This window comes from Alteromonas sp. KUL42, from assembly GCF_006538325.1.
Taxonomy (GTDB): domain Bacteria; phylum Pseudomonadota; class Gammaproteobacteria; order Enterobacterales; family Alteromonadaceae; genus Alteromonas.
Genome location: NZ_BJKK01000010.1, coordinates 115344 through 173014, shown reverse-complemented (window position 1 = coordinate 173014; position 57671 = coordinate 115344). Strand labels below are relative to the sequence as shown.

Here is a 57671-nt window from a genome sequence, read left to right as displayed (position 1 = left end):
GCGCTAATATCATTGAGCTTGCTTTAACGAGTTGATTACGTGGTTTCAATTTAACATCCCCTATTGGAATCATCATCTGTGGCATATGCACAAAAAGGTTAATCGATTAAGATTAACAGCAAGGTAAAACGTTTCACCTCGTTATGTCAACTACAATGTTAATTAAACGTAAAACTTATTTATTTATACATATATCCCTACTTTGCACTAAGAGCATTGTATAAAATCGCCGCAAACACAAAAGCCGACTCTACTAGTCGGCTTTACGAGATGTTAAATAAGAACTAACGTATTATTTGCGCTTTCTTCTTATCAATACAAATAACGCAAATGCAATCCAAACAACGGAACCAACAACCATAGGGACAACCGCAGAAGACAGTGCTCTATCAAAGAAGATAAAATCTGGCTTGCCGCTTTGCCACAATGTCCATTCAAAGCCGATTTCAGATGCAAGTGTTGAATGCCCAGTGACCAACGCAATATAGCCATCGCCAGTAACGGGGTTTATACGCAAACTGGTGTTAATTGCCGGGTCATTGCTGCCGTCATGACCAATGATGAACTGCCCTTCGTTTAGTGGTACGTATAGCATCGCACCTCGCCCCCAAATAGGCGCCCCCATCAACGAACCAATGGGTTTGCTCAATGACTTCAATAATTCAGGTTGTGCAAGTAGTGATTTAACTAAGCCAGCTAAGTCATTGGCACTCGCATTAAGTGCTGTCGCTGCTGAAGAAGCGTATTGGTATACAGGTGCTGAATTACCTTCAGCGTCAAATGAGCCTGCATGGCGTGTGCTGTCATCAACATAGTCAAACGTACTGTTAAGCATACCATTGGTTTTAAGTACGTTTTGCCCAACCCATGATGAATAGCGTTGCTGGGTTAACTCTTCAATCAGAAGCTCTAAAATTAAGTAGCCACCGCCTGAGTAACGAAACTCTGTACCCGGCGCAACGCCAACTTCAATGCGTTTACCTTCCTCCGATGCGCGCGGATCATTAAGTGATTCAACTACGCTAGGTAACGCTTCATTACTCTCATAGTTGCCAAACCCTAAACCGTCGGTCAGCCCCCCCGTGTGACCGAGTAGCCTTTCAATCGTAATATCCTGATGATTAAAATTACTCTTTGGTATGCTCCAGCTCGTTAAGTACTCTCCTACCGCATTGTCTAACTGAATATCACCGTTATCCGCTAACTTGTGAATAGCAATGGCTGCAATAAACTTACTCATGGATGCGGTTGAAAATAAGGTATTGGCGTCTATCGAAAGCTCGGCATTGTCACGCCACACCTGCGCGGTTTGGAAATGGCTCCCTACTACTTCACCATTTTCAATTAATACCAGTGCTCCATTACCTTTGAGGGTTTCATCCATAGTCTGTTTTGCATAAGTCATAAACTCGTCATGAGCATGCTCAGGAACAACAGATTGCATCCAAATACCATCAAAAGATAAGAATGCCGCTGTGGGAACCCACAATAATGCCGGTACAATTACCAAGGCGACCTTGGCTACTTTTTTTAGAAATGCCATAAATTCACGTCCTTTCCCGTCAAATTTTCATGGCACTAATCTTACTTGCTCTTTTTGAGTGAATGCGCTGCGCTTTCCCCAACTGCATCCTGCTTTCCTGAACGACGCGTTTTTCATTTTAACTGTATTGCTAGAATAAACTCGCCTTGTTTTGCGGCGACTTCAACTGACCATCCACACGTTTCGCAAATTCGCTTTACCAAATGTAAGCCTTGCCCTAACCCATCGCTGTGCTGCCCTTTTATTTGTGGCGAGAGCACATCTTCACTTGGCAATGTATTAACAGGGTTGCTAAACACAAGTCGATCATCCACAAGTGCAATAGTCAACGCCACTTTGCTTGCGTGGTTCACCACATTGTCCAGCAAATTATTGAGCAAAATGTGGAGCAAGTTTCTATTGCAGTAAATTTGATAAGTGTGCGCTATGGCAATATTCAACTCGACATCATCGCGACTCGACAAAGAGAAATGGTTGATAACACAGTGTTCAACCTCTTGTAATAATGAAAGTGTTTGGGCTTCTACCGACTCTTCGCGAGAAAGCGCAAGCAATACCACCAGCGATTGTTCAACTTCAAAAATCGCACTTTTTACTCGGTTAATAGAATTGTCATCAAGAGGTACTGTGCTATTAAGGCGCCCTGCCACCAATTTTAACACTGCAACCGGTGTGCGAAGCTCGTGGCTAATGTCTCTTGAAAAATCAGCTTCACGTTGCAAGGCTTCTTGTAGACGGTTAAAACTACTGCTGATAGTTTGTGCCAGATATCCTATTTCATCGTTTGCGAATGGCTGAGTGAACTGCAAAGGTTGGTTACTTTGTTGGTTTACTACACGTGATGCAATGTGTTGTAGAGGCTGCACGACTTGCCGTGCAAGATAGCGGGCTAACATCAGTGCACTCAAAACCGTGCAAAGTAAAATCAATACAATCCATGGTATTAGCTTAGGTAAGTAATCTTTTGAAATTTCATAAGAGGAAACGTTGGCAGCAAGTAAATACGTAGCGTTGCCTAGCTGAATTTCTGTAACGTGAATAGCACCGCCGTCGTTGAGTGGGAATTCGATTCGGTTGGGCGACTGCTGTCGCAACATTTGAACAGACTCGGGCAATTCGCTCCAACCTCCGTACATCGTCATAAACGGAATACGGGGCGAAGTAACCTCACCCGTTTTCTGATAATGCTGCTGTATAGACGCAGCTTCTTCACTCACTAGACGATTGAAAATATTGTCTTCAATAACCCATGCATAAATAACTAGTAGGCTAATGAGAAATACCGACACCACTGCGGTAAAGCTTACTATAGAGAAGCGGATCTTGCGTTGAATAGACTCTTGGTACGCCATATTACACCGACAACTTAAAACCAATGCCGTGAATGGTCTTTATCATTTCTGTTTCAAATGGTTTGTCTACCACTTGCCTAAGCGTATAGATGTGTGAACGCAAAGCATCACTGTCAGGAAGGTCGTCTCCCCACACTTTATCGATAATCTCCCGTCGGCTTACCGCATTCGGGTAAGCCTTCACTAAAATACGCAAAATGGTGTAACTGGTGCTGCTGAGTTTTAATTCGCATCCATTGCGTGTTGCCACCTGTTGTTTGTCGTTAAAGCTCAACTCGCCAATAGTCACGTTCTGAGCTTTGTGTAACTGCTGCCTGCGCATCAATGCTTTGCATCTTATTAACAGTTCGTGACTATCGAAAGGCTTGGTTAAGTAGTCGTCCGTGCCTGCATCAAACCCAACAATTTTATCTTGTATGCTGTCTCGCGCTGTGAGCATAAGTACCGGAGGCGTTGGATCAAGAGTACTTTTAACAAACTGACAAATCTCAATACCACTCATATCAGGCAACATAATGTCTAAAATTATCACGTCATAACGATGGTCACTCATTAACAACATTGCCTGTTTACCCGTTGCTGCGTAGTCTACTTCCATACCTTGCGCTTCAAGGAAGTCGTATATTTCCGCGGCGAGATCTTTTGTGTCCTCTACCAACAGCAGTCGTACTTTTTCGTTCATTACCATGCCTCCGAATACTTTGCTTCTAACACCTAACCCAAGTACTACCGCTCTGTAAGAGAGCCTTTAACATGTGCTAACACAGCAGCGATATCCGCGTCTTCTCCAGCTGCAATTTGCTCGCTTGTTGTTGCGACAGGTATATCTGGCACTACACCTTTAACTTGTATATTTCCGTTAGGCCTTACCAATAAGCGAGTAGCAACATACACACGCAATTCAGAGTTTGGCAGATTGAACAAGTTACCTTGTGCGGTTTGATTAGCATAACCTCCGGTTTCTCGACCAACAAGCATCGCCATATCGTTGTCTTGTACCGCCGTAGCAAATACTATGGCAGATGAATAAGACAACGGGCTGATTAACACATACGCATTGCCTTTAAATGACTGTGCTTCATCCACTGGAGCAATCCAGTCGTCCCAGTCTTGGGTTAATACGTCTCCAACGTCTCCTTTATAATTGAATATACCTCGGTTATCCGTATTCAAGCGCTCACGCATTGAAGAAATCATTCGAAACGGCTTTTTAGCAAGGTAGCTTGCCAAGTAAGTAGAAGTATCTGTATTGCCACCACCGTTCTCTCGAATATCGATAATGAGGTTTTTAACCTTTTGCTGGCTTATTTTTTCAAAAGTCGCATCAACAAAGTCTTCAAACCAATCGGGCGAAACGTCAAATGTCGCCACCTTCAAATAACCGGTTTCTTTATTGATAAGGTGATACGAAAAATCACTATCAGACATGGCCAATTGTGTATCCGCTTGCGTATTGTCATTTGCATTTTCTACACGAGCCCATTGCTGACCAGATGTTAATTCCACACGTTGGATCTCGGTGTCTACTTCAAACGCCATATCAAAAGACTCAACAAACCCAAACGCCGCCCACACCATCATAGGGAACCTATCGGCAACAACGTGTTTGCGCAACACTTCTGTTTCTCCCCCCACTAACTGCTGAGACGTTGAAAAAATGGTATCGATGTCAATGCCATTAATGCTCAATAGTTTTGCGCCTTTAGGCAGTAGATTATTTTTGTGCTTATAACCGTATTTCAGAAATACTCCTTCGGGAAATACATTCAATGCGAAGGGAAAAGTCAACTTCCCACTTTTTTGTAATGCTTGGTATTCCTGATACGGCCAAATTAGGAAAGTATGACCATCATTAAAATAGTGAGACAGCCTTCCCACTTTTTTAAAGAAAGTCTGTCGTGTCATAGGCTCCGTAATTTCATTTTTAAGAATATCTGCTTGTTGATAGACCTCGGCTAAATCAGTGTACTTTGATAAATCTGGGTGGCGTTCTACAACACCATCAATAAACGCATCAATATCTTGGTGCAACTGCTCTGGTGCAATTTCAGCATTAACTAAATCAGGCGAGCTTAATTCTGGAAATATATCTAAGTGCTTTGATGTACAACCACTTATCAATATAAGTGCGCTACAGCATAGCCCAATGAACAACTTTTTCATGGGAAGTCCTCTTCTTAGTGAATGAAGACAAGTTAACAAAGTAAATGTGAAGAAAATGTCGGGAAGATTTCTTACCTATTACTTTTCTGCGTCTAGTTCTTAAAAGGTCTCCCCCTTCACAAAAAGACGACATTCTGTTCGATAAAGTAGTGCTATCTTAACCACCTTCATGGAGACATCATGAAAAAGACTTACTCACTCCTTTTACTAATGCTACTTTCTTTTACGCACGCATTCGCATCGCCTGATGAGAACCAGACTAAAGTACTCATGCTGATTTCAGGCTACGGGGATGAAACTCGCCCAGCGCTAAGTTATGACTTGGAAGAGCTTGCACAATCCTATTTAGTTTTGCATGACAATGGCGTTGAACTAGATATTGCCACACCAAAAGGTGGTGCAGTGTTGGTGAAAACGAACAAAGACGACTTAGCCTATATTCAGCGCTTTAAGTCTATTGCTCTAAAACAGCTTAAGAACACAAAAGCAACTAAAGATATAAGTGCAAGTGATTATGACGGCGTATTTATTGTTGGTGGTGCAGGCGCTATGTTTGATTTACCTGCTGATAGCGCTACCCAAGCTGTGCTGACAGACTTCGCCGCACAACAGCACATTATTGCTGCGGTGTGTCATGGCCCAGCTGCAATAGCAGATGTTAAGTTACCTAATGGCAAATTCTTAGTTGAAGGAAAAAAGGTCAATGGGTTTACCAATATAGAAGAACACGCTTTTAGCGGTGAACATATCAGTATGTTCCCCTTTTTAGTACAGGACAAACTGACCCAAAATGGTGGCGTGTTTGTCAACAACGACCCAATGTTGCCATTTGTAGCTGTGGATAAAAACTTAATCACTGCACAAAACCCTTCTTCTGTCCCTAATGCCGCAGAAGCCATGCTGTTAAAGCTAGGCGTAACACCAAAGCAACGAACGCCCTTTGCTGATGAGGCAACCATGGAATTAATTGCTGAAGCCAAAAATAACGGCACAGTGGCTATCGATTTAGCGCTTAGTAAAAGCCCGCAAATGTACGACTTAAACTACCTCGCCCTTTACGGATTTTATGCATACGCTTTGGCGCCTGATAGCCGTAAAAATGTAGAACTAGATTTAATGGAAGCCATTAGCCAACATTTTCAACATCCAGCTTATGAAGCAGCACTCATTAAGGCACTCGTAGAGCAAGATAGAAACCTAGCAGCAAACCAGGCACTAGCGACATTTTTAACGCGCTATCCATCCCATGAAGATGCTTCGACATTAACGGCCTTGGTTAACCCTTCTCAGCCTCACTCGTAAACACCCCGAATGAACTCGCCTTCGTCAATTAAGGAATAACTATGAAATACTTGATTACCACATTACTATTTATAACCGCACTTTTTGCAGCCAATGCCAACAGTGAATCACAGAAGAAAATTTTGATTATTGCCTCTAATAAAATCGATATGGGCGATGCTGAAAAGCACGAAGCAAGAAACGATTTATTCGAGTTTGCGCCGCCCTATCACATTTTTGTTAGTCACGGGTATGACGTTGACTTTGTCTCGCCAGAAGGCGGTGAAGTCCACTTCATGAGAGATCCTTTGGGAATCTCTAGTTACACTATGAAATACGAGGGCTTTTTGAACAAAACCCAACATACACTCACACCTGATGAGGTAGATCCTTCTCTGTACTGGGGCGTATTCAGTGGGGGTGGATACGGCACCATGTTCGATGTAGCTGATAACTCAAAGATTCAGTCTATCATCGCACAGATTTATGAGAAAAATGGCATAGTGGGTGTTGGCGGCCACGGCTCAGCCAGCATTGTGAATGTCCCTCTGTCTTCTGGCGAATACATGGTAAAAGGAAAAAGAGTGGCTGGTTTTCCTAATTCAACAGAAACAACCAAGCCTTGGGCTAACTATGGCAAGTTACTGCCTTTTCTTATTGAAAGTCAGTTGGTAAAAAATGGGGCTATTGCCGAAAACAAACAAACGCTCAGTGATAAACACGCCGTTGTCGTCGATCAACGCATTGTTTCAACCATGTTCTTACCCTCTGCCGCCCTTGTCGCCAAAGAAATGCTTATACTCCACGAGAAGCAAAAATCAAAATAAGTATTTCCAGAAATGGCATAACAGAACAAGAGCGTGTTGACCTTTTTGGTACAATTGCTGCCTGAAAGGTTCATCCACACGCTCTAGTCATTCCAGATATACATAACCAATCCAATTTGTCTTTCCAAACGTAGTCACAACTATAATTTTCAGCAAAGATAACAATATGTTGGTACTCGCTCTGCTTTCTCACGAGAGTGCCATGTAGACCGTCAGACTTATAGGCATGCAACCTTGGGTATAACAGATACTTAATAGATGCGCTTAAAAAGAATGATTTTACAATTAATTCATTAGCATGTAGTCATTGTAAATACATTGATGACGTATGCTTTTAAACCAAGAAAAGTCATTTCGAAACACTCCACGCATTGCTTATTAAACTCAGTATTTGTAATACAATTAGAATAAGCGTGAGCAAAAAACTTAAAGAAATAGGCAAGTCATTAGGAGAATTTGGCATGCACATATTGGTTCGTTTCATTAGTCTATATATTACAGATTGATGAGCTTGCAAGTGACAAACTCAACAAGCAAAGAACGTGGTGAATTCACCAATTAATGAAAAACGAGGATGATTTATGAAAACTATCGGCTATGCTGCGCACTCTTCTGATGCGCACCTTGTCCCTTATCACTTCGAACGCCGCGACTTACGCGACAACGACGTTGCAATAGAAATTTTGTACAGTGGTATTTGTCACTCTGACTTGCACACGGTTAATGGTGATTGGGGTCCTCAACCTTACCCACTCGTACCAGGCCACGAAATTGTGGGCCGCGTTATTAGCGTGGGTCCAGAAGTTAAAAACTACACCGTCGGTCAACATGTCGCTGTAGGCTGTATGGTCGACAGTTGCCAAGAGTGTGACCAATGCCACAACCACGAAGAACAGTACTGCCGCAACGGTATGACACCGACCTACGGTGCACCAGATCGCATCAACGGTGAAATTACGCAAGGCGGTTATTCAAAGCATATCGTTGTGCGTGAAGAGTTTGTACTAAGCGTGCCAGAGTCACTGGATATCGGTCGTGTTGCACCTATCCTTTGTGCAGGTATTACCACATATTCACCACTTAAAACATGGGGCGTAAAAGAAGGCAGCCGTGTTGGTGTTATCGGTTTAGGCGGACTTGGGCACATGGCTGTGAAACTAGCCGTGGCAATGGGTGCAGAAGTTACGGTACTTAGCCGTTCAGATGCGAAGCTTGAAGAAGCCAAAGGTATTGGTGCAAACGGTATTTTGGTTTCTACCGACAAAGATGCCATGAAAAAGGCCGCAAGCTCATTTGATTTAATCATTGATACTGTGCCAGTAAAACACGACATCAACATCTATACACCACTACTGGACATCGACGGTTCACTAGTCATTGTGGGGCAAATTGGCCCATTAGACGAACCCATGACCGCACCACTGGTAATGGGCCGTCGTCGCGTTGCCGGCTCACTAATTGGTGGCATTAAGGAAACTCAGGAAGTACTCGACTTCTGTGCACAGCACAATATTTTACCTGAGTGTAAAATGATACGCGCAGAGCAAGTCAACGAAGCATTTGAACACTTGTCAAAAGGTGATGTTGCACACCGCTTCGTCATTGACATGTCATCGCTTAGCGTTGATGCATAATAGGTAAATTACCGCTTAGCAAGAATACGGTAAAGCGTACAGTAAGAAGTTGGAATACTCTAAAGCACGAACTAGTATTCCCGCTTCTTGCTTTATATTATAGAGAGCATCCACCGTGAACAATGTTGTAAATTTTCGACGTTCTTTCGAACTTCAACAAACACCTGCAGAAAACGATTTACTTGCATTGACCCAATTGCTAGACAAATACACGCCTCACGATGGTCTTTTTAACATTCCCGATGGCCCCCTTCACGTTGTAAAATCTTCAGTGAAATACAGCGAGAAAATGTACACGTTAGCACAGCCGAGTATTTGTATAGTGCCGCAAGGCGCTAAACAAGTAGCCTTGACACACGGTGGTTTCGAGTATGACAACCGTAAAATGGTAGTGTACGCGGCTGAAGTTCCTCTTCATGTCACTATTACCCAAGCTTCAGTAGCAGCGCCCTACTATTGCCTTGTTATTCCTATCGACCCTAAAACGTTGAACCGTTTGGTACTAAAAGTATTCCCAAATGGCGTACCAAAAGCAGAGAAAACTCGCGCAGTTTATGTAGGAGACGCAAGCGCTAAGCTTGTCAATGCAGCACGACGTTTAATGGAGATCATTGCGCATCAAGAAGATACAGATCTTTTAGTACCTCACACTATCGATGAAATACTCATGCGACTTTTACGCAGTCCAGTGGGTCCGTCAGTAGCACAAATTGGCGTAGCAGATTCCAATATTGAAAAGGTCTCTAAGGCCATTAGTTGGATAAAAGACAACTTTTCTGAAGCCATAAAAGTGGATGAGTTAGCCAAACACGCCGGCATGAGTACATCGTCATTTCACAGCCACTTTAAACAAGTGACACAACTCAGCCCTTTGCAATTTCAAAAGGTTTTGCGACTTCAAGAAGCAAGAGAACTAATACGTGGCGGTATTATGGACGTCACCAGTGTTGCATTTCATGTAGGTTATGCCAGCGCTTCACAATTCAGCCGAGAGTACGCCCGCGCCTTCGGGGTTGCTCCATCAAAGGACATTGCATAGTGCCAAACAACGAAATCTCCGTCTTACATTTGTAATTTAATCGTTAAACTTATATAACAAAGCCCTTCATCGCATAGGCTGAGTTATGTTTCGCAGGATCACGTTTTTCATTTGGCTGGTTTACCTCGTTATCGTGGGTATTTTGTCTTATTCCGTTGCCGTGAAAGAAGTTAAACACCGCGCTGATCAGCAAATATCAGACGTAGCTAGCCGTCTAGAAATAGAGTTAGACAAGTTTCGTACACTGCCTCGGGTTTTAGTTTTACACCCTTCCATTGTAGACGCATTACAAACGCCGACAAACGAGACGATTGAATCCGTTAACCAACTTTTACTCACTTACAATACACACCTTTCAAGCGATGCGGTTTACCTTTTGTCAGACACAGGAATGACAGTTGCATCGAGTAATTGGCAAGATACTGACAGCTTTATTGGCAACGATTACGGTTTTAGACCTTACTTTCAAAAGGCAATGAAAGGTCAAGACGGAAACTACTTTGCATTGGGTACGGTATCGAGGAAACGCGGGTATTACTTTTCATTCCCAGTGAAAAAGAACAATGACATTATTGGCGTACTTGCCGTAAAAGTCGCCTTAAGTGTTATCGAAGATAACAATATAAATAGTGATATCGATAGTAATTTCACTTTATTACTTACCGATAATCACGGTGCCATTTTCTATAGCTCGAAGCCTCAATGGAATTATTCAGCCCTTGTACCACTTCCCAAAAGTGTGGAGGCCGAGCTAATTTTGCAAAAGCAGTATGGTGATGGCCCATTGCCCGTGCTTAGCCAACACAACGACCTACCCGCTTTTCTAAATGCATCATTTGTTGGGTTACCTAATCGCGACAAGCAGACCACTTACTTAGTGGCAGATAAAGTGATGAATCAGGTGGGGTGGCATCTGCTTGCGCTAACCCCGCGAAGTCAGGTATATCAAATCGTTGTGTTAAGCCTTATTGGGGCCACGCTTTTGTTTATGCTTGTTGCCTTACTGAGTCTTTATTGGCGAAGGCATGTTGAATCTCAACGGCAATTGTCGCTGGTCAACGAACAACTAGAACAACGGGTTGAGCAACGCACAGGTGAATTGCGACAAACTAATATTGCGTTGGTCGACACCATCGAAAAGCAAAAGGTAACTGAACAGCGCTTAAAAGAAACACAAAACGAGCTTATACAAGCCGGTAAACTCGCGCTACTTGGCGAAATGTCAGCAAGTATCAACCACGAACTAAATCAGCCGCTAACCGCCCTTCTCACGTACAGTGAAACCTTGTTACTCATGATAAAGAAAGGCCGCACTGAAGCCTTTGAGCAAACCTGCAAAGAGATAATTACCATTACCCAAATGATGGCGAAAATAGTGGCGCAATATAAGCTATTTGCAAGAAAATCAGCAGGTAAGGTGGGGCCAGTGCGCGTGCAAGACACGCTCAAAGCGTCAATGGCTATATTAGAAAGTAAAATTCAAAAATTGCATGCTGACATAACAATTAGCAACCAAGACGATAATGCGCAGGTACTTGCCGAATCAGTGCCGCTTGAGCAAGTATTGGTAAATTTACTCAATAATGCATTGCAAGCACAAGAATTAGATGACACCGTAAAGTTAGACATAACAATTACAACGTTGCCTCAACACGTTAGTATTAGCGTTCGCGATTTCGGACCAGGCTTCGATGTTGACGACCCAAGTCGTGTATTTGAGCCATTTTACACTACAAAAGGACGTGGACTGGGCTTGGGCCTTACCATTTCTCAGCGTATCGTAGAATCTTTTAACGGTACCATAACAGCAGAGCAACACCCCGAGGGCGGCGCGGTGTTTACCATTACATTGCCGAGGAGCACCGCGTGACAGCAGTGAACTTACCCATTTACCTAATTGATGATGAACCCACTATTTTGCGATCGCTACAGCAGTTATTGCAGATAGAAGGGCATGTTGTCGAAACTTTTTCTGACGCCCGCGACGCTATTCGCAAACTCGATCCCGACTTTGGTGGTGTGGTGATCACCGATATAAATATGCCTGGCATGGACGGCGTCGCATTTTTACGTGAAGCGCTTAAACTTGACCCCGAACTCAGTATTGTCATGCTGACAGGTCATGGCGATATTACAACAGCGGTGGAATCTATGCGCTTGGGCGCTTATGATTTTATCGAAAAGCCCTTCTCCAATGACCATATTTTGGATGTGATAAAGCGTGCGGGTGAAAAACGTGCATTAGTATTAGAGAACCGCGATTTAAAGAATGAGCTGGATGCACAAACCGGCGCTGGCCCTCGAATACTGGGCAATACCACTAAAATAAAAGCGCTCAGGCGACTGCTACTTCAAATACGCGATATTCCCGCGGATGTACTGATAAAGGGTGAAACCGGGGCCGGTAAAGATTTAGTCGCGCGCTTTCTGCATTACAACAGCAAACGTCAAAATGAAAATTTTGTGGCGATAAACTGCGGCGCCATTCCAGAGAGCATGATTGAAAGTGAATTGTTTGGTTTTGAAGCCGGTGCTTTTACCAGTGCACAAAAGAAACGTATTGGAAAAATAGAGCACGCCAATGGCGGTACCTTCTTTTTAGACGAAATTGAAAGTATGCCAATGGCGCTACAAATTAAATTGCTTCGCGTGTTAGAAGACCGACGCATAGAGCCGTTAGGTTCGAATAAACAAGTAGACTTGGACATACGCGTCATTGCTGCCGCTAAAGTTGACCTGCTTGAATTGGTCGACAAAGGTGAATTCCGCGAAGATCTCTACTACAGACTCAATGTGATAAACGTTGAAATTCCGCCTTTACGTGAACGCAAAGATGATATTTCTTTACTCTTTCAACATTTTGCCGCCATTGCTAGCACGCGCTTCAATACTGATACTCCTCGCCTTAGCAACGAGCAACTACTGCGCCTTCAACAACACAACTGGCCGGGCAATATACGAGAGTTACGCAACGCCGCAGAACGCTTTGTGCTAATGGGGGGGCAGACAGCCTTCGATGAAGAGGCTAACAGTACCGACAGTGACACCCTCACCTTGGCAGAAAAAATTGCACACTACGAGCGCCAGTTACTGCAAGAGTCGTTAAAAGCAAACGATGGCAGGCTTATTGATGTGCAACAACAGTTAGGCCTTCCTCGTAAGACCTTGTACGATAAAATGCGCAAACACGGTTTAGATAAAGGCGACTACAAATTACCTTAAGTCGCTGTTACTAGCGTTTTATGTTAAAACAGCGTAAATGGGTGGATACCCACCCATTTACAAATTTGCAACGTGTAACTTCCCGCCCATAATAAGAACCACAACCGTCTAAAATCAAAGCAGACAAAACACAAGCCATTGAAATAAAACAACAATTAAAAACAAAATCAACATGGCAAAGCTTTTGCACTTGTTGCATCGATGTTAACGCACGCCATCCGCCCTCAATGGTGTGAAAAAACGTCAGACCCAAGGACACCGTTTAACACGTAAAGGTAAAACAATGATTAATAAAATTACCCAGGTCATCCGCCACAAACGCATGCTAGCACCAACATGCGCTTTGGCAGTGGCAACCACACTAAGCTTGCCTGTTTCAGCACAAACACTCGAAGAAAAAGAAAGTGAAATTGAAAAAATAGCCGTTGTTGGCTCTCAAATAAAAGGCGCTGAAATTAGTGAAGCGCTTGCCGTTTCTCAAATTGACGCCGAAGACATAGCCACAATGGGCATTGATTCAGGTGATGAATTACTGCAATTGATCCCTGAAAATGGCCAAAACTTTTTTAACGAAGCAGGCAACATCAGTGGCGGTGTGAACGCGGCCCGCGGTGATGTTGGTGCGTTTAACCTTCGAAATATAGGTACGGGTAATACCCTTGTGTTAATGAATGGGCGTCGAATGGTAAATTCAGCGGCCTATCAAACTGAAGAAGTTGGCGGTAGTTTTGTTCCAGTGAATACTGTTAACTCACAAACTATTCCCGTTTTTGGTGCTAAGCGCGTTGAAGTGCTGCGCGACGGTGCTTCAGCAATTTATGGTGCCGATGCCGTAGCCGGTGTGGTAAATACCGTTACTCCCACCGACTTTGTTGGCTTGGACGTACGGGTAAAATGGCAAGAATACGAGAATCTACCCCGCAACGACCAAACCCTTTCTGTACACTGGGGTAAAAACGTCAACGGTGGTAAAACCAACGTAGGTGTTATCTTTAATTACTACCAAAGGGATCGCGTGAACTCGCAGGACGATCCGCGTTGGACAAATGCCGACTTAACCGACAGACTTTCACCTGATTCACCTTGGTATGGGCACCCAGAGTTTGACTCAACCAGCGCCAATTCTTTATACGGCCAGTTTGATATTATGGACTCGGTATCATCATCAAACCCTTTGCGCAGCGAAGGATTGGTTGACCGAAGCGGTGAATTCGAGACATATCCGAGTGGCGATCCACGCTGTGCATGGGAGTTAGGTAACGGATTATGTGCTGCCCCTGACGGTCAAGGCACAGTGCGATTCAACATGAATGAGAACCGTGACCTCACATCGGCTTTAGAACGAACCAATATTTTCGTAAACATCAATCACACCTTTGATAATGGGTGGGAAGCGTTTACCGAAATTATGGGTTACAAATCTGATACCAATTTACGTCGTCACCCTACTGCTTCTTTCTCTTCATCTAAACTTATTGTTGCTGCCGATAACTACTATAATCCATTTGGCCCATGTGGCTCACCGAATCGTCTAGACAACCCAGCCGTCATGGAAGGTGTACCGTGCGAAGGCTTAGCACTTGAGATAGATAACTACCGCTTTGCTGAGCTTCCTCGTATTGTAGAAAACTCAGGTGAAACATTTCGATTGCTACAAGGCCTTCGCGGTTATGTAGGTAACTGGGACTGGGAAACCGCCCTTTCCTACTCTAAAGATACAAAAGATGACGTAACCCACAACCGCGTGTCGAATACCTTAATGCAAGAAGCGTTAAACGACACAACAGAAGCCGCGTATAACCCTTTTGCTATTGGTCAAAACTCTAACATCGAACGTGCACTGGTCAGTGTTTATCGCAAAAGTGAGTCAGAACTAACCACCTTCGATTTTAAAGTATCTAATGCAGATATCTTCGAACTTCCCGCAGGACCCGTCGGATTTGTAGCAGGGATAGAATGGCGCGAGGAGTCATTTAAAGACGACCGCGACCCGCGTCTTGATGGCACAATTCAATTTATTGATAACGATGGTGATACTTATCCCTTTGTATCTGATGTGGTGAATTCAAGCCCAACACCGGACAACCAAGGAAGCCGTAATGTCAGCTCTTTATTTGCTGAATTCCAAATTCCAGTATTGGAAAACTTAGACGTTCAGTTGGCGGCGCGATACGAAAACTTCTCTGATGTTGGCAATACAACAGTGGGTAAAGCTGCGTTTGGTTATCGTCCTTTCGAGCCGGTACTACTGCGTGGCTCGTGGTCGCAAGCATTCCGAGCCCCTAACCTAGTAACTATTAACGAGCAAATTGTGGCGCGTACACAAACGCGAACTGACTATGCCTGTTTGTATGCAGCAGAAAACGGAGGCGATCCAGAGCAAGATACGCTTGATTGTAACTACTCGCTTCAGCGTATTGCGCAAGGCAGTGACGAGCTAAAACCAGAAAAATCTGACAACACGTCGATTGGTATTGTAGTAGAACCGCTTGAAGGGCTTGCCATTACTCTTGACTACTGGAGCATAGAGAAAAAAGACACCATTGGTCTATTGGGTGAAGAGAACCATTCTTTGCTTGATTTGCTCTATCGTCTTGAACAAGGCACGGCAAATTGCGGCAGTGCAACCTTCAACAGCGCAGTAAATCGCGGTGAAATTGACCCCGATGAAGCCGCTTTTTATGAAAATGCAGGTATTTGTGCCGGCGGTCAAATTAACTACATTGACGACCGTTATGCCAACTTAGATACGCGTACGGTATCAGGTCACGACTTAGGCATTTACTACACCATTAAGTCTGATTATGGCCGCTTTAAACTCGATTACAACGCATCATTCTTAGATAAGTTTGAACAAGAAGCGGGCGGCTTAGCACAGCAACTTGTGCAAGCACAGGCCGATGGTATTTTGCCTCCAAACTATCCCGTGATGGGCTTTGACAACTTGGTGCGTCGCAATGGCAACCAAAAAGAGAAGCACAGCCTTCGCATGACATGGCGCAAAGACGCCTATGGTGCATCACTTGCGGCTTATCGCATTGGGAGCTTCTATCAAGCCGAACTCACCCTTGAAGATGGTACTCGATTCAACATTCCAGCCATGACCACATTCGACGCTACCGTTGATTACACCGCGCTTATCCAAGATGTTGATACCCGATTCCGTTTAGGTGTGAAAAACCTCACCGACGAGCGTGCGCCACTAGCTGCCACCAGCTTTGGTTACTTTAACGATGCCCATCAGGACTATGGTCGCTACTTCTACCTAGATGTACGCGCTAGCTTCTAATTTAAGGTGTTGTATTCCGGCGCAGTATTGCGCCGGATGAAATTTATTTAAGAGATGTACTATGTTTAAAAAAGCTTTTATGACAGCAGCGCTAATTGTGCTTTCGTTTTTCCAAAGCGCTTGTGCCGCCATTCCTTCACAGCCTTGGCAAGGGCGTGAAATTGGCAATTATCTTTTTTCCCAGTGGGCAGGTGGCAACATTAATGTAGAATTTATTGTGCCCCAGTCAGCCACACCGAATACCCCAATACTACTGGTTGTTCCCGGCGCCAGACGCAATGCGGATGACTATAGAGATCAATGGAAGGGCATCGCCCTGAAACACGATATTATCGTACTGGCCATTGGATGTAGTTTACAAGTTTGCGACAGTGAGTACCTGTATAACCTTGGTGGATACACTGACAGTAAGGGGGACGCACTACCCGAATCTCATCAGTTTTATTCCGTCCCCGAGTTAGTCTTTAACGACTTTGTTGTTAAATTTCAGTCAACCCAAGACACATTTGCACTGTACGGGCACTCTGCTGGCGGTGGCTTTGTACATACTTATATGCTCAATCGGCCTAACGCACCGGTTTCTCAAGCGGTTGCAGCAAACCCTGCATTTTTCACCATGCCCGATTCAACACCCTACCCTTTTGGTCTTGGCAATACACAACATGCCCTTGAAGACGTAGACACATGGTTACAGCAGCCACTAACTATTATGTTAGGCGACCAAGACATGGGGCCGCGCACAAAAGCACTAAGCAATAGCGATAAAGCAAACGCCCAAGGACGTAACGTGTTTTCACGTGGCCTTTCTTTTTATGCCAATGCCATGAATAAAGCGGTCGAACGTGAAGTTCAAACGCCATGGCGCATAGAAGTTGTTCAAGGTGTAGGGCATAGCAGCACCAAAATAGTACCTCATGCCGTTAAATATCTGTTCCCGGAAAAGGTTAAGGGGTAGTTGCGGTGACAGTAGATAAGCAAATTACAACGCCTTCAATATCGCAAGCCGCTAAAACAACCTATCAGAAAGTGGGTTTATGGCTTGGCCCGCTAATGTTCCTGCTAATAGCTAGCTTGCCGGAGCCTAGTGGGCTTAGCGAAACCGCATGGATGACCGCAGCTGTGGGAACATGGATGGCCATTTGGTGGTCAACTGAAGCCGTGCATGTAGCAGTTACTGCGCTACTGCCGCTTGTGGTATTCGCACCACTTAATATTTTATCGATAAAAGCGGCATCAGCGCCTTATGCCAACCCGACCATCTACTTATTTTTAGGTGGGTTTATAATTGCAACCGCGTTACAGAAAGCGAATTTACACAAACGTATTGCCTATTTCATTTTAAGTTATGTGAGTAGCTCTGCCCGTTCTATCATTTTGGGCTTTATGATTGTGAGTGCCATTTTGAGCATGTGGATGACAAACACATCGACCACTATGATGTTGTTACCCATTGCGCTGTCGATTGTATCTACGCTGGAAGGAAAGTCCTCGGGCTTTTCTGAGCGAGAAAAACGCAATTTTCAATTGTCGCTTCTACTAGGTATTGCCTACGCTGCCACCATTGGTGGAATGTCCACACTTGTGGGAACCCCTCCCAATGCCTTTTTAGTGGGTTTCATGAACGATACCTACAACGTGCAACTCGATTTTGCAAAGTGGATGCTAATTGGTGTACCGCTGAGTATTACCCTGCTGCCTATCGCATGGTTGTCATTAACACGCTGGATTTACCCTGTGTCATTCGTAACACCAGATTCAGCGCGAATAGAACTCGCCAAGCAGCGCCAAGCACTAGGCCCAATTCGCATAGAAGAATGGCGTGTGGGAACTATTTTTGCTTTGGTAGCATTGGCGTGGATGACACGCCCGTTACTAGCTAATTGGTTATCGATAGACGGTTTATCCGACGCAGGTATCGCGATGTTAGCAGCCGTGTCACTGTTTGTTATTCCAAACGGCAAAGGCAGCGGTTCACTTATGGAATGGAACGATATGAAAGCCATTCCGTGGGGCATATTGGTGCTATTTGGCGGAGGTCTGAGCTTAGCTGCCGCAGTGTCGCAAACCGGCTTAGCGCAGTGGCTTGGAGAAGGTCTAGTTAACTTAAATGTGTTTGGCATGTTTACGCTGGTATTGTGCGCCACCGCCTTGGTTATCTTCTTAACCGAATTAACCAGCAACTTAGCCACCGCAGCCACTTTTTTACCTGTTGTCGCAGTGTTGGCTTTAGAAATGGGCGGCGAGCCTATGATGTTGATACTTCCCGTTACACTTGCCGCGAGTTGTGCGTTTATGCTTCCGGTAGCAACACCGCCGAACGCCATTGTATTTTCGTCGGGTTACATCAGTATTCCACACATGGTTCGAGCGGGTTTCATTCTCAATATCATCAGTATTTTGCTGGTTACCGCGTTGGCAGTATGGCTTGCGCCACTGGTTTTCTAAATTATGCGTGTAGCCTTCATTCATTTAATCGATACATTTAACTATGCAAAATAAACAACAAAAGCCTTTGTATTTGGCCCACGCAGGGCCAAAACTTCTTGGCATGCCTTTGCTAAACAAAAGCAGTGCGTTCACGGAACACGAGCGCATTGCATTTAATTTGGACGGCTTGCTACCGCCTCGCTTTGAGACCATAGAACAACAAGTAGAACGCACATTTCAGCAATACCAAGAACTCTCTAGTGATATGGAAAGACATATCTTCTTAAGAGATATTCAAGACAATAATGAAACCCTGTTCCATCGCTTAGTGGCACAGCACATAGATTTGATGATGCCCATTATTTATACCCCTACGGTTGGAGAAGCGTGTGAGCGCTTTTCAGATATATATCGCAGCGCACGGGGTTTGTTCATTGCACATCATCAGAAAGATCGTATCGATGCCATTTTACAAAATGCCACCAAGCGCAATGTGAAAGTCATTGTGATCACCGATGGCGAGCGAGTATTAGGTTTGGGCGATCAAGGTGTTGGCGGCATGGGCATTCCCATTGGAAAGCTAAGCTTGTACACCGTATGCGGAGGTATTAGCCCTGCGTATACCTTGCCCGTTATGTTAGATGTAGGCACGAACAATCAAACGCTACTTGATGACCCCATGTACATGGGCTGTCGCCACCCTCGTATTGATCAATCGCAATATAATGCGTTTCTCGACGCCTTCATGCAGGCTGCGCGGCGCCGCTGGCCTGATGCATTGATTCAATTTGAAGACTTCGCACAACACAACGCCATGCCGCTCTTAGAACGTTATCGCAACGATTTCTGCTGCTTTAACGACGACATACAAGGCACGGCTGCGGTGGCGGTAGCCACTATGCTCGCCGCCTGTAGAGCTAAAAACGTTGATATTACTCAACAGCGCGCTATGTTCGTAGGCGGTGGTTCAGCAGGATGCGGTATTGCAGAGCAATGGGTAGAAAGGTTAGTTGCACAGGGTTTAACAGATGAACAAGCGCGCCAGCGTGTTTATGTGATAGACAAAGACGGCTTACTAACCCACGACACGCCAAACATGAGGCCTTTTCAGGCTCGCTTGGCCAGAGTCTCCCCACCACAGGCGTTGGCACAACATCCAAATGCGTCGTTAACTGATCTCATCCATATCATCAAACCCGACATGCTCATAGGGGTAAGTGGACAAGCCGGTTTATTTAGCCAAATGGTAATTGAAGCCATGTATGCTCACTGCAAGCAACCTGTGGTACTGCCATTGAGCAATCCTTCTCGCCTTGCTGAAGCTACGCCCAGTGATATTCTACATTGGACAAACGGCAATGCATTGGTCGCAACGGGTAGCCCGTTTGATAATGTAATACTTGAAGGAGTTGAGCATACAATAAGTCAAAGCAACAATAGCTATGTCTTTCCCGCAATTGGGTTAGCGGTAGTTAGCTGTGGTGCAACACGAGTGACCAACGCCATGCTAATGAGCGCCAGTAATGCGTTGGCTGAAAGTTCGCCTCTTGTGCTAACGGGTAAAGGAGGGTTACTTCCTCCCCTTAGCGACATTCAAAGCATCAGCCAGAAAATTGCATTAAGTATTGCCATAGCCGCAGTTGAAGACGGTGTTGCCCCTGTTCAAACAGAGCAGGAATTAACACAAAAGATACAGAAGACGTTTTGGCGAGCACATTATCGCAGTTACGAACGCATTGCTTCATAACTAACGTCAAAAACAGCGCGATGGGCATGTCTATGGTATGCCCATCGCAATTAGCTCAAACTCACACTACGATTAGCAAACGCTTGCTTAAGCCCGCGGATTTTATCAGTGCTGTTTAAGCCTGTATTCTCTAAACCTCATACCTGTCCAGCGCTTGAAAGCTTTGGCAAAGGCACTTTCATCACTGTATCCCAAGTATTCAGCCAAACTGGCTTGGGTAATATTTGGTTTGGTGATTTGTGCTAGCGCGTGCTGCTTTCGAATATCTTGCGACAGTGTTTGATAGTTTACATTCAAATCGCTCAAGCGTCGTTGTAAAGTACGTTCACTAACCGCCAAACTCGCGGCTATTTGCGCCCGAGACAGCCACGGCTGATGGGTAAGTAACGCACTAACCTGTTCCACGAAGGTCTGTGGTTTTAGCTGAGCAAGTTGCTGGTTAGCAAGCGACAACATCTGTGCCTGTACCGCGCTATTTACCTCTCGCTGTCTAAAATGCCAATCGACCTCATCATATACAACCGCATTTTGAGGTTGGTTAAAACAAACGCTAGCGTTACCGAATGCTTGTTTGTATAGCGTCATTGGCGCTTGCGGTTCATGACTGAAATATACCGCTACAGGGGTAATGTTTTTTCCTGCAACCCAGCGCGCGCCAGTGGCAATACTTGAAAATATGGCTTCTATTCTCATGCTTACTGCGCTTGTGAATATGGCCTCATACTTTAAGCACCAGCCTTCTTTTGAATGCGCTTTGGCAAAAACACCACCTTCACCAATTATGGGGGAATAGTTGATAAGGCTATCTACTGCCACACTCAACGAAGGACTGCTTAACAGTAAAAAACCAATACTGTCGAAGTTTTGCGGCAGCATAGACAAGCCTATCTTAAGGCCCAACCCTTCAATACGATGAGACTCAAGCTCCATCCACAATGAATCTTGTATGGCTAGCGGTAACCGCCCTTGTTCATTGTGTTGACGTATTAACGTTAATAATGGCGGGGAAATGTGAATGCCCAGCTGTTGTAGCTGGTTCAAAATAGCGTGTGTAAAACTCTGCGTTACACTGGCACTCATAAGTGTCATTACTCAAAGAAAAAGCGTTATTGGCTTAAGCATACTTTGCATGACCCGAATTAACTAGTTTTTTGTCCTTTGTGTGCAAGGTGAAAGTGTAAAATCTTTGTTAATCTTCTTTTCATACTTTAAGAAAGAGAACACCAAGATGAAACCTTATGTCGTAATTGGTGCTGGCCCTATGGGACTTTGCACAGTAAGACGATTAGCCGAGAAAGGAATTAATGTTTTAGGTTTAGAGGCGCACAGCGACGTTGGTGGGCTATGGGACATTGATAGTCCTACCAGTACCATGTATGACTCTGCACATTTGATCTCATCAAAACGCATGACGGAATTTGAAGACTTTCCCATGCGAGAAGACGTAGCTACCTATCCGCGTCACGACCAGCTGAAGCGTTATTTTCAAGATTACGCAACACACTTTGATTTATATAAACACTACAAATTTAATTGCTGGGTAGAACGTGTTGAACCCCTTAATGGTGAATGGCGCGTTATCTACCGTTGTGACGAGCGACAATACGAAGTGATTGCAGCAGGTGTTTTATTAGCCAACGGTACGTTGCACGAACCTATGCAGGCGCAATTTAAAGGGCAATTTGACGGTGAACAAATGCACAGTTCGTCGTACCGAAGCGCTGATGTATTTGCCGATAAGCGAGTATTAATTATAGGTTGTGGCAACAGCGGCTGCGATATTGCAGTTGATGCAGTTCATCGCGCTAAACACGTAGACATGGTGGTACGTCGCGGGTATTACTTTTTGCCTAAATTTGTTGCGGGCAAGCCCACCGACACCTTGGGCGGTAAATTGCGTTTACCGAATTGGTTAAAGCAGCGTATAGACGGCACATTGGTACGCCTTATTTCAGGAAAGCCGAGCAGTTATGGTTTGCCTGATCCTGACTACAAAATGTATGAGTCGCACCCTGTTATTAACTCTTTGTTTTTACATCACATAGGTCACGGTGATATTACTGTTCGCCCAAGTATTTCTAGTCTTACCGCAGAGGGCGCTGACTTTAGTGATGGTACCAAAGGCCATTATGACCTTATTTTACACGCCACAGGTTACAAACTTCATTACCCGTTTATCGACCGTCTGCACCTAAACTGGAAAGGCGATGCACCGCAGTTGTACCTCAATGTATTTAACCCACTACACCCAAACTTATTCGTGATGGGTATGGTTGAAGCGGCTGGGCTTGGTTGGCAAGGAAGGGATGAACAAGCCAAACTGGTCGCTCATGTGGTTCACCTTCAGCAAACCGCCCCTCGCACCGCAGAGGCTTTCTTTAGCAGAGTAAAAGCAAAATCAGGGCAGCGAATTGACGGTGGCATGCACTACTTACCGTTAGAGCGCATGGCTTACTACGTACATAAAGCAGATTACTTGTCGGCGCTATCAACTGAAATGCATGAACTGGCAACGAGTACCTAAATGAATTCAGCTACTTTATTTACCCTAAACGCAGTACTGGCATTAATGATGTTTGGTATTGCGCTAAGCTTAACCACCGCTGATTTTCGAAGAATTGCCAAACAGCCCGTAGGGCCTATGGTAGGCATGGCCGCGCAGTTCATTTTACTTCCGGCATTAACCTGCTTATTGGTGTGGTTAATTCCTATGCCAAGTGAAATTGCCCTTGGTTTACTGCTGGTCAGTTGCTGCCCTGGCGGCAGCTTTTCAAACCTAATGACCTATCTTTCTGGAGGAAACACCGCGCTTTCTGTCAGTATGACTGGCATCGCCAGTTTGCTGGCCTGCCTGCTTACGCCAATTAACTTTATGTTTTATGCCGCCATAAACCCGCGTACTCACGCCCTACTCAGCGATATTTCTGTGTCGGTCACAGACATGCTAACCATTGTTGCATTTGTATTGGCACTACCGCTTGTTTTAGGCATAGCCTGCGCGCAGCAATGGCCTCATTTTGCACAAAAAAGCGAGCCATTCTTTCGCTTCATATCGCTATTTACGCTGTTTGGTTTTGTGGCTATTGCCCTTTTCATGAACTGGCAGCGTTTCATTGATGGCGCAAGCTTGTTTTTATTGGCGGTAATTGTGCACAACGCCATGGCGTTACTTATCGGCTATGGCAGTGCCACGGCGTTAAAACTAAGCGTGCCTGATAGACGGGCCATTACCCTTGAAGTGGGGCTACAAAACTCAGGGTTAGGCTTAGGCATTATCTTTACCTTTTTCTCCGACCTTACGGGCATGGCCATTGTCGCCGCGGCTTGGGGGATATGGCACCTTATTTCGGGGCTAAGCCTAAGTCTTTTTTGGCAAATGAGTGATCGCAAACGTGCGCGTCAAAACACTTCAACTACGCGGTGCTTTTATGAGTCATAATATTTTAATTACTGGTAGCGAAGGCTATATCGGGCAACGCTTAGTTAAGAAGCTGGGCACAATGCACAATATTGTGGGTATTGATATTCGCCCTAGTTCACAGCAACTCTACCCTTATTACTGTGTTGACATTCGCTCAACCGAATTACACGACGTGATATCCGCTCACAAAATAACGCACGTTATTCACCTTGCCAGCGTGATGCAAGCCAGTCACAACCGCTTTCAAGATTATGATATTGACGTAAATGGCACGCGCAATGTGTTAGAGGGTTGTGTAGCACACGGCGTTTCTCATATTACGGTTACCAGCAGTGGTGCTGCTTATGGTTACCATGCCGATAACCCTGACTGGCTAAACGAGCAACATCCTCTGCGTGGAAATGATCACTTTGCCTATTCTCAGCACAAGCGCCTCGTTGAAGAGATGCTTGCCGATTATCGACATCACCACACGCAACTTCAGCAGTTGGTGTTACGTCCTGGCACTGTACTTGGCGAGCACACCAAAAACCAAATCACCAACTTGTTTACCAAAAAAAGGCTGTTGGGAATTAAGGGCTCGCCCTCGCCCTTTGTATTTATTTGGGACGAAGACGTAGTCAATATTATCAGCCAAGGGGTTGCGCAAAGTCAGGTGGGGCAGTTTAACCTTGCCGGTGATGGCGCTATGACAATGGCAGAAATAGCACAGGTGTTGAACAAGCCGTTAGTACAAGTGCCCTCAGGCTTACTTTCATTTATTTTGAAAGCAGGTCATGCATTAAAACTTACGCAATACAGTGCAGAACAACTCGACTTTTTGCGCTACCGGCCGGTGCTTGATAATCATGCATTAAAAACCGTATTCGGCTATAAGCCTGAGAAAACCTCGCGAGAAGTTTTCGATTTTTACGTAAAGCAAAATCTTAAGTATTGAGCATCATGATTCAAACAAACACAGCAAACAAGCCTGTTGCGTTAATTACAGGGGCTGCATCTGGGTTAGGGCTTGCCTTAGCACAACAATTATCAACAACGCATTTTCTTGTATTAATAGATATTCAAGAAAAGGCGCTAGAACGCGCAGCTAATTCACTGCATTGCAGTGTGTATTTCACCTGTGACTTAAGTGAGCGCGGCGCCATTGCCAACCTAGCCGAAAAGCTGGAAAAACAGCACTTACGTATTGATGCGCTATACAACAACGCCGGTATTACCCACCGTTCGCTGGCAAGCAATACGCATATTGAAGTTATCGAAAAAGTGATGCGTATAGACTACTTAGCGCCGGTGCAACTTACCCAAGTGTTGTTACCGCTATTAACCGAGCGCGCTTGTATTGTGAACATTGGCTCTATGGCTGGTTGGATGCCTGTGCTTGGGCGCGCGGGCTATTGCGCAGCGAAATCGGCATTGCACCAATATTTTGAAACGTTACGAGCAGAGTGGCATAACACCAATAAACACATACTAATGGTGTACCCCAGCTTTTTAGATACGCCCATTGAACACAATGCGTTAAATGGTCAAGGTGAAAAAGCAACTCATAAACGCTCTATGGTGGGCGCTATAACCAGTAGTGCCCTAATGGCAAGCCGCATAATTAGCGCAGCAGAACAAAGAAAACCCCGACTGTTCCCCGATACCTTTACGTATCTTTCAAGCCTGTTGTACCGCCTTGCGCCTTCCCTTTACTTAACGCTAATGCGCCGTCGACTAGCCAGTGAACTTGAGGTAACAACATGACTTTTTTAGTTGTGGCATTAGGCGTATTCATTGCCTTTACCGTTGAAGCCATGACTGGCTTTGGCAGTATCGTTATTGCATTGAGCATTGGTGCGTTAGTAATGGACATTCCAATATTGGTGCAGTGGTTGGTGCCCTTAAACATTTTAATGACCGGCCCGCTGGTATACCGCTATCGAGCGTATATTTCTTATCATCTTCTGTTAAAACAAATACTGCCTTTAATGGGGTTGGGCACATTGGTGGGGGTTATGTTGGTGAGCGATTTGCCAACCCTTTACGCCGAAGGCATATTTGCCCTTATTTTGTGTTGGTTTGCGCTTCGCTCTCTTGCCCATCTTGAAGCGCCCGCGCACCACGCAACTGTGCGCCAAGCACTAATATTCTCTGCGGGTGTTACCCACGGTTTATTTGCCTCAGGTGGCCCTTTGCTGGTTTACGCCTGTGCGCGAAGTGCCCTAGACAAAGCTGTATTTCGCGCAACCTTACTTACTGTATGGTTCTCGCTAAATACGCTTTTAACTGTGTGGTTTATTTTTAATAGCAACTTAGCGTCACAAATTGAGCATATTGCTTTTTTAGTACCTTGTGTTGCCATTGGCGCATGGCTTGGCAATGTTTTACATCACAAAGTAAATCAAGCGCACTTTACCCGTATTGTTTTTATCACCTTACTGGTGGTTGGTATTTTGTTGTTGGGTAAAACGGGTTACGCACTAATTGTTTAAAGCACAAAAAAGGAACTAACACGCGAGTGTTAGTTCCTTTTTCTTCCTCTTTTTTTCTGCCTTTTATTTGTCTTGCGCTACATAACATTTGTGCTTATTAGCACTTGCGCGAAACAACAATCGCACGACATAAATTACTCGGCACTGCTTTCACATACTGCGGGGTAAGCTAGGTTGTCGGCTGGCATATCAAGCATTTCTCCACAATTACCATCCACACAGGCTTGCACTGAAAGTATTGAATTTTTTGGCAACTCAATAACCTTTTGAGGAATAGTTATAGTTTCAAGCTCGGTCTTTTCACCGCCATTTTGACTTAAGAAAAGCTTATACGACACACCATCAACTTCGGTACCTAAATTTCCCCATTGATATTTAACAAGCTGACAAGCATTAACATAGGCAGACATTTCGTCTAACCATGTTTCATCACCTTCAGAGTCATAACCTTCATACCTATGGGCGACGTGATAGCTTGTTACTTGTGAAGCATTATTGATGGCGGCAATGACAATATCCGCTTGTAGAATACCGGTTCCGCAATCTCTTCTGCCACAAACCGTTTCGGCACCGTCAAACTCACTGTTGTCTGCAGCGCTAGACTTTATAATAGATTCAATTTGTTCAGGGGTTAAGGAGGGGTACTTCAAACGCAAACTTGCTGCGGTTGCTGCTACTAATGGTGCTGAATAGCTGGTTCCACCGCCAATTGAATATTGGTCATCTTCTGTTGTAGATAAAAAGGCCCCCAATACATTAGTACCAAATGTGGAAATATCCACTTTTTCACCATAATTAGAGAATTCCGCTTTATCGCCTCGCTCATCCGTTGCTGCAACCGTTATAACGCGTGTGCAAGAAGCTGGAATAACGTCAACTACATTTGTATTTTCATTACCTGCCGCTACCACAACCGTTACGCCAAGCTCGTGTAGGCGGTCAAAAACGTCTTGTTCCCATTTAGGACAGCCGCCATTAGTAAACCCGCCAAGGCTCATATTAACAATATCGACGGGCTCTTCTATATCGGGCACACCTTCTATACTCTCACCCGCCGCCCACAAGACTCCTTCCATAATATCGGTATTAGAGCCACCATCACAACCTAGTGCACGAACCGGTACTATCTCAACCATATCGGCATCCACGGCACCAACCATGCCAGTACCGTTATTGGCCTTGGCGGCAATCATGCTTGAAACGGCTAGTCCGTGACCATTGTTGCAGGTTTCACCGGTCTCTTCGTTAAAATACTCATCGGTTGGGTCAGGATCACGTTCTGTTTCAATAATATTGCCATCGTCGTCTACGCCTTCGTAGGTAACAAAGTCATAGCCACCGACAAAATCAATATCTTCATGACGATAAGACCCCGTATCGATCACGGCAACCCTTACCTTTCGGCCAAGGTTATTCACCGTTGACGAACGCATTTGCGCAAACCCCGAACCTTCTTTTAAGTCATGGGACCAATTACCAAAATATCTTTGATAACTGTAGCTCTCATCATTGTATTCAGTCTCATCAAATTCAAATGGACGATAAATTTGCAGCTTCTCAACATACTCAAATTGCCCTGAATTCATTAATTCAATTAACATATGATCTGCGCTTTTACCCTGTAAATTCACTTTGAGAAGGTCGGCTCCTAACACCAGCGTTCTCTTGTGTTCGGCATTCAAGCTGGCAATAACCCCTTGTCCATACGACTGAGCTTCTACCGAAGAGCCAACACTCGCTTTTTTTGCATCAACAATAGATTGATGCACCGCTTTATTCTTGAATTTAACAACATAATAGCCATCTGTTGCATTTTCACTTAAACCTGTTGCAGAAGTATTGTGTACAGGCTTTGAATGGAGTGTATTGCCTATGGCTGGCATAGCACTAAATGCCATAGTTATTACTAGAAAAACGTTTAAAATTTTCACAATTAATCCCTCATTTACAAACGATGAACGCAATGAAAGTGCGTACTAGGCTATTAGTTACCTTGCTTATCTTCATCAATATAGCGCGATGCGTTTTCAATCATTCTTGCCTGAATGGCATTCATAAACGAATACTGCGCATCAAACACCCACTCATCGTCTATATACTCACCGTACAACTCGACACCTACAAACCGACTAAAATAATTGTTCACCTCGTCGTATTCGTTCAACTCTCTTTCAAAGGTAATTTCAGGAAGCACGCCTAAAGACATCCCCGCCATTTCATTTAAAATGGCATAATATTCTTGCCCCATCGACATCGCTAGCTCAAACAAATTATCAAGTACAGTTATGTAAGAGCTCTTGAAGCCTTCATCCTTGAATTCACCAATAGTAATGTAGTAATCAATATTATTGAGGTAGAGATTAAATCTGCCGTAGCCATATTCCTCAGAATCGTCCACGTCTAGTCGCTCTATAAAGTCTTCCGCTTGCTGTTGAGTTATAACTCCCATATTTTCTAGCACTTGCGAGTAGAACACACCGATATGCACATACTCCTTAATAGATTCTCGGGCTTTGAACATACGATGCTTACGATCAAGCATTTCTTGCTCGTCTTCACCAAAAGTAGCCCCAACCATTAACTCAACATTCACCGTACCCACCAGGCTTACATCGGAATATTTAATAGCGAACCCATAAGCGTCTTCTACTTCCACATTTTCCGTATGCACAGTAAACCCGTTGTTTTCTTCATCAAGCTGAACATCGAATTTCTCTTGATCGCCGTACCAATATTCAACACCCTCAATTTTTACTTTCGACACGTCGTCATCTTCAATGGTGTAGGTTATTTCCGTTGTTCCATTTTGCTTAACAATAATGAATGCCCCTTCTTTTTCGCTAAATGTGAAAATAGGCGCTGCGTTGTCAGACTTTTCTACTATTAATTCATAAACCTTGGTTGTTTCGTTATCACTGTCATCTACTACCTTAAGTTCCACCTCAAACCGCATCTCATCCTGGTTGATGGGTAGTGCTTTCATATCAAAAGTAATCGTTCTATTGGCGTTGTTGACGAGATAAGAATTGAGAAAGCTCTCTGATCCAGCAATAGCTTCGAATCTCTCCATCGTTAAGTAATGGGCAGATGAGTCGGGGTCGTTAATAATGACATTGAGAACGGTTTCTCTGTCGTGATAAATGCGTACTTTATTGCCTTCGAATTCATTGGCAATGGTAAAGTCAGGAGCTTCATTGGGCTCATCCGGTTCTGGCAAAACAGTCACATTTACTTGTGCCGTTGAAGAAAGCCCTTCTTCATCCCATACCGTATAGGTAATTACCGAAGTTCCTTCGCTTAAGGCAATAACTTCCACATTGCCATCACCCATAATGCCTGCTGTTAGTACGCTGGGATCACTAACAGATATCCCTGTATCCAAGTCAGCCACATCGCTTTCAGCATCAGATAATGTTGCGGTAAGAATTTCTTGTTGCTGTGGAACAAGTTCAAGTTGCTCGGAAGATAAAACAACGCTTGGCGGCGTGTTAATAATGATGTTGTTAACCGTTATAGTAAATTGCTGGCTATCTGATCCCCCATTACCGTCGTTAACCGTAACCGACACAGTAACATCGGTATTTTCCTCTACTTCTCCGGCAGTAATTTGAAGGCTATTCTGCGAGGTACTGGTTGTAACAGCAGCTGTACTACTTACATCAAAAGTAAGCGCATCGCCGTCAGCATCTGACGCCTGAAGTGAGATGGTAGTAGTGGTATTTTCATCCATCGAGAAATTGGCAATTGGTGATAACACTGGTGCATTATTCACCGTAACGCCACCACCACCGTTGCCCCCATTACTGGGGTTCCCCGAACCTGAAGAGGCGTCACCGCCACCTCCACCACAAGCACTTAATATCAATAAACTGCTTAGTATTGCTATTGCTCTGTTCATGTTGCCATTCCCTTTATTTACCTATGGCACAACATAAACCGACCTTCGATGATAAGTAAGCCACGTAATGCTTAGAAAAAACCGTAATAAAAAAAGAAAAATATTTTGATGATTTTTATTACGGTATTTAAAAGTAAATACGTGTCTGGTTGCGTTTTTTTTCGCGCTGTATCTTGTGTAGTTACTGACACACGCAGGAGAGAACAATGGAACATATTGACGTTCAAAGCTTGGTTGAAGGCGAAATGAAGCAAATTGCATTGGCCAAAATAATAAAGAAAAGTATTTTTGAGACCTTGCAAAAAACACAACAAAGCGACGTTTATACCAAGTTTTACAACAGTAAAGGCAAAGGAAAGATAGAAAGTGTGCAAGTTAAGTGGCAACACTTTGTGGTACAAGAACACGAAAAAGACAAAAGCAGCCACAATGTTGTTACTAAAAGAAAAGGGGTAACACGTAAAGGCCACACCTACGTGAAAGATGTAGACGTTCAAACCGTTGTTACGCACTACGATTACCTCACAGTAAAAGACGCAAGTGGTAATATCGCTAAATTTCGATTAGTCGATTTAGATCTTAAGAAAATCTCTTCGGGTCAATTGGTGAGTTTGGGTTGGCTTTACCACAAACGCGCAGAGTCAGAAACCACCGATGTTATTTCATCAGGCAACGTTTTTGGCCAAAGCTGGAACGACACCACGCAGCCCTCGGTTATTGTGCATCACAGCGATACAGAGTCTGGGCATGAACTGGTTTTTCAAGGTATAGCCTCTGATACACTTTTTAATGTTGTACATTCAAATTCTATTGGCTGGTGGCACCTACCGTGGGTGTTGGCTACGGCCTTTATGTTTATGGGCGATATCAAAAGCGACGCCGAAGTTGTTACCGCATTTACCCAGCTGGGAATAGGCTTTTCGGTAAGTATAGGTATGAGCATAGCGCACCATGTTAAAGGCGGCAAAATGAAAGCTGCGTTTAAAACCTGGTTAAGGGGTGAATACAACAGAATGGCAAAAGTAGGCGCTGACGCGCTAGATTCAGCGAAATCGCAAATGGGCATGGATGACAGCTTTTTTTAATTAACGCTTGGGGCGCCTAGCCTAACGATGGGATATGAGATGTGAGATATGAGATACCAAACATCAATTATCAGGCATTAGGCGCTGCTTGCCGCCAGTAAGTAAAAAGTTGTTGTCCATTAGCGGTACGGTTAATTCGTATGTATCAAGGGGCAAGTTGTAGTAATCGGCCATGGTAGCAACCACTTGTAGCCAGAAATTATCCGGCTCGGCTCGCAGGTTATAGCTAAAATCGAAACACGCTTGTAATACAGCGGCAGCTTCTTCAGGTTGCCCAAGCTCTGCTAAAGCTTGGGCTTGCCACAAGTAGGCATCTTGATAGAGACCATCTTGAAAATATAGCCCTAAATCATCGTGTTTGGGTAGGTATCGTTTTAGTACTTGCAGGCTTTTACTAAAGCGCCCTTGCTTGCGGTATAAGTACTCCTCTAATGCATCTTCCGGCCAGTCATTGCTGCCGTCTATCACATGTTTGTTGGCAATGAGTAGCTTTACACTGTCATCAAATCGCCCTTCTAACGACGCTTTCAATACCGCTAAAAACAACTGCTCGGCCGGCACATTGAATTCAGTCGTATCCACAGAATCAGGCACCGCGTTTAACCATTGCTGTAATATGACAACTTGCTCATAGGCCATATCAGGGAAGAATTCTAAGGTTTGCCAAATAAGATGATATTTAAGTTTATATCTATCTTTCCAGCTAAGTTCATCCACTTCGTTACTGAAATTCGTTAGTAAAAGCGTGAGTGACTCTTGTTTCTTTCCCATATAACTTAGCGACCTTACGGCATAATCAAAGAAAGAACCGTCGAAGAAGAACGCTTGTTCGTCTGCACGTTGGTAAGCCATTTGATAAAAATAATAAGCGTCGATTAGGTTTTGCTCATATCCATGTAGTACGTATCCAACATTCCAAAGGAGCTTTATAACAATAGGGTGCTTTTCGCCATAGGTTTGCTTAATAATAGTGAGATTATCCAGTAGGACATCAGAGTACACTGCCTCATCATTTAGCAATAAGCCTAGATGTGATAAGTTGCCGACTGCAATTGCATACTCTATTTTTATTCTCGGGATTTCTTCAACAGTTGATTTTAGTTTCTCGTACATCGCCTGAATGCTTTGCTCATCAAGTAGCTGTCTATCCTCGGTATACCTGATTTGTCGAGTTAATTCTCCATAAGACCTTCTGTTTATACTTATCTTATTGTCTAGCAGCTCCTCTTCATTAAACAAATGCGCATTAACAATTATTTGTTCATTTATGTTCTCCCATTGTTTAAACCCGTCATCCCCTAATACATCATCCAATGTGACCGCTGCAGCTAGCCCTAACAACAAAGAGGAACGCAATGATATATCAGGATGTACATCGATTGTTCTTTCATAACGCTGGTAAGCGTTTGTGAAGCTTCCTTGTTTAATTTGGGATGTAATCAACTGGCGAGTTAGCGCAAAGTCGTTCTCTGAGTCGATGCTTAATAAGGTTTTAAAAAACGTCATCTTTCTCATAGTTCAGTACCTGCTCGTATTCTCCTAAGCCGATTAGGCTATCGAGAATAGTCACAACAATGCGGTGTTTGTTAGCGAGCGTTAACTGGGTAGATTTCGCTACATTATTGTAGGTATCTAACAACATTTGCTTTGCTTCACTCATCGGCTTGCCAGCTATAGCGGGGTCGGTATAGCGAATAAAAGATTCGAGGTGTTTGGCAACTTCTTGAGATTGGGCTTTTTCACTACTCAACTGTTGCTGATAGTAAATTCCGCTAGGTAGTGTGATAGCAATAAGCACGCACAGCGTACTTAACCACGGGTTTCGTTTTATCCATTTGCGACTCGCAAGCAGCGATACTTTGGGTTCAAAACTTAGTCGCTTACCTTCCAGCCAATTCTGTAAATCGTGTTTTATGCTGGCGACTTGCTGGTAACGGTCGTCAGGGTTTTGCTGCATGCATTGTTCTGCAATACGTTGAAGTTCTTGCTGGCGCGCTTTGGGTAGCTTTTTGTAGTGGGCATTTAAGGAAAGTACATAACGTAAAAGCGCACCTATGGAATAAATATCAGATAAAGGGCTAACGGTGCCTTGCTGCTGTTCTGGTGCAGCAAAGGCTAGTGTCATGCCTTTGACATTTTGTGAGGTACTTTTTTCTGACGAATTATAAAAAGCAGTATCGCCCGAAATATCTTCTTTGTCCTTCCCTTCTGAATCTGCTCTATTTATGGTCGATTGACTAGTAGCCGCAACCTCGCCTTCCATAATTTGCGCAATACCAAAATCAAGAACCTTAGTGCGCCCTTCGGTATTAACCACCACATTATTCGGCTTTATGTCACTGTGTACAATGTGAATACGGTGGGTAGCTTCAAGGGCATCACATAAATCGCTTATGCGACATACCAAGTCTTGGGTGGTGGTTTCTGGTCGGCGACTATAAGCATCCAACGCTTCGCCTTCCAAATATTCCATCACAAAATAACACGCACCCAATGATAATTCGCCTGCATCGTGAATGGTCACAATATTGGGGTGGGCCAGTTGCCCTAAACATCGTGCCTCAAAGAATACGGTTTCACGGCCCGTTAAAGCAGTAATGCTGGGGTAAACAAACTTAATCGCCACATGCTGTTCAAACACACCGTCGATACGTTTGGCATCGTACACCACCCCCATGCCACCACGCCCGATAATGCCTTGTAATTCAAAGGGGCCAACACAGGTTTGAGATAGCGCTTCTATGGCTTTATCTCCGGTAAGCCTATCTACCTGCCCACCAATTAGCGTAATAAAATCACTTTCATCGCCCACAGCAAGCAACGCTTCAAGTTCACCTTTTAATGTGGGGTTGTCTAATGCTTCTAAGTATTCCGCTTGCTGCTGGGCCGTTAGCCCCTGCAACTGGGCAAAATGATAAGGTAAAGGTTGGATGTGCTCGTGGTTGCCAGACATTTAGTTAACCTTAGACTTGGGTGGCATCAACCTTTGCTTGCCGCCAGTAAGTAAAAAGTTGTTGTCCATCAGCGGCACTGCTAATTCGTAAGTATCAAGGGGCAAGTTGTAGTAATCGGCCATGGTGGCAACCACTTGTAGCCAGAAATTATCCGGCTCGGGTCGTAAGTTGTAGCTAAAATCGAAACACGCCTGTAATACAGCGGCAGCTTCTTCTGGTTTCCCTAGTTCAGCTAAGCCCTGCGCTCGCCATAAAAAAGCGTCCTGAAACAAACCATCTTGATTAAAAAGGCCCAAATCATCGTGCTTTGGAACAAATTCATCTAATATTGTCAAACTTTCATTAAAATCACCCTGCTTGCGATATAAATACTCTTCTAATGCGTCAACAGGCCAAGGACTGCTTCTATCGATAACGTTACGACCGCTGTTGTACAAACTTATACTTTCTGCATACTTACCTTCAAGCGACGCTTTTAATACAGCCAAAAACAGTTTTTCAGATGGTACATTAAATTCAGCCACTGCAACCGCGTCAGGCACAGTTTCTAGCCATTTTTGAATATCGATAACCTCTCGATAAGCCAGTTCCGGAAAAAACTCCAATGTATACCAGATGCGATTAAACTTAAGCTGATATTGATCTTTCCAATCTAGCTTTTGAAGTATGGTATCATCTAAGGTAAACATTGATTCCATTAAAGCTTGCTGCTCCCCCATATAAGACAAAGCCCAATGCAAGTAGTCAATAAATAGTCCGTTGTAAAGAAAGCCACTTTGAGTGGCGCGTTCATAAGCTAACTGATAGTAAATATTGGCATCAGCAAGTGAACGTTCATAACTATGTAACACGTTACCGATAAGCCACAGCGCTTTAATAGTAATGGGGTGATATTTACCATATACCTGCTCCATTACTTCGAGGTTTTCTCGAAGCACCGGAGAATACTTTCTATCGCCCCCCATTAAAAAGCTCACCTGGGCCAATCGTTGCAGGGTAACCAAGGTGTCTGGATGAGTAACCGGAAGCTGGTTCACCATAGCCTCTGTTTGTGTATATAAAGATTGAATATTTTCATCACTTAACGCTTTTCTATTTTCTGTAGCCTCCACTTGCCTAAATAGCGCTTTATATAGTCTGTTAATTTTACTGATGGTGTTACCCAGCAATTCCTCGTTGTTGAAAAGGTACGCATTGTTAACAATGCGATCATTAAGCACTTCCCACTTAGTGAGTCCTTCCTTTCCTAACACGTCTTCGTAAATGGGAGAGATTGCTAATTCCAGCAGCAATGACGCACGCATCGATACTTCTGGGTTTTGCGCAAGTGCAAGTTGATAGCGCTCGTAAGCTTTGGCATCACTTCCTTGTTTAATCTGGGCGGTTATCAACTGTCGAGTGAGCGCAAAATCATTGTCAGGTTCTATATTTAATAATATTTTAAAAAAATCCTCTTTCTCAATGTTCAGTACTTGCTCGTATTCACCTAGCCCGATTAGGCTATCGAGAATAGTGACCACAATATGATGCTTGTTAGCGAGCGTTAGCTGGGTAGAATTGGCCACATTGTTGTAGGTATCTAACAACATTTGCTTTGCTTCGCTCATTGGCCGCCCTGCTATGGCGGGGTCGGTATAGCGAATAAAAGACTCAAAGTGTTTGGCGACCTCTTGGGATTGCGCCTGTTCATTTTGTAGTTTTGTTTGATAGTGCAAAGCCACAGGAACTGATAACAGAATAAGCACGCACAGCGTACTTAACCACGGGTTTCGTTTTATCCATTTGCGACTCGCAAGCAGCGATACTTTGGGTTCAAAACTTAGTCGCTTACCTTCCAGCCAATTCTGTAAATCGTGTTTGATATCTGCGACTTGCTGATAGCGGTCGTCAGGGTTTTGCTGCATGCATTGGTCAGCAATGCGTTGGAGTTCTTGCTGTCGCGCTTTGGGTAGCTTTTTGTAGTGTGCGTTTATCGAAAGTACATAACGTAAAAGCGCACCTATGGAATAAATGTCCGATAATGGGCTAACGGTGCCTTGTTGCTGTTCTGGTGCCGCAAAAGCTAGTGTCATGCCTTTTATGTTTGATGAAGTGTTGCTTCCTGATGAGTTATTGGGAGTGCTATCGTTTGAATCACTGGACTCTGAAGCATTACTGCTTGATGACCTATCGTCTGTAGCAGCACTATTTAGTGACGAGTAAGTGGAAGAAGACACCTCGCCTTCCATTATTTGCGCAATACCAAAGTCCAGTACCTTGGTGCGCCCTTCGGTATTGACCACCACATTATTCGGCTTTATGTCACTGTGTACGATGTGAATACGGTGGGTGGCTTCAAGGGCATCACATAAATCGCTTATGCGACAAACCAAATCTTGGGTGGTGGGTTCAGGTCGGCGACTGTAGGTATCCAACGCTTCCCCTTCCAAATACTCCATCACGAAATAACATGCACCCAGTGATAATTCACCGGCATCGTGAATGGTCACAATATTGGGATGGGCCAATTGGCCAAGGCAACGGGCCTCAAAGAATACGGTTTCACGGCCAGTTAAGGCAGTAATACTGGGGTAAACAAACTTAATCGCCACATGCTGTTCAAACACACCGTCTATACGTTTGGCATCATACACCACACCCATGCCACCACGGCCAATAATGCTCTGTAATTCAAAGGGGCCAACACGGGTATTTGCTAATGCTTCAATAGCTTTGTCACCTGTAAGCCTATCTACCTGCCCACCAATTAGCGTAATAAAATCACTTTCATCACCTACTGCAAGTAACGCTTCAAGTTCACCTTTTAGTGTGGGGTTGTCTAATGCTTCTAAATATTCCGCTTGCTGCTGGGCCGATAGCCCCTGTAACTGGGCAAAGTGATAAGGTAAAGGTTGGGTGTGTTCGCTGCTGCTTTGCTTGCTAGTGCGCTTGCTCGCAGGCTCACTTTCATGTTGACTATCAGACATTGTGCTTATTATTTTTATTGGCCATAGCTTCCCTACAACCTTCCGATAACTTCCTATTATTCAAAGCATTGCAGCACAATTAAACAGCTATGTCGACCCTTTTAATACAGTTATGCTAGTGCGGTTTCACTAACTGACACACAGGTATGATCGCACAATCTAAAGGCAACCAGCTTATAGGGTAAACCATTTTTGTAGATACCCACGATGTCAGTTCCTTGCTTTTTGAACGATGTTACTTTTAGTTTTAACGGGGTGCTGTCTACACTAAAAGGAAGTTCACAGGGAACGGTGTTAAGGTCTATCCATCTACACTGATTTTCGTGCTCCATATGCAAACCATATGTTTGCTGCGACATGCTCCAAAGCACATCCATAGAGACACCATTACACACCGTATGTAATATTGGTTTATTCATGCTGTAAGCCTAACTTTCAGCCAAGCTCTGGCAAAGGAAATATCCTTTTCAACACTGGAAAGGCTTACCGACAACATGTCTGCAATTTCTTTTGCTAGTAGTCCACCAAAATACTTTAGCTGTATCACTTTTGCTTGCCTTGGGTAATCTTCGGTAAGTCGTTCAATGGATTCGCTCAATGCCAAAAATTCATCATCAACGTGTTCGGGCTGCGGGCTATCTTCCGTTTCATCTATACCAATCAGTTCTGCTGAACGCTTCTCTGCACTATTTTTTCTGGCCTGGTCAACCAATATATTGTGAATGGTGCGCGAAACCATAAAGAAAAACTCAGAGCGGTTGTTATAAAATTCTTGGTTTTGACTAAGTTTGATATAAAGCTCGTGTACCAAGGAAGTGGTAGAATTAACATGTTCTTGAATAGCTTCTTCACCAAAACGCTCAACCACCCGTTGACGATTCTTTGAAGCCAAGCGACGAAGGTGATCGTATATAACAAGGTAAAAATGCTCTTGTGCACCAACTTTCTTTGATTGCCAATCTATAATGGCCTGCGTTATTGCCTGTGTCATATCTTCACTTCTCTCCTTTTTAGTGTGTGCAACCGTATACCAGATAAAGTCATTCCGCCAACCACGTAACACAGAGAAAAAACCGTAAACATAATCTAAAAAATTTAGCGTCGAACCTTGCCATACCTTATTTCGGCGGTCAGTTCGCTATCTACGACATTATAAATTGCACACAGCTACAAACTACACCTGCAATAGAATATTTGTACTTTTAGGCAAGTATTTCACAGTTTCAGACTAGGCCAACTTTCTTAATAATGAAAAAATAAATGTACTTAAAAATGCAGAGAAAACAAGCGCCATAGCTTTCTACAACTGCTGCTAAATTCTTTATTTAAAGCTTGTTAACTGTTGGTTTCATTGTTACCTCGCACAGTTAATTCGCATTTCAATATTGTCTATTAACATTAAGGAGCACCATTGTGAAATTGAAAAAACTCGTTTTACTGTCTTTATTTACTGCTATCTCTTTAAGTACAAATGGGCAAGAAGCTAGTGCTCAATCTGGTAGTGACCAATCTACTAGCACTAACGCTGAAATCACCATTCAAGAAAATGCCAGCCAATTGCCAATGCAGGGGCTTGATCCGTATTTTACCGGTCAGGTGCGTGTAGAGCCTGTATTTCAACCCAAAGGCGGCGCCAGAGCTGGCGGTGCTAATGTTACTTTTGAGCCCTCAGCTCGCACCAACTGGCATACCCACCCACTCGGTCAAACTCTTGTAGTAACTAAAGGTAAAGGCTGGGTAATGCAATGGGGTGGTGAACGAAAAGTCATAGAACCCGGTGATGTAGTGCACATTCCGGCGCATGTGAAGCATTGGCACGGAGCTACTGACAAAACCGCCATGTCGCACTTGGCTATTCAAGAGGCGCTAGATGGGCAAGTAGTAAACTGGATGGAAGCGGTGACTGACGCTCAATACACGTTAAGTGCCAGCGCAACAACATCAGCATAATAGCTAACTGAATAGGTAAATATAGCCATGCAGATTAAGTTAACTTTTGGTGATATGTCGCTTAGCGCTACGTTACACGACAATCCAACAGCAAGGTCGTTCTACGCCCAACTGCCTTTGTCGCTAACCCTTGAAGACTACGCAAGCACAGAGAAAATTGCCGATTTAGATAAAAAGCTCACCACTGAAGGTGCACCTGCTGGAAGCAGTGCAAAAAAAGGTGATTTAACCTACTACGCACCGTGGGGAAATTTGGCTATTTTTTATCGCAACTTTGGCCATGCCAACGGGCTTATTTCTTTGGGTAAATTTACCGACGACATTACGCCCTTAGTGTCGGCCAGCAATATTGACGTTCGTATTGAACAAGTAGGTATCTAACAATAAAGGCTGGAAGAAAATAACGCTTTTAGTTGATATGTGCACACTTACAAAAGCACATATAAGCGTATAAAACTGAGCTTATATAAATTGAAGGACAAACAATGCACCGTCTTAGTGTAAACGCCACATTTTATGCTGCATCTGTAGCAATAATATTAGTGTACATGACGTCTGGTGCCCCTATTTCTTTATTCAATACCTATCGTTTAGAAGATGGCATTACCAACGCCGACCTAGGAATTGTATCACTGGGATACTTTCTTGCTGCGGCAGTCGCGCTGTTGATGTTTGGCCAAATGTCTAACTACGTAGGTCGCAAGACCATGGCAATAGCAGCACTTTTGTGTGTATTGCTGTCATCCATTCTTCTGTTAAATATGCACAGTGTTTGGGTACTTTGTTTGGCGCGAATACTTCAAGGGTTTGCGTGCGGTGTAGCCACCAGCAGTATTGGAGCATTCGTTGTAGACAACAACAAAGGCCAACCCAAGTGGCTGGTTGCCACGATAACCAGCACCTCGCCAATGATTGGCATTTCTCTTGGCGCAATGAGCACGGGCGCATTAGTAAGTTGGGGCCCTTTCCCTCGCACTCTCGCGTTTGTATTGTTGGTATTGATTACAACGCTGTGCTTGGCATTTATGCTTTTTGCAAAAGAAACCGTTAGTAAAAAAGCAGGCGCCTTGCGCTCACTTTACCCCAATCTTTACTTTCCCACTGGCCAAGGTTTTGCAATGCTATCCATGACAGGCGTAGTAGTGGCAACATGGTCGTTAGGAGCATTTTATCAAGCATTCGGCCCCTCGGTTTTGGCAGAACAAATAGGCACAACTAATGCGTTTATTTCTGCAGTGGCATTTTCGTCAGTAATGATACTTACTCCTGTTGGCGGGTTTGTCTCTCACTTCTTTTCTCCCAAAAATGCAGTACGTCTTGGTATGTTTGTGTACTTATGTGCGGCTTGGATTATTTTGTTCGCACTTAACCAGGGTTACTTAGTATTATTTTTGGTTGCCAGCCTGTGTGTGGGCTTAGCACAAGGTATTGCCACTACAGCGTGTTTACGCATTTTGTTAAACGATGTTGCAATTGAAATTCGCGCCCGCCTGCTATCTACTATTTTTGTAATATCATACTCAGGTGCCGTGGTGCCTATTACATTCGCTAGTTTATTCGCCAGTAGATACAGTGTTTTCGAAATATGTATTGGCTATATCACGCTAGGGACCATAGCCGCGTTGGTTGGCATTATCGCGTCTAGTCAACTTCAAACACCTGTAGATGCAATTGCGAAGCAGTCAACTGCGTCACTTGCAGAATAAAAAAGCCGCCAACTTTCACTATAAGAACGCTTAAATAAACCTATAATAAAAAGTATAACCCATTAATAAATATATAGTTTATTGATTTATAGAAATCTATCCCTGCTTTTGTGCGAACCTATTTTAGGTTTAATGCTCGAACCATCGGTTTAATCAACAAAGCAATAATAACTCTATGAATGTAATATCTTTTCTACGTAATTTTCTTCTATTACTTGTGCTATATACTGTTTGCTGCAGTTTATATGCTGACGTACTAGAACCGCCTATGGTGTTAGTGCCTGCTGGTGAATACAAAATTGGCAGCCACGACTTTGAAGACACTTCACCGCTAAAAGATCTCTCTATTAACGCGTTTTGGGTGGGAAAGTTTGAAGTCACCCGCGCTGAATTTGCTGAATTTATCAAAGACACAAATTACGACGTGCCGCAGCAGTGCTACCACGAAATTGGCTATTGGTGGTTTGAACAAGAGTCAGCCGGAGGCTGGCAAAACAATGCCATTAATTCCAATATGTACGAACCTGTTTCCTGTATTGGCTATGAAGCAGCTGTGGCGTATGCCAGCTGGTTAGCCCAAAAAACGGGCAAGCCTTATCGTTTACTTAGCGAAGCAGAATGGGAATACCTGGCCGAAAACTTTAAGAACGATAGCCAAAGCAGTGTTTGTGAACGTGCAAACATCGCAGATCTTAGAGGCGAGTCGGTAGCACAAAGTGAATTTGGTACATCTTATGTTAACCTTATCGGCATTGAGTCGTGTGATGATAAATCTGGCACAGTAAGCATAGTAGGCGCTTACAAACCCAACAAATTAGGCGTTCACGATCTCACCGGTAACGTAAATGAGTTTGTTGCAGACTGCTACACGCCAAACTACAACCAAATGCCCCACACCGGTTCTGCGGTTATTTCTAAAGAAAGCCCTGCTCAATGCGATGCGGTTGTGCTGCGCGGTGGCGCATGGCACTGGCCTGCATGGTCAAATAAAATTAGAGATGCCAAACCCCGTGACTGGGTTGGTGTACTCGAGGGCTTCAGGCTGGCCATGAGCGTTGCCACCAATGCAGAAATAGCGGAAATAGAAGCAGGTATTGGAAATTACTACAGTGAAGAAAGCACGCAGTTACTCACCAAGGCGATAGAGAAAGCCCTTTCTAACACAAAACCGCCGGTGTCGTTACCTAGCGCTGTTAGCAATCTAGCCCTGAATACTGATGACAAAGGCAGCAATAAGCTAACACTTACTTGGCAAGGTAAACTTAACCAAGGCGCACGGTTTGTTATCTTGTCGAACAAATACATGGGTGGGCGCTTCAGCATTGAAGGCTATTCAGACGTTAGCTCTTATGTTATCGACAAACCAGCCCAAGACTCTCATCAGTACCCCCATCAATATGTAGTCGCTATTCAGCAAGACAAAGTAATGGGCCCTTATTCATCAGCCATTGATATTGGGGTTGTTCCAACACCACTACCCACTGCGTTACAAGCTGAGCGCTTTAGCAGCATGGACAACGCCCTTGTATTTCCTTTTGATGCACACAATAGCTTTGTTACTGGCCCGTTAAGAGGTACAGGCGACATCGTATTGCATTACGAGGTTTCAGTTCCTGCTTCAGGGAGCTACACCATGCGTTTGAACGGGCAAGCTGGCGCGCCAGTGCAGTTTGCTGTTCAGCAGCAAGGTAAACCAGTAGGTAATGCCGTTTTAGGTGATGCCGTTTTAGATAAAGAAGCCGGAGTTACTTTTTCAGCTCAAGAAGGAAATACAACACTTACCCTTTCAACCAACCAAGGCGGATGGCAACTAGATAGCATTGACATAAATTCAGTGAACACTGCACATAAGCAATAAATCAATTTGAATTATTAGAATGTAAACCCTGTTAAATTCAAGGGTAGCGGGCTCTCTCGCCTGATACAAATAGCGTGAGAGCCTTGCGATTTTAACCGCGTAAAAATAGGTAGTAGCGAGAAAATAGCGAATTGCGGTAAAGCAATAGCGAACTGCCGCAAACCAATATGAGGGATAAAATCATGATCCTAGACGCGCACTGTGCACCTTTTGCTATTTTTCACAGCACTTGAAAGTTACAAGAGCCTGTAAAAACGATGCAAACGCTAAACACAAAAAGTACACAGCACAAAACTCAACCAATTGTAGAAAAAAGAACAGAACAACGCGCAAATACGCGTGTAGGTCACACTGCTCCCACCTATTTAAGCCGAATAACGAGCAAAATAACTATTACCGTTGGTTTACTCTTTTTGGTGGTGTTTGCTATTTGGTGTTATCAGGCGTTTGAGCGCGGTACCACCACCGTTGCCTATAAAAACTCAAGTGGATTTGTGCTCACGAATGTAAATGTACTCACCATGGCAGACGATACGGTACTTGAGGCGAAAACCGTTGTAGTGCGAAATGGTACAATTTCCGACATTCTAAATAGCAACGACGCTATTCCCAAAGATCTCCCAATAATTAAGGGTCATGGCCGTTATGTTATGCCCGGTCTTATTGACTTACATGTACATGTTTTAGATAGAAGCTATGCAAAATCTGCCTTGGCAGCAGGTGTCACCACAGTAAGAAACATGGGCGGCTTCCCCTATCACCTTAAATGGCGAGATGAACTAGAAAATGCATATTGGTATGGTGCAAATATTGTGACGTCTTCGCCTATTATGAACAGTGTTGAACAAGGCGATCCACTATCACATTTTAGGGTAGACGACCCACTTTTAGCACGAGAAGCCGTTCGCGACTTTATTGACCAAGGCTACGATTTTATCAAGGTGTATGAAGGGCTTAATGCACAAACCTATGCAGCTATTTTAGATGAAGCCAGCAAGCTTAACGTGGCTGTGGCTGGTCACCCATCATACGATTTAATGGCAAGTGCACCAGAAAAGCATGGCGCACTTCGCACGTTTGAGCACATTGAAGAAGTTTACGATGGCTTTTTGAATAGAGAGCAGAACAACGAGTTAGCAACCGCTGCAGCGCAATTTTTGTCGAAGCAAGGTGTAGTACTGGTTCCCACACTTGCCGTAAATCGCGAGCTCACTCGGTTGAGTAGCGAAAAGCAGACCTATTTTTCACAGCTTGACCTTGACGCTATTAACCCGTTTGTTCGCGCTATCTACGAAGAAACATCATTTAACCGTTGGTTAAACGCATCGCTTGAATTAGCCGCGTACAATGTAAGCACTGATACCTACTTCCACGAGCTAACTCGCTTTATGGATAACCACAATGTAAAAATGGGCATGGGCTCAGATGCGGGTGCGTTGGTAGGGCTTCCGGGCCCTGCGTCAATTGACGAAATGCTATTGATGGCTGAAGCTGGGGTAGCGCCATATACCATACTAAAGAGCGCCACTACCCATGCCGCCGATGTGCTATTTAAAGGCGACACATTGGGGCAACTGGCTCCCGGTTTCACTGCCGATATGGTTGTATTAAATGACAATCCGATAACAGCCCTAAATACCCTGCGCGAACCCGCTATGGTCATTCAAAATGGCCGAGTATTTAATCAAAATGATTTGCGTGTTTTAAAACAAGAAGCACATGAGCACGCCAGTTGGTTATTGAGTGTTAGTCGACACCTTAATTATTTGATCTTTGGTTAGTCTATAGTTCGAGAGTACATTGGCCTTTACCGTGCTTTGTGTAACAAAGCGCTAAGATATACAGGCTTTAGTTAAACATATTACTAAAAAAAGGATAAAAATATGGATTCATTACATTTAGCACTGTCTTGGGGCTCACCGGTAGGTATAGGTTTGTGGTTCTTATTTACAGGGGCTGGTATAGGCATTTTTTTATGGGGTTTGGCACAGTTGCAGCGATATAAAAACGGGGTATGATTAATTGGTCGAAGTAATATCAACCAAGTCAAACTGGAGCAGTAAGTTGTCATCTTTATTTAGTGAGTTCAGCCCAAATACAGGGGAAGTGACAATTGGCGATATTACTAAAACACTACGCCCCAAAACATTTCAATTGGCACAATACCTTGCTGAACATAGTGGTGAGGTAATAAGTAAAGACAATATTCTCAATACGGTTTGGGGCGACAGCATTGTTGAAGAACAAGCGGTGTTTCAGTCTGTTAATGAAATACGAAAGGCCTTTGCTCCGCAAGAAGTGATAAAAACATACCCTCGGCGCGGTTATACATGGCTCATCCCATGTAAACCCGTTGAGCGCCCCATACTTGTAGCTTCCTCGGCGGTTGATGCTCACAATCACCATGATGACAATAGCGATGCGAAATCAGATATAGCAGAGCCTCTCGTCACAACAGATAGTAACACGCAAGCTCAGTATACCCGTTTTGACCCGTCTGGCAGTAGCACTAGCTCTAGTATTAGCACTAACAAATCGCGTAAAAACAGTGTTGTATGGTTTTGCATAGCACTTGTTTTAGCCTTCGGTGGGTATAGCTTTTACATCACCGATCACCAAGAACACGGTAACAGTCAAACAAACGGCAATAATCAAACAACAAGTGTTAGTGAAACCGTTAACGCCACAGACGCACAAGCTGTAAACGCTCAAGCTTTACTAGTTTTGCCTTTTGATACTTCCAACTTAGACTCAGATGAACGCTGGTTGCGATATGGTTTAATGGACGCGGTTATTCAGCAAGTAAACGGCAACGAGACACTCACCGTTTTTCAAGCCGATGATACGTTGGATATTCTTACTCGTAAAAAGCAGATGAACGACAACCCTGCACTGCTTTTCAGCGTGTCTGGTGCTACGCTGATTGTTGACGGTCGACTCAGTGGCGTCCCAGGTGAATATACGCTTATTTACACCTTATACGAGAGAGGCACTCAACAGCACGGCGTGATCCATAGCAACACCACTGATCAACTGCTTTCAGACTTACTCAGTGTTATTCACGGCAAATTGCAAATAACACCCACACACAGTGTGTTGTCGTTTGAAAAGCAGTTCAGCGATACGTTGATGTTTAATGCCATGCAATTGCTAGCGGCGAATGAACCTGAATCGGCAGTGTCATTCCTGCAAAGTGCCATTATTGCTTCACCTGAACAGCCAGCGGCTTACTATTGGCTAGCAAAAACTCGGCTCAATGAAGGTCACATTACCGAAGCAATGTCGCTGCTCGAGCGCTTGCTGTCTATTGAGGAGCTCAGTGAAGATGACGTATTTTATTCTAGGGCGCTTTACTTAAAAGCCAGTGGCCAATTAGCAAGACAACAAACATCTGCATTAGCAGAACTTACTAAAGCCTTAGAGGCTGCAGAAAAAAATGAAGATTGGCTATATGTAGCTTATACCCACAGTATGCTTGGGCACTACTATTTGGGGCAAAATTCACCGCAAAAAGCCGCGTCTTATTTTACTGACGCAATGGCCTACCAACAAATGCTCAACTGTCCTTTAGGCGTAATTCAAGGGCATCTTGACTGGGTAGATTACTACTTAGCGTATGACAACAAGACACAGGCAGAACATCACCTAAAAAGCGCACAACAGTTAGTTAACGATAAAGGGCTTCTCAAAGCCGTTCCTCTGGTAGAAAGCCAAAGGGCACGGCTTTAAGCTAACTTATAGAAATATTTTAGCCTGTCTATAAGCGTTTATTTTCACATTCTTTCAAGATTATTCGAGTTAATTCATTTACTCATAACCTGAAAGGAACCCACTATGAACCTTCAAATAACTGCACTGGTTTTGTGTTGTTCTGCCACGCTTAGCACGACCGGTTTTGCCCAAGTTGCGCCCACTAACTACGCAGAGGGGCAAGTGGCTTACACCCACGCCAACATCATTACCATGCAAACCCAAGAGCCTATCAAAGATGCCACACTGCTGGTTAAAAATGGAAAAATTGAGGCCATTGTTCCTAGCAATACATCTATAGAAAAAGACTACGCGACTATCGATCTCAATGGTGGCTGGGTAATGCCGGGCTTTATTGATGGTCATGTTCACCTCAATCAATCAGGCTCAGCCTACACACGACCAGACATTATCGATGCAACCAACATTGTAAAATACGCACAAGAGCAAGACTGGTTGAAACATCACTTACCCACTATTTTAGGTGACTACACACAGTTGGGTGTTACAACGGTAGTAGATTTAGGAGGCCCTTCTGCCTGGTTAGACGACTACGCACAACTAATGGAAGCACCCGCAACACCCGCCATTTATGCCGCCGCTGAGCTAATTAATACCGCGCCAGTACCCGCATTGGATAACGCAGGCCCTGTATTTGCAGCAATCTCTACCGCAAAAGAAGCACTGCAAGCAGTTGAAGCACAATTAGCATTACCAACCAAGGTAGTTAAATTTGTTTGGACGGGGGAAGCCGGCCTTAGCCCTGAAGCACTTATAGAGCTATACCAACCAGCAATAAAAGCAGCCAAAGCGCAACAGCGTATTATTGCTGTACATGCCGAGCAGCTGAGCTATGCCAAGGCGGCTATAATCGCTGGTGCTAACATCTTAGTGCATGGCGTCATGACAGATATTATCGACGATGAGTTCATCACGTTAGCCAAACAGCACAGTGTGGTTTACATGCCCACGCTTACCGCTCATCAACACTATAAAGACGTTTTTCTTAAACAAGTTGTTCTACCGTTAGATAACACAGATACCTACTTTAACTATGTATCGTCTTCGTTTGACAACTTGTATGCACACCCTGAATTGTCGGGACAGATGTTTAACATTATGACTAAGTACATGCCATATGTTGACACACCGTCAAAGACGGCAGACCTATCAAAACAGGAGCAAGAGATTGTTGGGCAGCTTTCCCAACTGTTCTCGCCAACCATCACCCATTATCAGCAGCAAAATTTAAAACTTGCTGCAAATGCAGGGCTTAAACTAGCTTTTGGGACAGATGCGGGTAACGCAGCAACTCTTCACGCAAGCGCAGTATACGAAGAAATTCAAGCCTGGCTAGCTGCGGGAATGTCGCCACAACAAGTTGCGCAAGCGATGACCATTGGCAATGCTGTTGCATATAACATCGATGAGGAAACGGGCACCATTTCAAGTGGGAAAAACGCCAGTTTTGTTGTATTTAACACCAACCCACTCACACCAGAACTCCCAAGCTTAAGACCAAACAGGGTGATCAAGGCAGGCCATCAGGTATTTATTAACGCGGAGGAAGCACAATGAAGGCATTGATCTATTTATCTGCTTCAGCCCTTTTGTGTGCAAGTCTTCCGGCAACTAGCATTGTGATTCGTCATGATGTAGACGATGCGCTATACCGCGCGACGCCATCTGACTTTCCTCCTCTCGCCACGCTATATCGCATTGGGGCGCATGGTACTTTGATTGCCCCACAGTGGGTTGTCACTGCTGCGCATACCGTGTTTTGTGTCGAGCCAGGTAGCCGCATTCAAATAGGTAATAGTTTACGAGAAGTTGAAGCCAGATATGCCCACTACCAGTATGAACGGGGCGAAAACCACGATATTGCATTACTAAAACTTAAAGCACCAGTTGATGACGTACAGCCCGCCAAGCTCTATGTAGGTGATAAGGAAACCGGTAAAGCTATTTGGTTTATTGGCTCAGGAGGCAGCGGCAATGGCGATGTGGGTCAAACCATCTCTTATAAAGAAAACGCTGGAACCTTACGCAAAGCCCAAAATCGAGTGAGAGAGGTAGACGAAGGCGAAATTTTCTTCACGTTTAACAAAGGTGGTGATGCAATGCCGCTTGAGGGTGTATCGGGCAATGGGGATAGTGGCGGCCCCGCCTATTTCTATGACAACGACCATTACACCCTACTAGGCATTAGCTCGCGCAACGACTCTTGGTTTAAAGATATTGGCGAATATGGCGTAAATGAAGTGTACACACGCGTTTCTTACTATCACAACTGGCTCCATAACGTCATGACAGAGTCGGCGTCTTTTATAGAAAAATACACCACGGATGAACGCTTTCCCCAGCCCGGTATTGAAGACAGGCTTCCTGAGATTTGTAGCAAGATTAGTTTTCGACACTAGAGCCTGTTTGTCTTACTTTATTAACCGGACTACATTCAGGCTACTTTTATGTAGCCTGTTTTAACTCTCTCAAAGCTAACGTAGAAAATAGAAATTATTCCTTTCTCAACTAAGCTTTATCAGCTATTTTAAAATGTAATGACTATTGTGCTCATTCTTTTGAATTGTGGGGGTTCAACCCCGAACTTTGAGTATCAGGCGGATTATTAACAATAGCAATCGTCATTCTATTTAAAACATCGAATTATAAAAATAACCAGTAGCACGCAATACAGGATGTTTAAGTGCATAAGAGTTTTTAATGCATATTAGAAGTCTATTGTTTTGTTTAGCTATGCTAATGATTGTTGGGCTGGCATCAGCTAATGAACGCCAACAAGCCGCTATTGATTTGTCTCCTCAAACTGCATTAACCGCCGGTAAGTACGCCAATTATTTCCAAGAATATGCGACCCCTTTGTCACTTCAACAAGCCATTCAACACTTTGACAATAACCCACTCAATATGGGCTCGGGAGAATCGCTCTCGTTGGGCATTACTGTGGCACCTGTTTGGCTTAAAGTTAAGCTAAACAATGCCAACAACCCCCAGTTGTTCTACCGATTTAGCGTAGAAACCCCATGGTTAGATTATATTGACGCATGGCTTGTCCACGACGACGATGTAATTAACTACATCAAGGGAGGCGATGCTTTTGCTTACGAAGACAGGCCTATGCAATATCGCTATTTTGCATTTGAATCAGCGCTTCCAGAAGGTGAATCCTACCTTTATATGCGGGTAGAAACGTTAGGACCAATGGCAATTCCGCTGCATATATCTGAAGTAAATCGCGCGACACAACGAGATATTTCAAGCGGTTACCAATATGGCTTTTTATACGGCATTATGGTTGCGCTCGCCATTTACAATTTAATTATCTACTTCAGTATAAAGCACAAAGAATACGGTTTATACGCATTGTATTTACTGGGCTTTGTGATCAATAGTTTATCTTACACAGGCCAATTACACACATGGATAACACCCAACTGGGGCCCCTATTTTCAAGATTGGTTAGATATCTCGTTGATGATTACGTACTCTATTGCTGGGCTGCATTTCGCTCGCGTGTTATTAAATACAAAACAATACGCCCCCGTTTTAGATAAGTTTACGGTAAGTGTAACGCTGTTCATTCCCTTAGGTATGCTTGTTAGTGCCGTATTCAATCAACTGACCATCGCCTTAGTATTGGCTTTCTTATTAAACAGCAGCTTTGCCATTCTATTTGTTGTTTTGGGTTATAAAGCCCTTACCTTTAAGGTTCCTGCCGCTAAGCTATTTCTCATTTGCTCTGTTACTGCTGCAAGCTGCATTTGTATTTCCACTGCGGCGGTATGGGGGCTAGTGCCTTACAATGAAATAACCTTCAAACTCATAGAAATTGGCGTGGCATTTGAAGCAATATTCCTTGCCTTTTTACTGGCCCAACGCTTTAGATTAGCTGAAGTTGAAAAAAGAATAGCGCAGCGCAGTGCTCGCCAAGACGTATTAACAGGCTTAAACAATAGATTGGGGTTTGAGCACCTTGCTCACCCAATTTGGCATCAGCATGTGCGCAGTAAGCGAAATATATCGCTCATCATCATTGACATTGATCATTTCAAAAATATTAATGATGACTACGGGCACAGCGTTGGGGACGAAGTGTTACGAAGCGTCGCCGCACTTTTGGAATACAGCAATAGGCGCGGAGATATTGCCGCTAGGTGGGGCGGAGAAGAATTCTTGTTGTTGCTACCTGATACGGACGAAATACACGCTTATCAGCATGCAGAGCGTCTAAGAATTCTGATTGAACAAGCCAAAATTGCCATTGATGAGAATGAAGAAAGCGGCGAAAGTAATATTCAATTTACGGCAAGTTTTGGCGTTTGTGGAACCAGAAATGGAAAGTTCAATGGCACATCTTTAACCTTCGAATCGCTTGAGGCAATGATAAATAAAGCAGATAAAGCGCTGTATGAGGTTAAAAGTTCAGGCCGAAACCGTGTTCAAGCGGCAAGTGCGGCCTAGAGCAAGACGTCTAGGCCCAATGTAACGTTGAATAGGCATGCTGTCGCTGATATCCCAATTTAACAATGACAGCAGCGAAAACAATGCTATTCGCTAAAGTACTCCCAATACTCAGCGAAGTTCTCCTGCGCCACTTTCGACGCTTTAAGCTCTTTTAAAAATTGCGGAACGGTATCGCGCAAGAACTGCTCTTCTGTTGGTGAGGTTTCAAAATCTCTATAAGCCGATGTCCAAAAGTTGTTTACGTCAGTAGAGTCCATAACATATTCAAAGCTCTCTATTGATTTGCCTTGAACAAAAACGTCGTAACGCACTTTAAATTCGGTATTTGAAACCACAGGAATAATACCCAAAGTACTGGCTGATAGCATTAGCGAAGAAAACTGTGTGCCGTCTTGCTTGGTTCTATGCCCTTTTAATACACGAACACCAATGGGTAACCCAACCGCTTTGTCATCAAGTGCTGAAAAAGCATTATACTTTTCAATTTGCCCCTTAATTGCTTTATCTTCCACATTGGTTACAAAAAAACGGGAGGATAAACCGTACCTTGATGCTCATAGTGAAATAGATTTTCATCAACGCTTTGCTCACCGGCATCTTGTGCAAAAGCACCAAGCGTCAGTAGAGAGCCAGCAACTATAGATGCCAAAGTTAAACTTAAATTCTTCATTTACATGCACTCCCTTACTTGTAGCATAACACTTGGTTGGTATATTCAACTGCGCGTTGAGACGCTTGCTCAAAATTAGAGGACTCTTTACCACTACTATAAGAAAACTGCCCTTTATCGAGAAATTTCACCAGAAGTGGAGTACTAATTGCGAAGTTAACGTTTTGCGAAGTAGTTCCCGTTCTGTTTAGCATCATAGCTTGGTTAAGCGACCCAGATACTACCCCTAATAATTGCCCACTATAGTCCACAACGGCGCCACCACTGTTCCCCGGTTGTACCGGTGCTGAAAATTGAAAGCTACCCTGTGCGCCCTTCAAACCGCCCTGAGAAGTAACATTGCCAACGGTGAGTGACGGATAGTCAGATAGCAAATTCGACAATGGGAAACCTGTTGCAAACAGTGGCTTGCCAAGGCTTATTTGTATGTCTTTGTTAATTGAAATACTTTGCTCATTTTCATAGCTAGTTGTAAGTACAGCCAAATCTAGTAAGTCACTTGATTTCGCAATACTGGCTGGGAATTTCTGACCTTTGTGACTCACTTCAACTAATATGCATTCACTTACTACATGTGCTGCGGTAACTAGCGTTCCCTTCTCATTAATATAAAAACCAGTTCCCGTACCTTGAGGGCTAATATCATCAAAAAACGTCTTTGATTGAAACTGTTTCCATAGTCTGAGAATCTGAAGCAACGAGGTTTCTATTATTTGTATTCAGGAATTCAATAAGAAGCTCTTTGATGGTTTTTGCGAAGCCATTGTATACGGCATTGAAGTCATAGTAGCCGCCAGTTCCACTTGCTTTGCTTTTTACTTGGCGCTTAAAAATTGTCTCACCGTTTCGGTTTTTGATAATAAACTCAAAATCTGAATCGTACCCACCCCACATAAAATCCCAATCACTCACCGCAGCAATTTGAATGAGATAATCGAATTTACTTTCTGATGTTAACTTTTCACTTGTGGTGAAAAACTCTTTGGTCACAAGCTCAGACGCTTCTTCTAGCTTGCCGTAAAAATTGATCTTATTTTCCGTTTCACTTTTATCAACATAATAAGCGACAGATGTTGACAAGGGCAGTTGAATACTTTGGTTAAGTTTACTTTTAGTTTTTATTTGCCCAGCATTTTGCACTGGCGTCGCTTCGCATCCTATAAGTAATAGCGACACGAAAGCCATAACAATATATTTCATGTAGATTGCAATCCTTTGATGAGATGTGTACGTAATTTTACCAAGCTGATGAAATAAAGCGCTGTATTTTGGGTCTTATTTCTAGAGCGTGGGGCGATAGATTATGATCTGTATTGTTTAGAAAAGTAAAGGGAGTTTCGATAGAGTACTTGAGATAGACCTTTAGTTCTTCCACAGGATATGACGTAAACCCCGTTTCTTTAAGTTCACTGGCCGATTGATAGTGCTTAAACACCGCCGGATATTCAATTAGCATGTGAATGCGGTCAGCTAACCACATTTCGACCACTCCTTGTGCAGTGCCATCCCCATGCCGGATAAAAATAGTAGGTTGATTCTCTGGTATTTCAAAGACTCGGTCAGCGTTATCCCTGTAGCTTCTACCGTCTTCTAAACCAAGCACAAGTTGCTTATTTTCTCGTTGCTAATTTGGAATAAACAAAAAGCGCACCAAAACTGTTTAAATATCCAGTTATTTATTTTATTCTACGCTACATAATTCGATGGGGTTTTGTATGCTTTCAACATCACAACTTAATCAACAGCAGCAAGAAGCGGTGTTCTATGGCATATCAAACCGTGAAAAACACAACCCACTTCTAATTATTGCAGGTGCCGGCACGGGAAAAACCAACACACTTGCCCATAAAACGGCGCAACTAATACTTAACGGTGTCGATCCTGAACGCATATTGCTAATGACATTTGCTCGACGTGCAGCTTCAGAGTTAAGTTCGCGTGCTAATCGCATTGTGGAAGCTACACTAAAAGAGCAAAAGAAAGCCTTTCAACCTGTTACCCTGCCTTGGATGGGCACCTTCCACTCTATCGCAGCACGCTTGCTACGTGAACATGCACAATCAATAGGTGTTGCTCCTGATTTTACAGTGATGGATAGAAACGACAGCGCAGATATGCTTGATGTTCTTCGTCATGAACTCGCCTTTTCCAGCCTTAATCGACGTTTTCCTAAAAAGAAAACCTGCCTAGATATTTATTCTCGCTGTGTTAATTCTCAAGCGCCGTTGATTGAAGTTTTAGAAACACATTTTCCCTATTGCGTGGAATGGGAAAAGGAACTGAACGCGCTTTTTTCCGCTTACGCAAAAAACAAAATTGAGCAAGTAAGTTTGGATTACGATGACTTGCTGCTGTATTGCTATCACATGGCGCAGGTTACTGAGATAGCCAAACACATCAGAGCACAGTTCGATTTTATTTTGGTCGATGAATATCAAGACACAAACATACTGCAGGCGGGAATTTTACACGCTTGTTTTCCAACAGGAGAAGGTGTGACAGCGGTGGGCGATGATGCACAGTCTATTTATTCATTTCGCTCTGCCACGGTTGACAATATTTTAAATTTCCCCACCTCGTTTAGTTTGCCGGGAAAAGTCATTTCACTGCAGCAAAACTACCGCTCCCATCAGCATATATTAAACTTGTCCAACGCCCTACTCTCACAAAGTAGCGAAGGCTATAAAGTGGAACTATTTAGTACACGAGAGAGCGGCTCGAAGCCTAATTGGGTAACTGTAGACAACGATCTTAAGCAAGCAGAGTATATTATTGAACGCATTTTGGCTGCTCGTGAAGAAGGGGTAGATTTGAAGCAGCAGGCCGTGTTATTTCGCTCTAGCTACCACAGTGACAGATTGGAGCTAGAGCTCACTCGTCGCAATATTCCGTTCGTTAAGCACGGTGGTTTAAAGTTTCTAGAAGCGGCTCACGTCAAAGACTTCTTATCAATTATACGTTGGGCAGATAACCCCAAACACAAAATATCAGCGTTTCGATTACTTAAATTGCTTCCTGGAATAGGCCCCAAAATTGCCGACAATACATTTAGCTTTCTTGAACAGTGCCAGTTCAATGTGGCCAAGCTCGCCGAGTTTTCTGTACCTCAGGTCGCAGCGTCTTATTTTTCTCGCTTAACCACCCTTTTATGTCTTATCCATAACGAACAAATACCATGGTCAGAGCAAGTCAATGCTGCCGCCGAGTTTTACAAAGATATTCTTGAGGAAAATTACGATGACCATTTCACACGGCTTGGTGACGTTGAACAGCTAGCTGCTATATCGCTTCAATTTTCCTCCAGAGAGCGCTTTTTGACAGAATTAACACTCGACCCTCCTCAAAGTACTGGCGATCTCGCTGGGGCTCCGTTAATTGACGACGATTACCTTATTCTTTCAACGGTTCATAGTGCAAAAGGCCAAGAGTGGAAAAACGTATTTGTGCTCAATGTTGCCGATGGTAATTTTCCCAATGAATATGCTGCTGGCGATAAGCGGGCATTAGAAGAAGAGCGCCGCTTATTGTACGTAGCAATAACTCGGGCAAAAAATGAATTGAGCTTAATTCAGCCGCTTAAGTACTGGGTACCAGAGCAACCAAAATATGGTGACAAACATGTATATGGCGCGAAAAGCCGCTTTTTAGATGATACGGTTTGTGAGTTTCTTACCCCTATTTCGTACCCAAAACGCGAAGCCAGTGACGAGGAAATTAAAATTGCTCGCGGCGCTATTTCCGATATCAAAAAGAATATTCTTGGCATGTGGAATACAAATTAAGCACCTTTTAAAAAGTAATCTTTTGATTGAGTTCTGGGATAGTAGCCTCACGCCCTGAATCGCGAATAGCTTGCTGTAGCGTGTGTTTAGCTCCGTCTTCACCGTGTACTAGATATACCCGCGGTTCATTTTTAAAGTGAGACAACCAATCAATTAATTGCTGTTGACTTGCATGAGCAGAAAAGCCACCTAAGGTATGTATTTGTGCGCGAACAGCAATGTCTTCACCCACTAATTTCATACGCTTGGCACCGTCAATTAAGGTTCTTCCGGGCGTGCCTGCAGCTTGGAACCCCACAAAAATAACGTGAGACTGTTTTCGCCACAAATTCTGCTTAAGGTGATGCCGTATTCGCCCACCATTACACATACCGCTGCCGGCAATAATAATGGCACCACTGACCACTTTATTTAAACTTATCGACTCTTCCGTGGTGGTTGTATAACTCAGTATTGGCAACAGCGAGTGCAGACTTTTATTATGACTGTGCGTACGCGCAGCACTTTCTTCAATTGCATCGAGATCTTCATCGTTATATACATCTTGATAGCGATGGTAAATTTCGGTGACAGCAATGGCCATCGGACTGTCTAAATACACTTTTTGCTGCTTTAATTTACCTTTTTGATACAGCTCGCCAAGGCGAAAAATGATCTCTTGTGTTCGACCAACTGCAAATGAAGGAATAAGAATATTTCCGCCATTTTCGCTTGCCTCCATCACGACTTGCTCAAACTCATCTAAGGTTTCTTGCATCGAACGGTGGTTGCGATCGCCATAGGTAGATTCCATTAATACAACGTCTGCCGTTTCGATGATTTCAGGATCTCTTAATAGAGCCGCTTGGGAATTTCCCAAATCACCAGAGAACACCATTTTCTTATGTTCATTACCTTCTGCAATGTCAATTTCGACAATGGCAGAACCTAGGATGTGCCCTGCATCGGCGAAGTTAACGGTAATATCTTGGGTGATTTCCTTTTCGTTTGATACCGAATTGGCCTGCAGTGTGCCATTACGCCATCAACTTCTTCTTCTCTGTATAATGGCTCAATTAAAGGCTTACCCGAACGGCGACGGCGCTTGTTTTCCCATTCAGCATCCCGTTCTTGTAACGATGCTGCGTCTTTTAATAAAACTTCAATCAGGTCATGGGTAGGGCGCGTCATGTATATAGAGCCTTCGTACCCTTCGCGAATTAGCAGCGGTAAACGACCAGAGTGATCGAGATGGGCATGGGACAATATAACCGCATCAATTGCGTTAACATCTATTGGAAGCGGCTCGTGGTTTTTAGCCTCTTCTTCCCGTCTTCCTTGATACAAACCACAATCAAGCAATACACGACTGGAGGCAGTCTCAAGTAGATACATTGAACCGGTTACGCCTTCTATAGCACCTAAAAAGGTCAACGTTGCCATGCTTTTCTCCTGTATACCCAAACAATTACCACTGACTTCCCCCTAAACATTAGTCTGCTAGAGCTGCGTCGCTGTTATCATTCCGATTTTCATTGAGTGTAGTAATACTGCTTTCAATTTGCTGAATTCTTTCAAACGCTTTCAACCACAATTGGGCTATTTGTAATACGTTTTCCATACAATCAGTGACATTAGACATTTTCTCAACACTAATATGGCCTTGTGTTGCACCCATCACTAACGACGATTTCATAGTGTGGTGTTCTTTATTGAGCAGGGAGAATTGTAATTCAAGGGCTTGTTCATCTTCATATTGTCGCCACCGCACCATACGCAAAAAGGTGTTCGTTGCCGCGAAGAAATCGATAACTTGCCGGTCTAATTCAGGGGCCTTTAGGGTATCTGCATCCATGTTTGCCGTTAAAACTGCTTGGGCTTTTTGCGTACACGACATTATGTAGTGTTCAACACGCATCAGTGACGCCAATGAATGTGTGGTATCAGCATTTAGTGCCGAGCGCTCCACATCAACAATAAACTGCGACACGGTATTGCAAAGTGTGATGATAGTGGCAGGCGAGCTTTCAGGTTCGCGAGTGGGCGTCTCACCTCGTGAGATCAGTGTAGGATACAAAGCAAGAAATCTATCTGATATAGATAACACTTCAAGAATAAGCGCATTCACGGCTAAGTCGGGGGTTTGCGCAATATTCTTATCCAGATACTTAG

The 57671-nt window shown here is 43.8% G+C and carries 48 protein-coding genes (2 of these 48 cut by a window edge); 27 read left to right on the top strand and 21 right to left on the bottom strand.

Annotation, left to right across the window (positions count from 1 at the left end; translation table 11 throughout):
* The 5 genes from EYR97_RS14390 to EYR97_RS14370 all read right to left on the bottom strand — a co-directional run.
* Positions 1-49, bottom strand: the beginning of a protein-coding gene (locus EYR97_RS14390) for a glycoside hydrolase family 97 protein (protein ID WP_242635030.1). 1988 nt of this gene lie to the left of the window's left edge; the window shows 49 of its 2037 coding nt (coding positions 1-49); its start codon is at positions 47-49; its stop codon lies beyond the left edge, outside the window.
* Between the two features lie 243 nt (positions 50-292).
* Positions 293-1543: a serine hydrolase gene (locus EYR97_RS14385; RefSeq protein ID WP_131094356.1), complete on the bottom strand. Its 1251-nt coding sequence runs from the start codon at positions 1541-1543 to the stop codon at positions 293-295.
* Between the two features lie 113 nt (positions 1544-1656).
* Positions 1657-2895, bottom strand: a complete 1239-nt coding sequence (locus EYR97_RS14380; RefSeq protein ID WP_131094355.1) for a sensor histidine kinase — start codon at positions 2893-2895, stop codon at positions 1657-1659.
* 1 nt (position 2896) lies between these two features.
* Positions 2897-3577 carry a response regulator transcription factor gene (locus EYR97_RS14375; protein ID WP_131094354.1) on the bottom strand — a complete coding sequence of 227 codons (681 nt, stop codon included), beginning with the start codon at positions 3575-3577 and terminating at the stop codon, positions 2897-2899.
* Between the two features lie 44 nt (positions 3578-3621).
* A complete protein-coding gene (locus EYR97_RS14370; protein ID WP_131094353.1) occupies positions 3622-5058 on the bottom strand; it encodes a S41 family peptidase in 1437 nt (478 codons plus the stop codon).
* Positions 5059-5238: 180 nt separating this feature from the next.
* Between EYR97_RS14370 and EYR97_RS14365 the strand changes: the two genes are divergently transcribed.
* The 10 genes from EYR97_RS14365 (at position 5239) to EYR97_RS14320 (ending at position 20524) form a co-directional block, all read left to right on the top strand.
* Positions 5239-6360: a type 1 glutamine amidotransferase domain-containing protein gene (locus EYR97_RS14365; protein ID WP_131094352.1), complete on the top strand. Its 1122-nt coding sequence runs from the start codon at positions 5239-5241 to the stop codon at positions 6358-6360.
* Positions 6361-6401: 41 nt separating this feature from the next.
* A complete protein-coding gene (locus EYR97_RS14360; RefSeq protein WP_131094351.1) occupies positions 6402-7166 on the top strand; it encodes a type 1 glutamine amidotransferase domain-containing protein in 765 nt (254 codons plus the stop codon).
* A gap of 581 nt (positions 7167-7747) precedes the next feature.
* Positions 7748-8800, top strand: coding sequence for an NAD(P)-dependent alcohol dehydrogenase (locus tag EYR97_RS14355; RefSeq protein ID WP_131094350.1), 1053 nt, complete (start codon positions 7748-7750; stop codon positions 8798-8800).
* A 115-nt stretch (positions 8801-8915) separates the two neighbouring features.
* Positions 8916-9839 (top strand): AraC family transcriptional regulator, encoded by a 924-nt coding sequence (locus EYR97_RS14350; RefSeq protein ID WP_131094349.1) that lies wholly within the window; start codon positions 8916-8918, stop codon positions 9837-9839.
* Positions 9840-9924: 85 nt separating this feature from the next.
* The gene (locus tag EYR97_RS14345; protein ID WP_131094348.1) at positions 9925-11709 is read left to right on the top strand and encodes an ATP-binding protein; all 1785 of its coding nucleotides are present in this window, start codon (positions 9925-9927) and stop codon (positions 11707-11709) included.
* A gap of 5 nt (positions 11710-11714) precedes the next feature.
* Positions 11715-13061, top strand: a complete 1347-nt coding sequence (locus tag EYR97_RS14340) for a sigma-54 dependent transcriptional regulator (RefSeq protein WP_131094387.1) — start codon at positions 11715-11717, stop codon at positions 13059-13061.
* A gap of 283 nt (positions 13062-13344) precedes the next feature.
* Positions 13345-16350: a TonB-dependent receptor domain-containing protein gene (locus EYR97_RS14335; RefSeq protein ID WP_131094347.1), complete on the top strand. Its 3006-nt coding sequence runs from the start codon at positions 13345-13347 to the stop codon at positions 16348-16350.
* A 61-nt stretch (positions 16351-16411) separates the two neighbouring features.
* Positions 16412-17305 carry an alpha/beta hydrolase gene (locus EYR97_RS14330; protein WP_131094346.1) on the top strand — a complete coding sequence of 298 codons (894 nt, stop codon included), beginning with the start codon at positions 16412-16414 and terminating at the stop codon, positions 17303-17305.
* A gap of 95 nt (positions 17306-17400) precedes the next feature.
* Positions 17401-18795: a DASS family sodium-coupled anion symporter gene (locus tag EYR97_RS14325; RefSeq protein ID WP_131094386.1), complete on the top strand. Its 1395-nt coding sequence runs from the start codon at positions 17401-17403 to the stop codon at positions 18793-18795.
* Positions 18796-18838: 43 nt separating this feature from the next.
* Positions 18839-20524 carry an NAD-dependent malic enzyme gene (locus EYR97_RS14320; protein ID WP_131094345.1) on the top strand — a complete coding sequence of 562 codons (1686 nt, stop codon included), beginning with the start codon at positions 18839-18841 and terminating at the stop codon, positions 20522-20524.
* Positions 20525-20629: 105 nt separating this feature from the next.
* On the opposite strand, the gene EYR97_RS14315 is transcribed toward EYR97_RS14320, so the two are convergent.
* Positions 20630-21604, bottom strand: a complete 975-nt coding sequence (locus EYR97_RS14315) for an AraC family transcriptional regulator (protein WP_131094344.1) — start codon at positions 21602-21604, stop codon at positions 20630-20632.
* A 148-nt stretch (positions 21605-21752) separates the two neighbouring features.
* Between EYR97_RS14315 and EYR97_RS14310 the strand changes: the two genes are divergently transcribed.
* From EYR97_RS14310 to EYR97_RS14290, 5 genes are read left to right on the top strand one after another with little or no spacing between them, the layout of a single operon-like run.
* On the top strand, positions 21753-23048 hold the full coding sequence (locus tag EYR97_RS14310) for an NAD(P)/FAD-dependent oxidoreductase (protein WP_131094343.1): 1296 nt from the start codon (positions 21753-21755) through the stop codon (positions 23046-23048).
* Entirely contained in the window at positions 23049-23963 is a 915-nt protein-coding gene (locus EYR97_RS14305) for a bile acid:sodium symporter family protein (protein ID WP_131094342.1), read from the top strand.
* On the top strand, positions 23953-24882 hold the full coding sequence (locus EYR97_RS14300) for an SDR family oxidoreductase (protein ID WP_131094341.1): 930 nt from the start codon (positions 23953-23955) through the stop codon (positions 24880-24882). The genes EYR97_RS14305 and EYR97_RS14300 overlap by 11 nt, the downstream gene beginning before the upstream one ends.
* A gap of 5 nt (positions 24883-24887) precedes the next feature.
* Entirely contained in the window at positions 24888-25691 is an 804-nt protein-coding gene (locus EYR97_RS14295) for an SDR family oxidoreductase (protein WP_131094340.1), read from the top strand.
* Positions 25688-26419, top strand: coding sequence for a sulfite exporter TauE/SafE family protein (locus tag EYR97_RS14290; RefSeq protein WP_131094339.1), 732 nt, complete (start codon positions 25688-25690; stop codon positions 26417-26419). Before EYR97_RS14295 ends, EYR97_RS14290 begins: the two co-directional genes overlap by 4 nt.
* A 134-nt stretch (positions 26420-26553) precedes the next feature.
* Here the strand turns inward: EYR97_RS14290 and EYR97_RS14285 are convergent, their stop codons facing one another.
* Together EYR97_RS14285 and EYR97_RS14280 are read right to left on the bottom strand one after the other, a co-directional pair.
* Positions 26554-28350 carry a S8 family serine peptidase gene (locus tag EYR97_RS14285; protein ID WP_131094338.1) on the bottom strand — a complete coding sequence of 599 codons (1797 nt, stop codon included), beginning with the start codon at positions 28348-28350 and terminating at the stop codon, positions 26554-26556.
* Between the two features lie 53 nt (positions 28351-28403).
* Entirely contained in the window at positions 28404-30317 is a 1914-nt protein-coding gene (locus tag EYR97_RS14280) for an Ig-like domain-containing protein (RefSeq protein ID WP_131094337.1), read from the bottom strand.
* Positions 30318-30523: 206 nt separating this feature from the next.
* On the opposite strand from EYR97_RS14280, the gene EYR97_RS14275 reads away from it, so the two are divergent.
* Positions 30524-31402, top strand: a complete 879-nt coding sequence (locus EYR97_RS14275; RefSeq protein WP_131094336.1) for a hypothetical protein — start codon at positions 30524-30526, stop codon at positions 31400-31402.
* Positions 31403-31465: 63 nt separating this feature from the next.
* On the opposite strand, the gene EYR97_RS14270 is transcribed toward EYR97_RS14275, so the two are convergent.
* The 5 genes from EYR97_RS14270 to EYR97_RS14250 form a co-directional block, all read right to left on the bottom strand.
* Positions 31466-32917, bottom strand: a complete 1452-nt coding sequence (locus tag EYR97_RS14270; protein ID WP_131094335.1) for a tetratricopeptide repeat protein — start codon at positions 32915-32917, stop codon at positions 31466-31468.
* Positions 32895-34355 carry a serine/threonine-protein kinase gene (locus EYR97_RS14265; RefSeq protein WP_131094334.1) on the bottom strand — a complete coding sequence of 487 codons (1461 nt, stop codon included), beginning with the start codon at positions 34353-34355 and terminating at the stop codon, positions 32895-32897. The genes EYR97_RS14270 and EYR97_RS14265 overlap by 23 nt, the downstream gene beginning before the upstream one ends.
* A complete protein-coding gene (locus EYR97_RS14260) occupies positions 34356-37322 on the bottom strand; it encodes a serine/threonine-protein kinase (protein ID WP_131094333.1) in 2967 nt (988 codons plus the stop codon). It abuts the gene before it with no gap.
* Positions 37323-37432: 110 nt separating this feature from the next.
* A complete protein-coding gene (locus EYR97_RS14255; RefSeq protein ID WP_131094332.1) occupies positions 37433-37741 on the bottom strand; it encodes a hypothetical protein in 309 nt (102 codons plus the stop codon).
* Positions 37738-38313 (bottom strand): ECF-type sigma factor, encoded by a 576-nt coding sequence (locus EYR97_RS14250; protein WP_131094331.1) that lies wholly within the window; start codon positions 38311-38313, stop codon positions 37738-37740. The genes EYR97_RS14255 and EYR97_RS14250 overlap by 4 nt, the downstream gene beginning before the upstream one ends.
* A gap of 422 nt (positions 38314-38735) precedes the next feature.
* On the opposite strand from EYR97_RS14250, the gene EYR97_RS14245 reads away from it, so the two are divergent.
* From EYR97_RS14245 to EYR97_RS14205, 10 genes are all read left to right on the top strand, one after another.
* Positions 38736-39272, top strand: a complete 537-nt coding sequence (locus EYR97_RS14245) for a cupin domain-containing protein (protein WP_242635029.1) — start codon at positions 38736-38738, stop codon at positions 39270-39272.
* Between the two features lie 27 nt (positions 39273-39299).
* Positions 39300-39653, top strand: a complete 354-nt coding sequence (locus EYR97_RS14240; RefSeq protein WP_131094330.1) for a cyclophilin-like fold protein — start codon at positions 39300-39302, stop codon at positions 39651-39653.
* Positions 39654-39757: 104 nt separating this feature from the next.
* Positions 39758-40978, top strand: a complete 1221-nt coding sequence (locus tag EYR97_RS14235) for an MFS transporter (protein WP_131094329.1) — start codon at positions 39758-39760, stop codon at positions 40976-40978.
* A gap of 268 nt (positions 40979-41246) precedes the next feature.
* Entirely contained in the window at positions 41247-42836 is a 1590-nt protein-coding gene (locus EYR97_RS14230; RefSeq protein ID WP_165478053.1) for an SUMF1/EgtB/PvdO family nonheme iron enzyme, read from the top strand.
* Between the two features lie 257 nt (positions 42837-43093).
* Complete coding sequence (locus tag EYR97_RS14225; protein ID WP_131094327.1) at positions 43094-44617, top strand: amidohydrolase family protein; 1524 nt, start codon at positions 43094-43096, stop codon at positions 44615-44617.
* A 102-nt stretch (positions 44618-44719) separates the two neighbouring features.
* Positions 44720-44854, top strand: a complete 135-nt coding sequence (locus EYR97_RS22480; protein WP_258313240.1) for a hypothetical protein — start codon at positions 44720-44722, stop codon at positions 44852-44854.
* 46 nt (positions 44855-44900) lie between these two features.
* Positions 44901-46565, top strand: coding sequence for a winged helix-turn-helix domain-containing protein (locus EYR97_RS14220; protein WP_165478052.1), 1665 nt, complete (start codon positions 44901-44903; stop codon positions 46563-46565).
* Positions 46566-46670: 105 nt separating this feature from the next.
* Positions 46671-48164 (top strand): amidohydrolase family protein, encoded by a 1494-nt coding sequence (locus tag EYR97_RS14215; RefSeq protein ID WP_131094325.1) that lies wholly within the window; start codon positions 46671-46673, stop codon positions 48162-48164.
* A complete protein-coding gene (locus EYR97_RS14210; protein ID WP_131094324.1) occupies positions 48161-49006 on the top strand; it encodes a trypsin-like serine protease in 846 nt (281 codons plus the stop codon). Before EYR97_RS14215 ends, EYR97_RS14210 begins: the two co-directional genes overlap by 4 nt.
* 301 nt (positions 49007-49307) lie before the next feature.
* A complete protein-coding gene (locus EYR97_RS14205) occupies positions 49308-51065 on the top strand; it encodes a diguanylate cyclase (protein ID WP_131094323.1) in 1758 nt (585 codons plus the stop codon).
* Between the two features lie 86 nt (positions 51066-51151).
* On the opposite strand, the gene EYR97_RS14200 is transcribed toward EYR97_RS14205, so the two are convergent.
* Genes EYR97_RS14200 through EYR97_RS14185 form a run of 5 tightly spaced genes read right to left on the bottom strand, consistent with a single transcriptional unit; the run spans position 51152 to position 53218 of the window.
* A complete protein-coding gene (locus EYR97_RS14200; RefSeq protein ID WP_131094322.1) occupies positions 51152-51580 on the bottom strand; it encodes a hypothetical protein in 429 nt (142 codons plus the stop codon).
* Positions 51581-51585: 5 nt separating this feature from the next.
* Positions 51586-51738 carry a hypothetical protein gene (locus tag EYR97_RS21920; protein ID WP_165478051.1) on the bottom strand — a complete coding sequence of 51 codons (153 nt, stop codon included), beginning with the start codon at positions 51736-51738 and terminating at the stop codon, positions 51586-51588.
* Positions 51739-51752: 14 nt separating this feature from the next.
* On the bottom strand, positions 51753-52436 hold the full coding sequence (locus EYR97_RS14195) for a serine protease (RefSeq protein WP_165478050.1): 684 nt from the start codon (positions 52434-52436) through the stop codon (positions 51753-51755).
* Entirely contained in the window at positions 52384-52938 is a 555-nt protein-coding gene (locus tag EYR97_RS14190; protein WP_131094320.1) for a hypothetical protein, read from the bottom strand. The genes EYR97_RS14195 and EYR97_RS14190 overlap by 53 nt, the downstream gene beginning before the upstream one ends.
* A 37-nt stretch (positions 52939-52975) precedes the next feature.
* Entirely contained in the window at positions 52976-53218 is a 243-nt protein-coding gene (locus EYR97_RS14185) for a hypothetical protein (RefSeq protein ID WP_131094319.1), read from the bottom strand.
* A 235-nt stretch (positions 53219-53453) separates the two neighbouring features.
* On the opposite strand from EYR97_RS14185, the gene EYR97_RS14180 reads away from it, so the two are divergent.
* The gene (locus EYR97_RS14180) at positions 53454-55520 is read left to right on the top strand and encodes an ATP-dependent helicase (RefSeq protein WP_131094318.1); all 2067 of its coding nucleotides are present in this window, start codon (positions 53454-53456) and stop codon (positions 55518-55520) included.
* Between the two features lie 7 nt (positions 55521-55527).
* Here the strand turns inward: EYR97_RS14180 and EYR97_RS22475 are convergent, their stop codons facing one another.
* The 3 genes in view from EYR97_RS22475 to EYR97_RS14170 are tightly spaced (at most 50 nt apart) and all read right to left on the bottom strand, a layout consistent with a single transcriptional unit that may run on beyond the window.
* Positions 55528-56397 (bottom strand): MBL fold metallo-hydrolase, encoded by an 870-nt coding sequence (locus EYR97_RS22475; RefSeq protein ID WP_242635028.1) that lies wholly within the window; start codon positions 56395-56397, stop codon positions 55528-55530.
* Between the two features lie 50 nt (positions 56398-56447).
* Positions 56448-56942, bottom strand: a complete 495-nt coding sequence (locus EYR97_RS22470) for an MBL fold metallo-hydrolase (protein ID WP_242635027.1) — start codon at positions 56940-56942, stop codon at positions 56448-56450.
* Positions 56943-56991: 49 nt separating this feature from the next.
* Positions 56992-57671, bottom strand: the end of a protein-coding gene (locus tag EYR97_RS14170) for a Na/Pi cotransporter family protein (RefSeq protein WP_131094317.1). 985 nt of this gene lie beyond the right edge of the window; the window shows 680 of its 1665 coding nt (coding positions 986-1665); its start codon lies off the right edge, out of view; the stop codon is at positions 56992-56994.

Excerpts from the sequence above, each read along its gene's own strand:
- EYR97_RS14345 (WP_131094348.1), top strand. The coding sequence starts at position 9,925 with ATGTTTCGCAGGATCACGTTTTTCATTTGGCTGGTTTACCTCGTTATC.
- EYR97_RS14305 (WP_131094342.1), top strand. The coding sequence starts at position 23,049 with ATGAATTCAGCTACTTTATTTACCCTAAACGCAGTACTGGCATTAATG.
- EYR97_RS14300 (WP_131094341.1), top strand. The coding sequence starts at position 23,953 with ATGAGTCATAATATTTTAATTACTGGTAGCGAAGGCTATATCGGGCAA.
- EYR97_RS22480 (WP_258313240.1), top strand. The coding sequence starts at position 44,720 with ATGGATTCATTACATTTAGCACTGTCTTGGGGCTCACCGGTAGGTATA.
- EYR97_RS14240 (WP_131094330.1), top strand. The coding sequence starts at position 39,300 with ATGCAGATTAAGTTAACTTTTGGTGATATGTCGCTTAGCGCTACGTTA.
- EYR97_RS21920 (WP_165478051.1), bottom strand. The coding sequence starts at position 51,738 with ATGAAGAATTTAAGTTTAACTTTGGCATCTATAGTTGCTGGCTCTCTA.
- EYR97_RS14280 (WP_131094337.1), bottom strand. The coding sequence starts at position 30,317 with ATGAACAGAGCAATAGCAATACTAAGCAGTTTATTGATATTAAGTGCT.
- EYR97_RS14275 (WP_131094336.1), top strand. The coding sequence starts at position 30,524 with ATGGAACATATTGACGTTCAAAGCTTGGTTGAAGGCGAAATGAAGCAA.
- EYR97_RS14215 (WP_131094325.1), top strand. The coding sequence starts at position 46,671 with ATGAACCTTCAAATAACTGCACTGGTTTTGTGTTGTTCTGCCACGCTT.
- EYR97_RS14335 (WP_131094347.1), top strand. The coding sequence starts at position 13,345 with ATGATTAATAAAATTACCCAGGTCATCCGCCACAAACGCATGCTAGCA.
- EYR97_RS14270 (WP_131094335.1), bottom strand. The coding sequence starts at position 32,917 with ATGAGAAAGATGACGTTTTTTAAAACCTTATTAAGCATCGACTCAGAG.
- EYR97_RS14370 (WP_131094353.1), bottom strand. The coding sequence starts at position 5,058 with ATGAAAAAGTTGTTCATTGGGCTATGCTGTAGCGCACTTATATTGATA.
- EYR97_RS14235 (WP_131094329.1), top strand. The coding sequence starts at position 39,758 with ATGCACCGTCTTAGTGTAAACGCCACATTTTATGCTGCATCTGTAGCA.
- EYR97_RS14230 (WP_165478053.1), top strand. The coding sequence starts at position 41,247 with ATGGTGTTAGTGCCTGCTGGTGAATACAAAATTGGCAGCCACGACTTT.
- EYR97_RS14265 (WP_131094334.1), bottom strand. The coding sequence starts at position 34,355 with ATGTCTGGCAACCACGAGCACATCCAACCTTTACCTTATCATTTTGCC.
- EYR97_RS14385 (WP_131094356.1), bottom strand. The coding sequence starts at position 1,543 with ATGGCATTTCTAAAAAAAGTAGCCAAGGTCGCCTTGGTAATTGTACCG.
- EYR97_RS14180 (WP_131094318.1), top strand. The coding sequence starts at position 53,454 with ATGCTTTCAACATCACAACTTAATCAACAGCAGCAAGAAGCGGTGTTC.
- EYR97_RS14255 (WP_131094332.1), bottom strand. The coding sequence starts at position 37,741 with ATGAATAAACCAATATTACATACGGTGTGTAATGGTGTCTCTATGGAT.
- EYR97_RS14225 (WP_131094327.1), top strand. The coding sequence starts at position 43,094 with ATGCAAACGCTAAACACAAAAAGTACACAGCACAAAACTCAACCAATT.
- EYR97_RS14360 (WP_131094351.1), top strand. The coding sequence starts at position 6,402 with ATGAAATACTTGATTACCACATTACTATTTATAACCGCACTTTTTGCA.
- EYR97_RS14260 (WP_131094333.1), bottom strand. The coding sequence starts at position 37,322 with ATGTCTGATAGTCAACATGAAAGTGAGCCTGCGAGCAAGCGCACTAGC.
- EYR97_RS14375 (WP_131094354.1), bottom strand. The coding sequence starts at position 3,577 with ATGAACGAAAAAGTACGACTGCTGTTGGTAGAGGACACAAAAGATCTC.
- EYR97_RS14355 (WP_131094350.1), top strand. The coding sequence starts at position 7,748 with ATGAAAACTATCGGCTATGCTGCGCACTCTTCTGATGCGCACCTTGTC.
- EYR97_RS14185 (WP_131094319.1), bottom strand. The coding sequence starts at position 53,218 with ATGTGGTTAGCTGACCGCATTCACATGCTAATTGAATATCCGGCGGTG.
- EYR97_RS14365 (WP_131094352.1), top strand. The coding sequence starts at position 5,239 with ATGAAAAAGACTTACTCACTCCTTTTACTAATGCTACTTTCTTTTACG.
- EYR97_RS14320 (WP_131094345.1), top strand. The coding sequence starts at position 18,839 with ATGCAAAATAAACAACAAAAGCCTTTGTATTTGGCCCACGCAGGGCCA.
- EYR97_RS14250 (WP_131094331.1), bottom strand. The coding sequence starts at position 38,313 with ATGACACAGGCAATAACGCAGGCCATTATAGATTGGCAATCAAAGAAA.
- EYR97_RS14210 (WP_131094324.1), top strand. The coding sequence starts at position 48,161 with ATGAAGGCATTGATCTATTTATCTGCTTCAGCCCTTTTGTGTGCAAGT.
- EYR97_RS14315 (WP_131094344.1), bottom strand. The coding sequence starts at position 21,604 with ATGAGTGCCAGTGTAACGCAGAGTTTTACACACGCTATTTTGAACCAG.
- EYR97_RS14205 (WP_131094323.1), top strand. The coding sequence starts at position 49,308 with ATGCATATTAGAAGTCTATTGTTTTGTTTAGCTATGCTAATGATTGTT.
- EYR97_RS22475 (WP_242635028.1), bottom strand. The coding sequence starts at position 56,397 with ATGGTGTTCTCTGGTGATTTGGGAAATTCCCAAGCGGCTCTATTAAGA.
- EYR97_RS14290 (WP_131094339.1), top strand. The coding sequence starts at position 25,688 with ATGACTTTTTTAGTTGTGGCATTAGGCGTATTCATTGCCTTTACCGTT.
- EYR97_RS14325 (WP_131094386.1), top strand. The coding sequence starts at position 17,401 with ATGTTCCTGCTAATAGCTAGCTTGCCGGAGCCTAGTGGGCTTAGCGAA.
- EYR97_RS14295 (WP_131094340.1), top strand. The coding sequence starts at position 24,888 with ATGATTCAAACAAACACAGCAAACAAGCCTGTTGCGTTAATTACAGGG.
- EYR97_RS14330 (WP_131094346.1), top strand. The coding sequence starts at position 16,412 with ATGTTTAAAAAAGCTTTTATGACAGCAGCGCTAATTGTGCTTTCGTTT.
- EYR97_RS14380 (WP_131094355.1), bottom strand. The coding sequence starts at position 2,895 with ATGGCGTACCAAGAGTCTATTCAACGCAAGATCCGCTTCTCTATAGTA.
- EYR97_RS22470 (WP_242635027.1), bottom strand. The coding sequence starts at position 56,942 with ATGGCAACGTTGACCTTTTTAGGTGCTATAGAAGGCGTAACCGGTTCA.
- EYR97_RS14310 (WP_131094343.1), top strand. The coding sequence starts at position 21,753 with ATGAAACCTTATGTCGTAATTGGTGCTGGCCCTATGGGACTTTGCACA.
- EYR97_RS14190 (WP_131094320.1), bottom strand. The coding sequence starts at position 52,938 with ATGAAATATATTGTTATGGCTTTCGTGTCGCTATTACTTATAGGATGC.